The organism is Serratia sp. CY82433, assembly GCF_052166535.1.
Taxonomy (GTDB): Bacteria; Pseudomonadota; Gammaproteobacteria; order Enterobacterales; family Enterobacteriaceae; genus Serratia; species Serratia sarumanii.
Genome location: NZ_JBJNOR010000001.1, coordinates 2,419,941 through 2,475,982, shown reverse-complemented (window position 1 = coordinate 2,475,982; position 56,042 = coordinate 2,419,941). Strand labels below are relative to the sequence as shown.

The 56,042-nt window shown below is 59.8% G+C and carries 51 protein-coding genes and 1 tRNA gene (2 of these 52 cut by a window edge); 25 read left to right on the top strand and 27 right to left on the bottom strand.

The features are described 5' to 3' along the window. Positions 1–841, bottom strand: partial view of a LysR family transcriptional regulator gene (locus ACJ8PI_RS12045; RefSeq protein ID WP_164134746.1) — the 5' portion only. 53 nt of this gene lie to the left of the window's left edge; the window shows 841 of its 894 coding nt (coding positions 1–841); it begins with the start codon at positions 839–841; its stop codon lies beyond the left edge, outside the window. A gap of 107 nt (positions 842–948) precedes the next feature. Between ACJ8PI_RS12045 and ACJ8PI_RS12040 the strand changes: the two genes are divergently transcribed. Further along, positions 949–2,256 carry a serine hydrolase domain-containing protein gene (locus tag ACJ8PI_RS12040; RefSeq protein ID WP_164134745.1) on the top strand — a complete coding sequence of 436 codons (1,308 nt, stop codon included), beginning with the start codon at positions 949–951 and terminating at the stop codon, positions 2,254–2,256. Positions 2,257–2,345: 89 nt separating this feature from the next. Here ACJ8PI_RS12040 and ACJ8PI_RS12035 read toward each other — a convergent pair whose 3' ends face one another. The 10 genes from ACJ8PI_RS12035 to ACJ8PI_RS11990 form a co-directional block, all read right to left on the bottom strand. Next, the gene (locus tag ACJ8PI_RS12035) at positions 2,346–3,119 is read right to left on the bottom strand and encodes an ankyrin repeat domain-containing protein (protein WP_164134744.1); all 774 of its coding nucleotides are present in this window, start codon (positions 3,117–3,119) and stop codon (positions 2,346–2,348) included. 140 nt (positions 3,120–3,259) lie between these two features. Beyond that, positions 3,260–4,018 carry an ankyrin repeat domain-containing protein gene (locus ACJ8PI_RS12030; protein ID WP_049202126.1) on the bottom strand — a complete coding sequence of 253 codons (759 nt, stop codon included), beginning with the start codon at positions 4,016–4,018 and terminating at the stop codon, positions 3,260–3,262. Continuing rightward, a complete protein-coding gene (locus tag ACJ8PI_RS12025) occupies positions 4,015–5,517 on the bottom strand; it encodes a hypothetical protein (protein WP_072270118.1) in 1,503 nt (500 codons plus the stop codon). Before ACJ8PI_RS12025 ends, ACJ8PI_RS12030 begins: the two co-directional genes overlap by 4 nt. Before the next feature lie 223 nt (positions 5,518–5,740). Then, positions 5,741–6,820 (bottom strand): LPS export ABC transporter permease LptG, encoded by a 1,080-nt coding sequence (gene lptG, locus ACJ8PI_RS12020; RefSeq protein ID WP_033655203.1) that lies wholly within the window; start codon positions 6,818–6,820, stop codon positions 5,741–5,743. Then, positions 6,817–7,887: an LPS export ABC transporter permease LptF gene (gene lptF, locus ACJ8PI_RS12015; protein ID WP_033655204.1), complete on the bottom strand. Its 1,071-nt coding sequence runs from the start codon at positions 7,885–7,887 to the stop codon at positions 6,817–6,819. Before lptF ends, lptG begins: the two co-directional genes overlap by 4 nt. Positions 7,888–7,915: 28 nt before the next feature. Then, entirely contained in the window at positions 7,916–8,482 is a 567-nt protein-coding gene (locus ACJ8PI_RS12010) for a YtfJ family protein (RefSeq protein WP_033655206.1), read from the bottom strand. 20 nt (positions 8,483–8,502) lie between these two features. Further along, positions 8,503–9,372, bottom strand: coding sequence for a hypothetical protein (locus ACJ8PI_RS12005; RefSeq protein ID WP_164134743.1), 870 nt, complete (start codon positions 9,370–9,372; stop codon positions 8,503–8,505). Then, the gene (locus ACJ8PI_RS12000; RefSeq protein WP_164134742.1) at positions 9,369–10,706 is read right to left on the bottom strand and encodes a lipopolysaccharide biosynthesis protein; all 1,338 of its coding nucleotides are present in this window, start codon (positions 10,704–10,706) and stop codon (positions 9,369–9,371) included. Before ACJ8PI_RS12000 ends, ACJ8PI_RS12005 begins: the two co-directional genes overlap by 4 nt. Before the next feature lie 72 nt (positions 10,707–10,778). Beyond that, positions 10,779–11,573: a hypothetical protein gene (locus ACJ8PI_RS11995; RefSeq protein ID WP_033647965.1), complete on the bottom strand. Its 795-nt coding sequence runs from the start codon at positions 11,571–11,573 to the stop codon at positions 10,779–10,781. Between the two features lie 30 nt (positions 11,574–11,603). Further along, the gene (locus tag ACJ8PI_RS11990) at positions 11,604–12,329 is read right to left on the bottom strand and encodes a hypothetical protein (protein WP_164134750.1); all 726 of its coding nucleotides are present in this window, start codon (positions 12,327–12,329) and stop codon (positions 11,604–11,606) included. Positions 12,330–12,701: 372 nt separating this feature from the next. Here ACJ8PI_RS11990 and ACJ8PI_RS11985 point away from each other — a divergent pair, with 372 nt between their 5' ends. Continuing rightward, positions 12,702–13,433: an ATP-binding protein gene (locus ACJ8PI_RS11985; RefSeq protein ID WP_041035915.1), complete on the top strand. Its 732-nt coding sequence runs from the start codon at positions 12,702–12,704 to the stop codon at positions 13,431–13,433. Between the two features lie 70 nt (positions 13,434–13,503). Here ACJ8PI_RS11985 and spt read toward each other — a convergent pair whose 3' ends face one another. The 4 genes from spt to ACJ8PI_RS11965 are packed head-to-tail and all read right to left on the bottom strand — an operon-like array spanning position 13,504 to position 17,605. Next, positions 13,504–14,676 (bottom strand): serine palmitoyltransferase, encoded by a 1,173-nt coding sequence (spt, locus tag ACJ8PI_RS11980; protein ID WP_004935542.1) that lies wholly within the window; start codon positions 14,674–14,676, stop codon positions 13,504–13,506. After that, positions 14,663–14,923: an acyl carrier protein gene (locus ACJ8PI_RS11975; RefSeq protein WP_015378483.1), complete on the bottom strand. Its 261-nt coding sequence runs from the start codon at positions 14,921–14,923 to the stop codon at positions 14,663–14,665. Before ACJ8PI_RS11975 ends, spt begins: the two co-directional genes overlap by 14 nt. 31 nt (positions 14,924–14,954) lie before the next feature. After that, positions 14,955–15,869 (bottom strand): NAD-dependent epimerase/dehydratase family protein, encoded by a 915-nt coding sequence (locus ACJ8PI_RS11970; protein WP_033655212.1) that lies wholly within the window; start codon positions 15,867–15,869, stop codon positions 14,955–14,957. After that, a complete protein-coding gene (locus tag ACJ8PI_RS11965) occupies positions 15,866–17,605 on the bottom strand; it encodes a fatty acyl-AMP ligase (protein ID WP_033655213.1) in 1,740 nt (579 codons plus the stop codon). Before ACJ8PI_RS11965 ends, ACJ8PI_RS11970 begins: the two co-directional genes overlap by 4 nt. A 736-nt stretch (positions 17,606–18,341) precedes the next feature. Here ACJ8PI_RS11965 and ACJ8PI_RS11960 point away from each other — a divergent pair. The 3 genes from ACJ8PI_RS11960 to ACJ8PI_RS11950 all read left to right on the top strand — a co-directional run bounded on the left by ACJ8PI_RS11960 (position 18,342) and on the right by ACJ8PI_RS11950 (position 21,043). After that, on the top strand, positions 18,342–19,466 hold the full coding sequence (locus ACJ8PI_RS11960; RefSeq protein WP_033635219.1) for a hypothetical protein: 1,125 nt from the start codon (positions 18,342–18,344) through the stop codon (positions 19,464–19,466). Between the two features lie 219 nt (positions 19,467–19,685). Then, positions 19,686–20,051: a diacylglycerol kinase gene (locus ACJ8PI_RS11955; RefSeq protein ID WP_033635218.1), complete on the top strand. Its 366-nt coding sequence runs from the start codon at positions 19,686–19,688 to the stop codon at positions 20,049–20,051. A gap of 92 nt (positions 20,052–20,143) precedes the next feature. Further along, on the top strand, positions 20,144–21,043 hold the full coding sequence (locus ACJ8PI_RS11950; RefSeq protein WP_164134741.1) for a LysR family transcriptional regulator: 900 nt from the start codon (positions 20,144–20,146) through the stop codon (positions 21,041–21,043). On the opposite strand, the gene ACJ8PI_RS11945 is transcribed toward ACJ8PI_RS11950, so the two are convergent. Then, positions 21,018–21,824: a substrate-binding domain-containing protein gene (locus ACJ8PI_RS11945; RefSeq protein ID WP_164134740.1), complete on the bottom strand. Its 807-nt coding sequence runs from the start codon at positions 21,822–21,824 to the stop codon at positions 21,018–21,020. The genes ACJ8PI_RS11950 and ACJ8PI_RS11945 overlap by 26 nt on opposite strands. A gap of 27 nt (positions 21,825–21,851) precedes the next feature. Beyond that, positions 21,852–23,147, bottom strand: coding sequence for an MFS transporter (locus tag ACJ8PI_RS11940; RefSeq protein ID WP_060425999.1), 1,296 nt, complete (start codon positions 23,145–23,147; stop codon positions 21,852–21,854). Positions 23,148–23,586: 439 nt separating this feature from the next. Between ACJ8PI_RS11940 and ACJ8PI_RS11935 the strand changes: the two genes are divergently transcribed. The 3 genes from ACJ8PI_RS11935 (at position 23,587) to ACJ8PI_RS11925 (ending at position 25,864) form a co-directional block, all read left to right on the top strand. Beyond that, positions 23,587–23,940: a type II toxin-antitoxin system RelE/ParE family toxin gene (locus tag ACJ8PI_RS11935; protein WP_041035904.1), complete on the top strand. Its 354-nt coding sequence runs from the start codon at positions 23,587–23,589 to the stop codon at positions 23,938–23,940. A 4-nt stretch (positions 23,941–23,944) separates the two neighbouring features. Beyond that, positions 23,945–24,247, top strand: coding sequence for an XRE family transcriptional regulator (locus tag ACJ8PI_RS11930; RefSeq protein WP_033635213.1), 303 nt, complete (start codon positions 23,945–23,947; stop codon positions 24,245–24,247). A 408-nt stretch (positions 24,248–24,655) separates the two neighbouring features. Further along, positions 24,656–25,864 carry an aldose 1-epimerase family protein gene (locus ACJ8PI_RS11925; protein ID WP_041035902.1) on the top strand — a complete coding sequence of 403 codons (1,209 nt, stop codon included), beginning with the start codon at positions 24,656–24,658 and terminating at the stop codon, positions 25,862–25,864. A 73-nt stretch (positions 25,865–25,937) separates the two neighbouring features. On the opposite strand, the gene ACJ8PI_RS11920 is transcribed toward ACJ8PI_RS11925, so the two are convergent. Beyond that, a tRNA-Asn gene (locus ACJ8PI_RS11920) sits at positions 25,938–26,013 on the bottom strand. Positions 26,014–26,468: 455 nt separating this feature from the next. Between ACJ8PI_RS11920 and ACJ8PI_RS11915 the strand changes: the two genes are divergently transcribed. The 5 genes from ACJ8PI_RS11915 (at position 26,469) to ACJ8PI_RS11895 (ending at position 31,509) form a co-directional block, all read left to right on the top strand. After that, on the top strand, positions 26,469–27,587 hold the full coding sequence (locus ACJ8PI_RS11915) for a branched-chain amino acid ABC transporter substrate-binding protein (protein ID WP_033647954.1): 1,119 nt from the start codon (positions 26,469–26,471) through the stop codon (positions 27,585–27,587). A 125-nt stretch (positions 27,588–27,712) separates the two neighbouring features. Then, positions 27,713–28,627, top strand: coding sequence for an ABC transporter permease subunit (locus ACJ8PI_RS11910; RefSeq protein ID WP_004928592.1), 915 nt, complete (start codon positions 27,713–27,715; stop codon positions 28,625–28,627). Positions 28,628–28,637: 10 nt separating this feature from the next. Beyond that, complete coding sequence (gene livM / locus ACJ8PI_RS11905) at positions 28,638–29,924, top strand: high-affinity branched-chain amino acid ABC transporter permease LivM (RefSeq protein ID WP_033647953.1); 1,287 nt, start codon at positions 28,638–28,640, stop codon at positions 29,922–29,924. After that, on the top strand, positions 29,921–30,796 hold the full coding sequence (locus tag ACJ8PI_RS11900) for an ABC transporter ATP-binding protein (protein ID WP_033635209.1): 876 nt from the start codon (positions 29,921–29,923) through the stop codon (positions 30,794–30,796). The genes livM and ACJ8PI_RS11900 overlap by 4 nt, the downstream gene beginning before the upstream one ends. Then, positions 30,793–31,509 carry an ABC transporter ATP-binding protein gene (locus tag ACJ8PI_RS11895; RefSeq protein WP_033647952.1) on the top strand — a complete coding sequence of 239 codons (717 nt, stop codon included), beginning with the start codon at positions 30,793–30,795 and terminating at the stop codon, positions 31,507–31,509. Before ACJ8PI_RS11900 ends, ACJ8PI_RS11895 begins: the two co-directional genes overlap by 4 nt. A gap of 30 nt (positions 31,510–31,539) precedes the next feature. Here ACJ8PI_RS11895 and ACJ8PI_RS11890 read toward each other — a convergent pair whose 3' ends face one another. Beyond that, on the bottom strand, positions 31,540–31,962 hold the full coding sequence (locus ACJ8PI_RS11890) for a winged helix-turn-helix transcriptional regulator (RefSeq protein WP_048321785.1): 423 nt from the start codon (positions 31,960–31,962) through the stop codon (positions 31,540–31,542). An 86-nt stretch (positions 31,963–32,048) separates the two neighbouring features. Between ACJ8PI_RS11890 and ACJ8PI_RS11885 the strand changes: the two genes are divergently transcribed. Further along, positions 32,049–32,996, top strand: coding sequence for an aromatic alcohol reductase (locus ACJ8PI_RS11885; RefSeq protein ID WP_043147688.1), 948 nt, complete (start codon positions 32,049–32,051; stop codon positions 32,994–32,996). Positions 32,997–33,013: 17 nt separating this feature from the next. Here the strand turns inward: ACJ8PI_RS11885 and ACJ8PI_RS11880 are convergent, their stop codons facing one another. Further along, positions 33,014–33,700, bottom strand: a complete 687-nt coding sequence (locus tag ACJ8PI_RS11880; RefSeq protein WP_164134739.1) for an aspartyl/asparaginyl beta-hydroxylase domain-containing protein — start codon at positions 33,698–33,700, stop codon at positions 33,014–33,016. A gap of 268 nt (positions 33,701–33,968) precedes the next feature. Here ACJ8PI_RS11880 and ACJ8PI_RS11875 point away from each other — a divergent pair, with 268 nt between their 5' ends. From ACJ8PI_RS11875 to ACJ8PI_RS11850, 6 genes are all read left to right on the top strand, one after another. After that, positions 33,969–35,159: a sugar transporter gene (locus ACJ8PI_RS11875; RefSeq protein WP_033654945.1), complete on the top strand. Its 1,191-nt coding sequence runs from the start codon at positions 33,969–33,971 to the stop codon at positions 35,157–35,159. 171 nt (positions 35,160–35,330) lie between these two features. Continuing rightward, positions 35,331–36,728 carry an MFS transporter gene (locus ACJ8PI_RS11870; protein ID WP_164134738.1) on the top strand — a complete coding sequence of 466 codons (1,398 nt, stop codon included), beginning with the start codon at positions 35,331–35,333 and terminating at the stop codon, positions 36,726–36,728. 142 nt (positions 36,729–36,870) lie between these two features. Continuing rightward, entirely contained in the window at positions 36,871–37,701 is an 831-nt protein-coding gene (locus tag ACJ8PI_RS11865; protein WP_043147685.1) for an alpha/beta fold hydrolase, read from the top strand. A gap of 9 nt (positions 37,702–37,710) precedes the next feature. Beyond that, positions 37,711–38,136, top strand: coding sequence for a DoxX family protein (locus ACJ8PI_RS11860; RefSeq protein WP_049211374.1), 426 nt, complete (start codon positions 37,711–37,713; stop codon positions 38,134–38,136). Next, positions 38,129–39,739, top strand: a complete 1,611-nt coding sequence (locus ACJ8PI_RS11855) for an MFS transporter (protein WP_049195257.1) — start codon at positions 38,129–38,131, stop codon at positions 39,737–39,739. Before ACJ8PI_RS11860 ends, ACJ8PI_RS11855 begins: the two co-directional genes overlap by 8 nt. A 96-nt stretch (positions 39,740–39,835) precedes the next feature. After that, on the top strand, positions 39,836–40,888 hold the full coding sequence (locus ACJ8PI_RS11850; RefSeq protein WP_033635202.1) for an NAD(P)H-dependent flavin oxidoreductase: 1,053 nt from the start codon (positions 39,836–39,838) through the stop codon (positions 40,886–40,888). Between the two features lie 116 nt (positions 40,889–41,004). Here ACJ8PI_RS11850 and ACJ8PI_RS11845 read toward each other — a convergent pair whose 3' ends face one another. The 5 genes from ACJ8PI_RS11845 to ACJ8PI_RS11825 all read right to left on the bottom strand — a co-directional run bounded on the left by ACJ8PI_RS11845 (position 41,005) and on the right by ACJ8PI_RS11825 (position 49,506). Then, entirely contained in the window at positions 41,005–42,387 is a 1,383-nt protein-coding gene (locus ACJ8PI_RS11845; protein WP_049233595.1) for a serralysin family metalloprotease, read from the bottom strand. Between the two features lie 501 nt (positions 42,388–42,888). Continuing rightward, positions 42,889–44,175 (bottom strand): alginate export family protein, encoded by a 1,287-nt coding sequence (locus tag ACJ8PI_RS11840; protein ID WP_194243211.1) that lies wholly within the window; start codon positions 44,173–44,175, stop codon positions 42,889–42,891. Positions 44,176–44,219: 44 nt separating this feature from the next. Then, the gene (locus ACJ8PI_RS11835) at positions 44,220–45,017 is read right to left on the bottom strand and encodes a glyoxalase (protein WP_197791519.1); all 798 of its coding nucleotides are present in this window, start codon (positions 45,015–45,017) and stop codon (positions 44,220–44,222) included. Positions 45,018–45,647: 630 nt separating this feature from the next. Then, positions 45,648–47,843 (bottom strand): catalase/peroxidase HPI, encoded by a 2,196-nt coding sequence (katG, locus tag ACJ8PI_RS11830; RefSeq protein ID WP_106024951.1) that lies wholly within the window; start codon positions 47,841–47,843, stop codon positions 45,648–45,650. Positions 47,844–48,102: 259 nt separating this feature from the next. Next, positions 48,103–49,506: a coniferyl aldehyde dehydrogenase gene (locus ACJ8PI_RS11825; protein WP_164134749.1), complete on the bottom strand. Its 1,404-nt coding sequence runs from the start codon at positions 49,504–49,506 to the stop codon at positions 48,103–48,105. A 220-nt stretch (positions 49,507–49,726) separates the two neighbouring features. Here ACJ8PI_RS11825 and ACJ8PI_RS11820 point away from each other — a divergent pair, with 220 nt between their 5' ends. Continuing rightward, on the top strand, positions 49,727–50,557 hold the full coding sequence (locus ACJ8PI_RS11820) for an alpha/beta fold hydrolase (RefSeq protein ID WP_033647942.1): 831 nt from the start codon (positions 49,727–49,729) through the stop codon (positions 50,555–50,557). Positions 50,558–50,624: 67 nt separating this feature from the next. Here ACJ8PI_RS11820 and ACJ8PI_RS11815 read toward each other — a convergent pair whose 3' ends face one another. Beyond that, positions 50,625–51,677 (bottom strand): porin, encoded by a 1,053-nt coding sequence (locus ACJ8PI_RS11815; RefSeq protein ID WP_049211357.1) that lies wholly within the window; start codon positions 51,675–51,677, stop codon positions 50,625–50,627. Between the two features lie 54 nt (positions 51,678–51,731). Further along, positions 51,732–52,562, bottom strand: a complete 831-nt coding sequence (gene amiA / locus ACJ8PI_RS11810; RefSeq protein ID WP_049195279.1) for an N-acetylmuramoyl-L-alanine amidase AmiA — start codon at positions 52,560–52,562, stop codon at positions 51,732–51,734. Between the two features lie 334 nt (positions 52,563–52,896). Between amiA and ACJ8PI_RS11805 the strand changes: the two genes are divergently transcribed. The 4 genes from ACJ8PI_RS11805 to ACJ8PI_RS11790 form a co-directional block, all read left to right on the top strand. After that, complete coding sequence (locus ACJ8PI_RS11805) at positions 52,897–54,267, top strand: MFS transporter (protein WP_033654931.1); 1,371 nt, start codon at positions 52,897–52,899, stop codon at positions 54,265–54,267. A 52-nt stretch (positions 54,268–54,319) separates the two neighbouring features. Continuing rightward, a complete protein-coding gene (locus ACJ8PI_RS11800) occupies positions 54,320–54,682 on the top strand; it encodes a hypothetical protein (protein ID WP_039565208.1) in 363 nt (120 codons plus the stop codon). A 46-nt stretch (positions 54,683–54,728) separates the two neighbouring features. Then, positions 54,729–55,805, top strand: coding sequence for an ABC transporter substrate-binding protein (locus ACJ8PI_RS11795; RefSeq protein ID WP_202637324.1), 1,077 nt, complete (start codon positions 54,729–54,731; stop codon positions 55,803–55,805). A gap of 63 nt (positions 55,806–55,868) precedes the next feature. Beyond that, positions 55,869–56,042, top strand: the beginning of a protein-coding gene (locus tag ACJ8PI_RS11790) for a FecCD family ABC transporter permease (RefSeq protein ID WP_223915296.1). It continues 816 nt past the right edge of the window; the window shows 174 of its 990 coding nt (coding positions 1–174); its start codon is at positions 55,869–55,871; the stop codon falls past the right edge of the window.

The following is a 56,042-nucleotide window of genomic DNA, read 5'->3' as shown; positions in this document are numbered from 1 at the left end:
TCAGCGCGCGTCGGTCATTGCCTGGTTTCCAGATGGTCACCATGGTTTGGCTGATCCCCTGGCTGCCCACTTCGGTGCGCAGCGTGTTGACGTTTTTCCACTGTTCGGCATGCATGTGCGTCGGCAAGAATCCCCAACCGCAGCCCTGTTCGAGCAGGGCGCGTAGCATTTCCAGCTCGTTGGTAAATATTGTATGCCCGGAAATTTGCAGGCGGCGCGCCACCGGTTCGTCAGAATCCGGGTGCATGATCACCTGCGGCGTGAGCGAGAGTTCCAGCAGCGAGAGCGGCTGTTCCGCGCCAGGGAAAAGCGTTTTGGCGGCGTAAAAATCCATCTCTATCGCCCCTAGGGCGCGCCACTCCATGGCGTCGCCCACGCTGCGATGGCGCGCCTGGCAGATGCCCAGATCGGCCTGGCCGCTTGCCAGCAGGCTTTCCGCTTCGTCGCGCGAGGCGTTAATCAGGCTCAGGCGCGTGTTGCGTTGGGCCATGGCGGCAATCAGTGCCTGCAGCAGCGCCCGGGGCGTGAAGGGATCGTAGACCAGCGAGATTTCCTGCGCCGCGCTCTTCGGCACGTCTTTGGCAAACGCCTCAAACGCTTTCACCTGGCGCATCAGCAGGTGCGCCTGGCGTTGCAGCTGTTCGCCCTCCGGCGTCAGGTGCAGGCTGCGCCCCTCGCGCAGGAACAGCGCATAGCCCAAGCCATCCTCGAGAAAATCAATCAAATCGCGCAGCGTCGTGCGGTCTTTGCCCAGCTTGAGCGCGGCTTTCGCCAGGCTGCCGTGCTCGGCCACGGCTGTGAAGGCTTCCAGTTGGGCAAAGGAATAAATCAGGCTCGGCACGCGGTTCTCCCGTCGATTTTTCGGGGGATTTTCCCCCATCAGGCGTTTTTTATTATAGGCCGCGTTTTTTTAAGCTGAACGCCTTCCTGAGCTAAGCGAGAAAAAATATGAAAAGCAAAGTGTTTAACCGCAGCCTGCTGGCGGGCGTTGTCATCAGTCTCTGCAGCGGCCTGTTGGCGCCCGCCGCGCTGGCCGCCTGTGCGGGCACCGAGCTCAGCGCCTGTCCCGCGCCTTTCGATGCGCAATTGCCGGACACGCACAAGATGCTCACCTGGAGCCAGAGCGACCGGGTGATCGGTTTTCGTAACGACTACCGCAACTATGCGGGGGATGTGTTTCATCACGGCAATGCCACGCCGCTGCTGGCTGCCGCTAAACCGCTAACGGACGCCAGTTATCGGGTGAATGGCAAAACCTACAGCCTGCAGGATTACCTGCAGCGCCAGAACGTCAGCGGCATGCTGGTATTGAAAGACGGCAAAATCGCCTGGAAATATCTGGGGGAGGGTAATACCGACGCTACCCTGTGGACGTCGCGCTCCGTGGGCAAATCCGTGGTCGCCACGCTGGTGGGCGTGGCGATTAAACAGGGCAAGATCCGCTCGCTCGACGATCTCATCACGCAATACGAACCCGATCTGAAAGGCACCGCGTGGGACGGCGTGACCCTCAGGCAGCTGATCACTCACACCTCCGGCGTGGCGTGGAATGAGGATTACACCAACCCGAAATCGGACTTCGCGCAGCTGACCGAGTGTGAAGCCAGGCCCGGAACCTACGCCTGCGTGCGCAAGCTGGTGGCCGGTTTGCACCGTGCACATCCGGCCGGGCAGAACTGGTCTTACTCCTCCGGTGGCGCGTGGCTGCTGGGCGACGTGCTGGAGCGCGCCACCGGCATGCCGCTGGCGGCCTATCTGCAGCAAAGCATCTGGCAGCCCTACGGCATGGCGAGCGACGGCGTGTGGCATGCCTACGCCAAAGGCCAGCACGACGTGGGCGCGCATGGGTTCAATGCCACGCTGGAAGACTGGGGGCGCTTCGGCGAATTTATTCTGCATAACGGGACGTTGCCGAACGGCAAACAGATCTTGCCGGAAGATTGGGTAGCCCAGTCCTCCAACTGGACGCGGGCGGCGGGCTCGGTATCGGCGGCGCATCCTGACGGTATTTACGGCTACCAGTGGTGGAACAACGAAGTGCCGGTGAATGCGGCCAACGTTGAGCCTACTCCGCAGGCCTCCCTCAAGCATTCTCTGTGGGCGCTGGGGATCTTCGGCCAGATGATTATGGTCAATCAGGCGGAGAGTCTGGTGATCGTCCAGTGGTCTACCTGGCCGCAGGCGGAGCCTTCTTTCAGCGCGCAACCGCTGGAGGCATCGCTGATGTTTAGTGCGATAGCGAAGGAATTGCGTTAACCCTTGGTAGCGAGCAGGGGCGGATGGCGGTTACCATTCTGCCTCTGAGCGGCATATTCCATGTTTTCGACGCTGACCTTAAGGGAGTCTCAATTCTTTATAGGTAGAGGAGGCCAGTCTCCACCGTTTTTAATTAATAACTCTTTTATCTTGTTAATTTTCTCTTTATCCTCGGCATCGCCTACCCCTCTATCTATAAAGCGTTGGAGCTGATTGCCCATAGTCCAACCAAACTTACCCTTGATTTTATTATCTGCACCTCTCTCCAACAGAAGTATAGTATGATCAAACGAACGAGAATCAAGAGAGCTTATTAATATGGTATTCCCCAATGAATCCATTGTATTTATATCCGCGCCATAATTCAGCATCATCTTTAACGTTTCAGGGTTTTTCGCTTCTAAAGCTTCGAATATAATGGGTTGATTGAATACCTTATCTTTTGCATTTGGCGGTAAACCTCCGTCGAGCATGGCCTTGATCCAAATTCCCTTGTCGGCTTTCATGACAAATTCCGCCGGGCTGCTTCCCCCTTCCGGTCTGGGCTGCAACGGGTCTGCGCCAGCTTTAACCAGGTCGGTTATTATTTTCAGCCTTTCCGGCGTATTTTTATCATAGATTGCGTTTAGCACCGACCAAAACAGCAGGGTCATGTCTGCTTTCACCGGTCGATTCAGTTCTTCCTTGCTTATAGAGGGAAGCTTCTCTTTCAGTTTCACTTCATCGCCATCATAAATCAGCTGTGCGATGTCCAGCTGCAGGCCTTCAAAAAAATCCTGTGGCTCATATTCCATGCTTTTGTTGCATCCTTGCATCATGAGAACGGTAAACAGCAGCGCTATTGTCATTATCGATTTGCTCATGTTTTCCCCTGAGAATGGTGACATCCTCGTCTCTTCAATCAGTTTTATTGTGTGGTCTATAGCGCGTTTATCGAAAACCAGATGCAATCTGACAGCCCAGGTATAAAAAATCGGCAGCTGTCAGATCTGCGTTGATGAAATTACTGTGTTTCCTTTGCTCCTTTCAAAAGCATGAGCTCGAGTATTTTCTTACACTGTACATTGTATTCTGAGCCATCTTGGCTGTCTTTTATTTGCCGATTCACTGCTGTTAACAGCGAAAGATTGTTTATATTTACCGGGTTAGGATTCGCACCCCGATTGAGCAGTAAGGTCATATGCTCAAAGGCTGAGCTAAAAAAAGCATCCATTAATAAGGTTTGTTGCAAGGAGTCTCTGATGTTTATATCCGCGCCATAATCCAGCATCACCTTTAATGTTTCAGGGTTTTTGGCTTTGATTGTTTGGAATACAATGGGCTCATTGAATACCTTATCTTTTGCGTTTGGCGGTAAACCGCCGTCGAGCATGGCTTTGACCCAAATCCCCTTGTCGGCTTTCATGACGAATTCCGCCGGGCTGCTTCCTCCCTCTGGTCTGGGCTGCAACGGGTCTGCGCCAGCTTTTACCAGGTCGGTTATTATTTTCAGCCTTTCCGGCGTGTTTTTATCATAGATTGAGTTCAACACCGACCAAAACAGCAGGGTCATGTCTGCTTTCACTGGTCGATTCAGTTCTTCCTTGCTTATTGAAGGAAGCTTCTCATTCAGTTTCACTTCGTCGCCATCATAAATCAGCTGTGCGACTTCCAATTGACGGCCTTCAAAAAAATCCTGTGGTTCATATTCCATGTTTTTTTTGCATCCTTGCATCATGAGAACAGTAAACAGTAACGCCATTGCCATTATCCACTTGCTCATATTCTCCCCCTGATAGTGGCGACATCCTCGTCTTTCTGATCTTCAATCAACTTTATTGTCTGGTCTATACCGTGTTTATCGAGCAGGGTTCCTGTCCCTCCGGCAAGCGTGTGCGGTATGCCAGCGGCATCAGGCACCGCCAGTGATGACCACTCTTTCAAGGTGAAAGGCAATGCTACGCCCCAGGGTTTTTGTAAAGCATCGGGCAGGGCATTTCTTATAAGCTCATAGTCACTTTCGTTATTAACCTCCTGTAACGTGGTTAACAGCTCTCCCTCAACTCGATAGGCCTGTATGTTCTTGGTTGAACCAATCATTTCAGCTCCGTATTTCCCTACAGTTCCATGATGGAGTCCGGCTGCATTAAACGTCCAGGCGGGTTTTCCACTGGTCATTGATGCGGCGGAGGCCATTCCCCCGCCCAATGAATGACCAGAAATATCGACACCGGAGGAGTTCTTTACTTGTAATCCTATTTTAACCGCCTGCTTATAATAATCTGAGTTCGCCCCCATCCCCTGAGCACCATTATTTATCCAGTCATTCACATTTTTAATTCCTGACAAATCGCCCCTAAGGGCCTTTTTGGCGGCGCTGCCGATTCCCTCCGGGAACTCTGGCGCTCTTGATCCTCTGAACACGACCGTTGGGTTCATCTCTTTACCAAAAACACGGCTATCAGGTTGATATACCCTTACCAAAAAATCCGGAGATTCATCTCTGTCGAAGAGCATATTTCTGTTTAGCCCAATTTTACTCAGGGCAGCATTATCGTTACTGATATCTTTCCAACCCTCGGGAACGCCGGGAGTCTCCTTTAGCGGATTCGTAGTCTTGTAGATATTCTCCGCCAGCTTTGCCTTCTCGACGGCGACATTGTTTGCCGCCAGGCGTTCCGAGGCGATTCGGGCGTCTGGGTAGATACTCCGTTGCCCGCGGCCAATGAGGTATTTTCGCTCCTGCCAGCGTTGCGCTTTGGTCAAGGAGCCAGACACGACCGACTGTGAGGCTCTTGCACCTTGCGCCGGGATATCCGGGCCAAGGGCCGGTTTGGCCCGCGTGACTTGTGCGGGGAAGACGGACGGGCGCGCCCGGCGGCCACCGTAAGACTTCACGGCCTCTTCGTACCGCTTCACTATCTTGTCCACCGGGTAGTTGGGCTCTTGTCTCCCCTGCGGTATCAGGTAGCCGTCGATGTCGGCGTAAAATGGCCCCATCGTCGCCAACACGCCGGGCCGGGTTTCGACCGCTACGACAACGCCTCTCATTAGGTCGCTCTGCACTCTTGCGCGCAGGTTAGAGCTTATTCCGTTTTGCGTAACGCCGACTTCACGGCGGATCCGTTCGCCACCGCGAAAACCAGAAAAAAGCGACAGAATGTCATTGTCCGGCATGTATGAAAGGCCGTGACAGGCGCTGGAAGGGCTGACTATACGGGGGAATTCATCAGGTGAAATAATATCATCGGCGATATACAGCAGTTTCAAACGGGAAAACATAGTGTGTCTCTTCCTTTGCTTGCTGCGTCTTGGCCTGTTCAGGCGGGCGCTCGCACTCCTTGCACTCGATGGCCCCCTGAGGGGCATGTTATCGAACGGCAGTCAGCGATAGCTAACGGCGCATAGGACACCAGATAAGGGATGATAACGGCTCAGGCCAATTTGTAAAGCCGGCCAAAGGTTAACCGGAAAGTTCTTGTTTTCCAAAGGCTGCTGCGGGCTTTTAACCCCGCCGATCAAACCGATAAACCAGCACTAACGCCAGCGCCAGGATCAGCAGCGGCGGGGCGAGGGCGGTGAAGGGCGCGTTGAGGGCGAACAGCAACCCCAGATTGAGAACGATCTGATAAGCGATGTAGGTCAGCAGCCCGACGATCACGCCAAGCGCTAACCGGCTGCCCATGCCGGGGGCGCGCGGGGCGGTAAAGGTAAACGGGATGGCCAGCAAAATCATCGCCAGCACCAGCAGGGGCTGGCCGAGTTTTTTCCACAGCGCCAGGCGGTATTCGGTGCTGGGCTGCCCCGAGCCCTGCAGGTAATCGATATAGCGCTCCAGCTGTTGCAGCGAGAAGCTGCCGGCCGGCAGAGTCAGCTCTTTCAGGCTCGGCACGGCGAACAGCGAGCGCCACGGCAGGCTGCTTTGCCGCGCAATCGTCTCTTTTCTGCCTTGCCAGCTTTTCTGCATCACGTTGTGCAGCAGCCAGCTGCCGTCGGCGGCGGTGCTGGCGCTGTCGGCGTAAATGTAAGATTCCAGCGCGCGGTTGGCCTGATAACGGAATATCTCAATGCCGTGGGGCTGGTCGTTCTCATCGACGGTTTTGACCGTCACAAACTCATTGCCGCGCCGCGCCCACAGCGGGTTCACGGTCACGTCGTTAGCGTTCGACTGCGCCAGGGCGTTGTTCTTCATCTGCAGCGCGCGTTGCTGCAGTGGCGAGGCCGCCCATTCATCGAGGGCGCCGAGCGAGAGGTTCATCAGCAGCCCGGCGGCGAGCATCACCAGCGCGATGCGGAATATCGACATCCCGGCGGAGCGGATCGCGGTCAGTTCCAGGGTTTTAGATAGCTGCCCCAGCCCGACGATGCCGCCGAGCAGCGCGATAAACGGCCCCAGATCGACCAGGCTGCGCGGCAGGGTCAGCACGGTCACCAGCAGCGCCTGCTGCCAGCGGTAGCCGCCCGGGGTCACGTCCTCCAGCTCGTTGATCAGCGTAAAGGTGGTGAACAGCGGAATGAGCAGCCCGGCCGCGGCGGCGAAGCCGATGAACACGTTGCGGATCAGGTAACGGCTAAAAATAGTCATCGGGAGGGTTTCCGCAGCAGGGATAAGTCGCGCGCCAGCAACAGGGCTATGCCGGCAGCCATCGCCAGTGGCACCAGCCAAACGCCGGGGATCGTCGGCACAGAGCCGTTGGCGACCAGCGTGCGGCAAATGTTGCCGCCATAGAAAATCACGGTAAACAGCACCGTCAGGGGCAGCAGCGCGGCGTAGCGCCCTTGTCGCGGCTTGATACGGCTAAAGGGGATCGCCAGCAGCACCATCAGCACGGTGGTCAGCCCGCGGCTTTCGCGCCATTGCAGTTCGGCGGCGTCGCCCGGATCGGCGGAGCGCGCCAGCTCCGCCGGCGAGGCCGATTTGTGTCGGCTCTCGGCGCTGGGCACGAACGGCTTGAGCGCGATATCAAAGTTGTCGTAGTTCTGTCCGTTGTCGTCGGTGCCCTGGCGATCCAGCACATAGGCGGTGCCGGTTTTCAGCCGCACGGCGGGGCTGGCGGGGGAGGCGTCGAGCACCTCCACCGACTGCGCGCGGTACAGGTTGGTATGATGGCCGCCGCGCACATAAATCAGGGCGTCCGTCAGGTGGTTGGCCGTTTTGTCGACGTGGTTGGCGAGGATCATGCGGCCGTTGCCGCTAACGTTGAATTTGTCGGCCTGCAGGTGGCTCACGTCCAGCAACGACTGCGACTCTTGCTGCAGCTGATAAATATTGGCGTACGCCCAGGGCCTGCCATACAGCGACAGCAGCGTGACCGCTATCGCCAGCGGCACGGCCAGTATCAGCACCGCCTTGTACAGCCGCAGCGGGCTGGCGCCGGCGGCCAGCATGGCGGTGATCTCCGCATCGCTGTACAGCTGGCTCAGCGCCACCGCCACCGAGACATAAAGCGCGACGGGCAATATCATCTCCAGCGCGATCAGCGACTTATAGAACACCACGTCGGCCACCACCCGCAGCGCCAGCGTGCCGTTGGCGGCGTCGGTCAGGTAGCGCTGGGCCGAGTAGCTGGCGAACATGAAGATCAGAAACCCGGCGATCATCATCACCAGGCGGCGGATCTCAACCGTGATATAGCGTTCAATTAAAGACATGCGTCATCGGCTCCCGGCGGTGTGCGCTTCATGGCGTCTCCCGGTCGATCAGGGTGCGCAGCAGGGCGATCACCTGATCAACTTCCTGCGGGGTGAGTGCGCCGTCCTTCGCCCACTGCACGCGCCCGGCCTGGTCCAGCACCACGATGGTGGAGCTCTCCTCCGGCAGCCGCCAGGCCATGCGCCCCAGCCCGTCGCTGTCGACGATGAACTGCGCCCAGGGGTAATTCCGCTTGTTTTTCTCAATTTTGCCGCGCACGAAAAAGCCGGAGCCTGGTATCGCATCGTCGGTGTTGACGATGGTGGTGGGCTGGAAGCGATCGCCCGGCAGGTTCGCGTCCTTGACGGCGTTGATCAGCAGCGAGTTCTTCTTCTTGGCGGAGGTGCGCCCGGCGATGTATTGGATCACCCGCACTTTGCCCGCCAGTTTTGCGCTGTTCCACGGCCGGTAGCTGAAATCGCCGTTGCGCAGCAGCAGTTCGCCGCGATCGGCGATGGCGATTGGCGCCACTGGCCGGCCCAGCACGAAGTTATGCGCGGATGCCGCCAGCGGCGACAGCAGCAGCGTGAAGATCAGCAAGCGACGCAACGTCATCATGGCTCCTTGCAACGCGCTTATCTGCCCGCCGCGACGGCCGGCGGGGAAAACGACAGCGGAAAGCGCGCCAACAGCAGCTCCAGGCGCTGGCGAATGTCGATATCCAGGATCGCCGGCCGATCGTAGATATCGCCGCCGGCCAGTTTGTCCGCCACCATCACGTCGTGCCGGTCGCCCATCAGGCCGTTAATCGCCGCCAGGAAGCGCGAGATCTGCCGGGCCTCGCGGTTGTCGGGGTCGATCGATCTCAGCGTGTCGTAAAACGACACCTGGCGGCTGACGATTTTGCGCACGTTGTGGAACTGGTGCCCGGTCAGCGCCGGGCTGGCGATCAGCGTCTGCAGCTGGCGCATTTGCTCCTGGCGGTAGGCGATAAAGCCCTGTGCGCTTTCCAGCCGGGTGTGGCGCAGCGCATAGCGCACATATGACCACACCGGCTTGCTGAGCAGCAGCCGCAGCAGGTTGCCGTACAGCGTCAGGTTTTTCTGGTTGCCGTTGCGAAACGCATCCTGAAAATGGCCGAGCACCACAGTGGTGGTGTGGAACAGGCGGTTGGCGCGGTGGGGCGCGCCGTACAGCTGCTGGGCGAAGCGCAGATGCTTGTAGCGGGCGCGGATATATTTGTAGCGCATGCGGGTAGCCGCCGCCAACTGCGGATCTTGCAGGAAACCGTTCACCAGTTGCAGCAGCTCGCGGCGGGAAAAACCGTCTTCCCAAAACTGCAGGCACAGCGCGTAGTTGTCCCGGATGCTCTCGGGGGAACACTGCAAATCAATCTGCTGCGGCAGGCTGATATTCGCCTCAACCAGGTCGTCTTCTTCCACCGCGACAAACAGCGCCTGGGTGGTTTCGGCGGAGAACTTCTTCCAATTATCGTGAGCGGTCATTGATTACTCTCTTTGGGCGCATTCAGCCCCAACATAAAGCGATTGCGGTAGGCGCCGATCGTCGGTATCAGGGATAACAGAACGTCTAAACATTGCCCCAGTAAATAAGCGAAGGCGGCGCCCTGCACGCCGAAGGCATACGCCATCGACACCAGCAGCGCAATGTAGGCCGCCGAGGCCGTCGCCTGCGCGATCAGGAAGGCGCGCTGCTTGCCTGCCATAAACAGTAAGGACTCCTGCGGGAAGCCCATCATGGAAACGATGATCGCGCCCAGCATGATTTGAATCAGGTCATAGGCTTCCAGGTATTGCTGCCCGAACACCACGGAAATGAGCGGTTTACCCACCAGCAGCATCAACACCGCGACGGCCAGGCCGATGCCGCCGGCCAGCAGCGAGGAGCGCAGGCCCAGCAGCCACGGGGTCTTGGTGCGCGGATCCAGGCGCATGATCTCCGGATAGAAGCTTTTCTCCAGCAGCTTGGCCGGGGTGCCCGTCGCATCGAAGAAGGTCATGGCGATCTTGAACAGCCCGGCGGCGGCCGGCCCGAGCACCACGCCCACCAGCACGGTGGTGCAGGAGTTGCGCGCGGCCCAGATGGTGTGGGCGATGTTGGTGGTCCAGACGAAGTTCCAGGCGCCCTCGATGCGGCGCGCGACGTTGAACAGGCGCGGCCTCAGCGCGCCGTGGATATCGCGGCGGCGCAGCTCGCGCGCGGTGAACCACCAGAACAGCGTGCCGCCGATCAGGTTAGAGGCGTACCAGGTGACGATAAAGCCGGGGAATCCCAGATCGAAATAATAGGAGATGACGCTGCCCACCGCCTGCAGGAACGGCTTGATCGCCTGCTGGATGGCGATGAGATCGAAGCGGTTGAAGGCGCGCAGCACGCCGGTCGGCGTGGACGAGGTCATCGATGGGATCAGGGTGCAGTACAGCATGGCGAGCCAGAAGCTTTCGCTGTCCAGTCCCAGGGCATGGGACAAGAACGGCAGCATGATCATGCCGCCCAGCACGGCGATGACGCCGCTGGCGATATCCAGCCCGAAGGAGAAGGCGACGACGTCGCGGAAGCGCCCGGTGTTTTGATGCTCCAGTGCCGGGGTGCCGAATTGCACCACAAACTGCCAGGTCTGGAATTTGATGAAATCGCTGACCGCTTTGGTATAGGCCTGGATCACCACCAGCACGCCGAACATTTCAGGCGACATGCCTTTACCGGCGCAGGAGAGCGCCAGCAGGCCGAGCAGCGCGCTGGCCACGCTGCCGGAGCCTAAGTAGGCGGCATTACGTAAAATGGAGCGAAACGCGCCATCGGAAAACCACCGTTTCATAACCCAAACCAGCCGTTATCGTTGTTATTCTGCATCTTGTGTTCCGCTGTCATGCGCTTGCCCTGTATGCGTTTAATAAACCTGAGTTTCTTCGCCGGCGTTTTCGCCGGGTTGCCCGATGTCGCTCTGTGGGCGCTTCGCGGGGTTCACCACGGCGGAAATGGCGTTGAGCGCGTTGCTCAGCACCTCGTCGTAAGGGGCTCTGGCGTCCAGCTCGATGATGCGCGCGCCGTTGTACTGCAGGCGCACCATGGCGGAAATCTTGTCTTTCAGCTCTTCATAGCTGTGATCGGGCTTGCGGGAAAACGCCGTATCGACGTCGATATCGAGGCGAATGATCAGCGCCGGCCGATAGACGGCCATGCGTTGATATAAACGGCGTTCGCGCGCCGCCAGGCGGCTCAATAGCCAGCCTTTTGCGCGTTCCACGCCGATGCCTGGCCCGTCGTAGTAAAAACCTGAAATTTCCGCCTGCGGGTAGCGATCGCTGATCACCAGCACGCCGCTCTGCGCCAGCCGCCGCACCTTGCGCAGGTTGGATGCGCGCCACAGCGAAAAGCCGTACATGATCAGCGCCGCCCACAGCGCCGGCGGCCTGTTGCTCATGCGCTGGGTTTTATCGGATTTGGCCGCCAGGCGCCGTTCCAGCCACACGCCGATGAACGGCAATTTCTTGATTTTGTCGCCGTCTTCGCCGGAGATCAGCCCCAAATAGCGCCGCTCCGTGGGGCGATGCTGCTGCAGGTTCTTGACCAGATCGGCGGTCAGCGTGGACTTGCCGGTGCCGTCGCTGCCCACCACGGCAATCAGCCCGGTGATGCAGGCGGAAGAGGTATTCTGTTCGGCGGTGAGTTTATTTTTTTTCATCTGTTTCGGTACGAAAAGGTTATTTGGCGGCTAGGCATTGGCGGCCCTCAGCGATATTTTAACGGCGCGCAGAGACTCGTCGAAAATACGATTGGCCGGCTCGCGGCCGTCTAAATCCAATATGTTAGCGCCGTTAAACGTCAGGTGCGGGATGACGGCGATCTTTTCGCGCAACGCCGCCAGCGAGTGATCGGGTTTGCGTGAATAGGCCGTTTGTTCGTCAATATCCAGCCGAATTAATAATAAGGGCTGATAAGACGCCATCCATTGGTACAGGTTTTGTTCGCGCTTTCTCAGCCAGCGGATCCAGCGATTGCCGCCGGTGGTTTTCGCCAGCTGCGGGCCATCGAAACGAAACCCCGCCACTTCGGCCTGCGGATAACGATCGGTGATCAGCAATGCGCCGCTGCGGCTTTTCTTCAGCATGCGACGGAATTTATAAACGCGCCAATAGGAGAGTAAAAAAATCACCAGCGCCGTGGCATTATCCGGCGGCGTGGAAGGGCGCTCATGCACGCGCTGCGACTTCTTCAATAAATAACGCCCGAAGGTGGCGCCAATAATCGGCAGCGAACTGATCCATTCGCCGATACGCCCGGAGGACTGGCCGAGATAAAGCAGTTCGGCAGGTTCTTGTGCCGATAAGGCGTTGACCAGGCGGGCGGCTAACGTGGATTTTCCCGAGCCGTCACAGCCGGTTATCGCTATTACGCGCACGGGCGAGCGATCAGATGAAGGTCTTATCTGCTGACTCACAATAATTGATCCAATGCGAAAAAAACTATTGTATTCCAATACGCCTTGGGTTCAAGATATTTATTGTGCTTTGCCGCGATAAAATAATGAGATGGGTATTCCTGTTCGTTATTTGAATTGATATTTATAGCGTTCGTTCTTGTTATTTTGTGCTAATTGTTGGTGCGTGGGCCGGTTTCGCTTTTTATGTTAATTTCCGGCCGGGCTAACGGCGAAAAAAGAGCAGGATTTTCAATTTTCGCTTAATGTTTTGTGCTTTTTTGGCGTCGCGTTACGGAAAATTTTTTCCACGCGGCCGCCACGGCAATGATAAGCGGTAGTTCGCTTCAAATATGGCACGCCGTTTCTGGTGTATTGAAAGAGAGTCTTATTATGAGTGCAAAATTTCCGCCGCTGATTGCGGTTATCGGCAGCGACGGATCGGGTAAGTCCACCGTTTGTGAACATCTGATCGCGTATATGAAACATTATGGCCCGGCGGTGCAGGTGCATCTGGGCAAACAGGCGGGCAACGTCGGCCGCGCGGCGGCGAAGTTGCCGCTGCTCGGGCGCTCGGTGGGTAAGGCTATCGAGAGCAATACCAAAAAAGTCAAAACGAAAAAATCCCGCATTGGCCTGCTGCCGTCGGCGGTGATCATCGCTTTCGTGGGGCGGCGGTTGCTGCGGTTTCGCCGCATGCTGGCGTATCGGCGGCAAGGGTTCATCGTGTTGACCGACCGTTTTCCGCAGGCGCAGATCCCCGGCGCTTACGACGGCACGGTTTTTCCCGTTGACGTTGAAGGGAGCCGTTTCGTCCGTTGGCTGGCGGCGCGCGAGCGGGCGGCGTTCCAATGGATGGCGGGGCAAAAACCGGATCTGGTGCTCAAGCTGAATGTCAGTCTGGCGGTGGCCTGCGCGCGCAAACCCGATCACCGTAAAGCGGCGCTGGAGAAGAAGATCGCCGTCACGCCGTTATTGACGTTCGAAGGCGCCGACATCGTGGATCTCGATGCCGATCGGCCGATCGAGGAGGTGCTTTCGGCGGCGGAAAAAGCCATCGCGGAATTTATGGCGGCGCAGGGTTATCGCTATTCCGCTGATGAAGTATCAACGGCTGCGCACTGAGGCGCGCATCGGTTCGGCAGGGCGGCGATGCCATTTTCGGCACCGCCGCCGCGGCCGAGAGGGAAAGGCCTTATTTTTTCAGCGCCGCAAAGGCGCGCACGATGGTGTCGATCTCTTCATCGCTGTGCGCGGCATTGACGCTGCAGCGCAGCAGGGTGACGCCCGCCGGCGCGGCCGGTGGCAGCACCAGGTTTACATATACGCCGTGGGCGATCAGCTCGCGCCAGAAACGCAGCCCTTCTTCCTTCGAACCAATCATCACCGGCACCACCGGGCTGATACGCGGCCCCAGGGTATACCCCAGCTCGGCGAGGCCGTGGTACAGGCGGTGCGCGTTGCTCCACAGCTTTTCCCGCAGTTCGGGATGGCGCGCGATTTTTTGCAGCGCCGTGCGCACCGACGCGATGCTCGACGGCGACGGCGACGCGGTAAAGATATACGGCCGGCTGCTGTAGCGCAGCACGTCCATTCCCTTGCCGCCGACGGCGAAACCGCCGATCGAAGCCAGGCTTTTGCTGAAGGTGCCCAGGATGATATCCACGTCTTGCTCGACGCCCAGCGCTTCGGCCAGGCCGCGGCCGTGCTCGCCCATCACGCCGAAGGAGTGCGCTTCGTCGACCAGCAGATACCCGCCGAGCCGCCGCTTGATGTCGACGATTTCCACCAGCGGGGCGACGTCGCCCAGCATGCTGTAGATGCCTTCCACGATAATGATCGCCTCGCGCGCACGCTCGCCCAGGCGCACCATGCGGCGCTCCAGATCGGCGGCGTCGTTGTGGCGGAAGCGAATAATCTCCGCGCCGCCGAGGGCGCAGGCGTCGTAAATGCTTGCGTGGCTGTCCGCGTCGATCAATACCACGGCGCCCGGCCCTGCCAGCGTGCTGATGACGCCCAGGTTGGCGGTATAGCCGGTGGAGAATACGATGGCGCTGGGGCGATCGAAGAATTCCGCCAGCTCCCGCTCCAGCGTCAGGTGCGATCCGTAGCTGCCGTTCGCCATGCGCGAGCCGGTGGTGCCGGTGCCGAGCGCGGCCAGGGCCGCCTGGCCGGCGGCGATCGCCTGCGCATCGAACGTCAGGCCAAGGTAATTATTGGTGCCGGCGAGGACAATCTTTTGATCGCCGATGCGGCCCTGGGTGGCGGAATAGACTTCGTCTATGCAGGTGCCGAACGGATTCAGACCGGACGTTTGAAATTGTTCGCGGTCATTGGCGAGGCGCGCAAACTTATCATACAGTCCCATGGTTTTTCTCCAGATAAGGGCGCAGCGCGTCAAGCAGTTGCTCAGGCGTTCTGACATCAAGCAATATATTGATAGGAATGGAGATATCTAATTCATCTTCCAGCATCATCAGCAGATCCAGGACTCTGATGGATTCCAGGCCAAGATCATTGACGAGATCGCTATCAGGTTTTATTTCCACTCCGCCTTCGACGATACCTTGCAAACACGTCAGGATATAATCCATTACAGCATCGCGATTTAGCATAAGAACGTTGACACACCTCTATTTGGAATAATTAAAACAGCCCTTCGCGCAGCGCGCGCTCCAAACTTACCTGTGGAAACCAATTAATCTGTTGCGACAGCGCGTGATTACTGGCGGACCAGTCGTGATGGGTTAATTCGCGTATTTTGCTGCGCGTCAGCATCGGCTCCTGTTTTGCCAGGCGGTTCCACACCACGCTGATATCCGCCAGGGCTTTCAGCAGCGGTAGCGGAATGCCCACCAGGCGCACCGGCCCGTGCCGCACGGCGGCGCCGATGTCCCGCAGGCGCAGCCAGTTATAGCCTTCGGCCACGCCGTCGCACAGTTCGTAAATATTCGGCTGCGCGGGTTCGGCCTGCACCCATTGGCTGACCGCCTTGGCCAAATCGCTCACGTGCAGAAAAGAGAGCCTGGCGTCAGGCGCGCCCAGCCGGGGTAGCACGCCGCGCAGCAGGCCGTTGAACAGCGGTTTCAGCTCTTTATCGCCGGGCCCGTAAACCGCCGTCGGGCGGAAAATCCCCAGCGCGATCTCGCCGGTGGCGGCGATGAGTTGCTGCTCGGCGGCCTGTTTTGAATGGGCGTACCAGGACAGCGCCGGATGGCGGGCCGCCAGCGACGACATGAACAGGAAGCGACGGCAGCGGCCGTTCTGTTTGGCCGCCTGCATCAGGTTCAGGCTGCCGGTGACGTTGCAGCGGGTGAACACCGCTTCCGCATGCCCGCGCACCTGGCCCGCACAGTGCACGACGCACTCCGCGCCGCGCACCAGCTCGGTGAGCGAGGGCCGATCCTCCAGCGCGCCGGGGATCCACTGCAGGTTGTCGGCGGCGGCTTTTCCCGCGCGCCGCGTCAGGGCGCGCACGTTAAACCCTTGCGCCAGCAGTTCCTGGACGATGTGCCGGCCGATAAAACCGGTCGCGCCCGTCACTGCCACCGTGCCGCTCATTGCGCGAAACCGGCCAGCTGCGGCATGTGCGGGTAGAGCGAGGCGCTCAGCCAGCGTTTTTTGGCCTCCGCACGCGCGGGTTTGCCCGACGACGTGCGGGGAATGCTGTGCGGCGGCAGCAGCTCGATGTCCACCGCGATGCCGAACTCGCTTTGAATGCGCGCGCTCAGCGAACGCACGATTTGTTCCCGGCGTTCTTCCGAGCTGACTCGGCACTGGATTTGCAAAATGATCCTGGCCGCTTCGTCGTGCTCTTCGGTTACGAAGGCGATCGCATCGCCGGAACGGATTTCCGGTTCGGATTCCGCGACGTACTCGATATCCTGCGGCCAGATATTGCGGCCGCGAATGATGATCAAATCCTTCTTGCGGCCGGTGACGTACAGATAGCCGTCCAGCAGGTAGCCCAGATCGCCGGTATCCATCCAGCCGGTCACCTGAATTTGCTGCTGGGACTCGTCGTCGCAGAAATAGCCGTTCATCAGGCTGGGGCCGGAGATCGTGATATGGCCGACCTGGCGTTCCGGCAGCGGTTGCCCGGTTTCGCTGCGGATCTCGATGCGGTGGCCGGGCAGCGCTCGGCCGCAGTTGACGAAGGTCGAGACGGCGCGGGTTTTCTTGCCGGGCGCGACCGCTTTACCCTCGTACTCCAAAATATCGCGGTCGACCGCGTTGGTTTGCGGGCCGGAGCAGGGATCGGAAAAACTCACCGCCAGGGTGTTCTCGGCCAGGCCGTAGCACGGCATGAAGGCTTTGCTGTCGAAGTTGATGCTGCTGAAGTGTTCGCCGAACTGGCCGAGCAGCTCGGCCGGGATCGGCTCGGCGCCCACGCCCGCGACCCGCCAGCTGGAAAGATCCAGATCGGCCAGCTCTTTGGCGTTGCTGCGGCGCAGGCACAGATCGTAGCCGAACGGCGGGGCGACGGACACCGTGCCGCGATTTTTGGCGATCAGTTTCAGCCATTGCATCGGGCGCATGGCGAAATCTTGCGTGCGCAGGTAATCGACGGACAGCTGGGTCGCCACCGGCGTTAGCAGGAAACCGACCAGGCCCATATCGTGATAGAAGGGCAGCCACGAAACGCAGCGGTCGCCCGCGCGCAGCTTGATCCCGTCGCGACTGATCGCGTTCAGGTTCGCCATCGCCGCCCGCTGGGTAATGATCACGCCGCGCGGAAAGCGGGTGCTGCCCGAGGTGTATTGGAGATAGGCGATGTCGTCGGGCGAAGGTGCGGGCAACGCGATTTCCGGCTCCGGCAAGGCGTTAAAATCCGCATCGCTGAGGATGTGCAGCGCCGAGGTGTTTTCCGTGGCTGAGGCGATCAGCGGCGTCCACTCTTCACTGCTGACGATCGCCGCGGGATTGCAGCTGGCGATCAGCCCTTTCAGTTTGGCGGTGTAGGAGTCGCGTTGGCCCACGCCCATCGGGATCGCCAACGGCACCGCCACCAGGCCGGCGTATTGGCAAGCGAAAAAGGCTTCGACGAATCCCGCGCTGGTTTCGGCGATCAGCGCCACGCGATCGCCTTTCTTGAGTTTCAGGGACAATAAACGCCGCGCGCCCGAGATCGCTTTTTGCTGTAGCGTGCGATATTCGAGAACGGTCACGAGTTGATTGCGACGGTCGTAAAAATTCATTCCCGTATTGCCCAGCGCCGCGTAATCCAACGCGTCCACTAAGGTGGGGAAGTCCGCATAGCGCATGGGAAGAGAATGAACGGAACTTGTTTCAGACATAGACAAACTTAGCCATAGATTAAAAATCACCAAAAGAGAAAATCACTCTTGGCGAGGTAATTGATGTTTTACTATGAATAGGTTTTGAATAAGTTTGTTATTCAACCATCTTCATTCCGCGAACAGCGTATATTGCCGTGCTTGAGGGCACGCCGGTTATTAACCGGGCAGAGCGTGAGTAGCCCGTGTTATCAGCCTTGAGCGGCACCCTGGCGATATACGAAAGGCTATTGTAATATCCGGGCAGCGCCGTTCTTTAGCCTGTCTCTTTCGGGCAGGAAATAACTGTCGGCTCATAGGTTATGACCTCATGCATGGCTATCTTGGAACTTAAACACTTCCTAAACAGTATGCCGCAAGAAATCCAAAAGTGAACGATTCATTTAAGGCTAATCTTAAAAAGAGCATTAAGTGGTAAAGATGGCGGCACACCTCCTGATTAAAGTCGGTACACTAAAAGCGGCGAGTTTCTTTTGCCGTAACAGCACGAAATAATAAAAGAGCACCATTAGCGTAGCCTGGCTGCGCCGCTTTCTGTTTCCTTTTTTATCAATTACGGACATCACAGGGTGAATGTCGGGTGCAATAATGCGCTGATTCACAGGGGGTAATATTCGGTTTTTCTTATCATTGAACCGGAGGCAATACACAATCCAATAAATGAGAACAGCATAAAAAATGCTAAAGGCGTTGTCGCGCGCTTATTTAATTATTTTATTAAAACGTAAGGCTATTTATGATCCGTGTTGAGAAAGTTCTGAGTAAACGCGAACTTAAAGAATTTATTGCTTTCCCCTCGCAACTGTTTCGCGATGATCCGAACTGGATTGAGCCGCTGCATGTAGAGCGCGAAGAGCACCTGTCAAAGAAGAATCCCGGCACCGACCATATTGAATGGCAGGCATGGGTGGCCAAAAAACAGGGCAAAGTCGTTGGGCGCATCACGGCGCAAATCGATGCTCTGCACCGGGAGCTGCATGGCGAGGATACTGGCCACTTCGGCATGATTGACGCCGTTGACGATCCCGCCGTTTTCAGCACCTTATTCACGGTGGCGGAGGAGTGGCTGAGGTCGAAAGGCGCGCGCAAAATCACCGGGCCGTTCAGCCTCAATATCAATCAGGAAAGCGGCCTGTTGGTCGAAGGGTTCGATACGCCGCCTTCCGCCCTGATGACGCACGCGAAGCCCTACTATGCGGCGCAAATAGCGCAGCAGGGCTACAGCGAAGGGATTGATTTGCTTGCCTATTGGATGAAAAGAACCGACCTGCATTTTTCGCCGTCGTTAACCCGGATGATGGATCAGGTGCGCAAAAAGGTGACCGTTCGCCGCCTCAACCGCAAGCGCTTTCGCGAGGAGATGCAGGTGCTGCGCGAGGTGTTCAACTCCGGATGGCAGCATAACTGGGGGTTTGTCCCGTTCACCGAGCACGAGTTCGCCACCATGGGGGATCAGCTGAAGTTTCTGGTGCCCGACGATATGATCCATATCGCCGAGGTGGATGGCGCCCCCTGCGCCTTTATCGTCGGTCTGCCGAACATCAACGAAGCGATTGCCGATCTGCAGGGGCGGTTATTGCCGTTCGGCTGGGCGAAGCTCTTGTGGCGGCTGAAAGTCAGCGGCGTGCGCACCGCGCGCGTGCCGTTGATGGGCGTGCGCCAGGAATATCAATTCAGCCGCATCGGGCCGATTATTGCGCTGCTGCTGATTGAGGCGCTGCGCGAGCCTTTCGCCAAGCGCAATATCGACGCGCTGGAAATGTCGTGGATCCTGGAAACCAATACCGGCATGCGGACGATTTTAGAACGCATCGGCGCGGTTCCCTACAAGCGCTACCGCTTATACGAGAAAACGCTTTAACCGGCTGATAACGCATTGTCTTTTCACGTTCTCAGAATAATAACCGCGCCGGGGCATTTTCGGGCGGTGCCGTTTCAGGGGCAGGGTGACGGCGCGTGAGTGAATGCATCGCCTCCGGGAAGAGAACGGTTAAGGCCTTTAATTAATAAACTCGAGATAAATTCACGCCGCGTGATTTATTCGCGAGTGATTGTGGCAGTATTGACGAGAGCTGATTGCATGCCTGTGGAAAAGAAAAAAGGAATAAGCCGATTAACCTACAGCATAAGGAATTCCTGGGCCGGATTTATTGACGCCGTGCTTACCGAAGATGCGTTTCGCCAATTATTGGTTATTAACGCCATTTTACTGGTTGTTACATTTGGTTTAGATATTACAAATATAGAACGGCTGTTATTAATCGCCTGCAGTTTTCTGCTATTGGTGGTTGAGCTGCTTAATACGGCGATTGAAACCGTGGTCGATCGCATTTCGCTGGAATTACATCCGTTATCCAAACGCGCTAAAGATCTGGGCGGCGCTGCGCAGCTGGTGGCGGTGGTGATGACTATCATTATTTGGGGAATGGTGCTGCTGGGGCGATAAGGGCTTGGGTGGCTCAATTGCCAGGCCGGTTGCCGTGGCGCTATAAGCGGTTATCATCGATGTTTTGCGTTCAGCAAGGAGAGTCGGCCGCTATGCCCGTGAATTTTGATCTCAATGATCTTTATGCCTTCCGCGCGCTGGTGGAGTACGGCAATTTTCGGCTGGCCGCGGAGTCCATCTGCCTGTCGCAGTCGGCCCTGAGCCGCAGGATTGAGAAGCTGGAAAACGCGCTGGGCAGCAAACTGTTCGATCGCACCACCCGGCGCGTGACGCTGACGCTGTACGGGCAGGCGTTTGCCGAGCGTTCGGATCAGCTGCTGATGAATGTCGAAGCGGTGTTGGCCGATATCGATAAGGTCAGCCAGGAGCGTACCGGGCTGGTCACCGTCGCCACGGTGCCGTCGGCGGCCTACTATTTCATGCCCGACGTGATACGCCGTTTCCGGCTTCGCTATCCGCGCGTGCGCGTCAAGCTGATCGACGGCAGCGCGGGCAATGTGATTGAGGCGGTCACCGGCGGCCAGGCTGACTTCGGCATCTGCTTTGCCGGGCGGCTGCAGCCTAACCTTGAATTTGTGCCGTTGGTGGGGGACGTTTACGTGGCCGCCTGCCGGCGCGACCATCCGCTCGCCGCTAAAAAGAGCCTCCCCTGGCGGGAATTTTATCAGCAGGATTACGTGTCGCTGGATAAAACCTCCGGCAATCGCAATCTGCTCGATCAGCGCCTGGAACACCTCGTGCCGGAGTGCCCCAGCGTGTGCGAAACTCGCCATGTGACGACCATGCTGGGCATGGTTGAGGCGGGCATCGGCATCGCCGCCGTGCCCGCCATGTCGATGCCCGCTTCAGAGCATTCAGTGTTGACGTCGGTGCCGCTGGTCGATCCGGTGGTGAAACGCACCGTGGGCCTGATCCGGCGCGGCGGCCGCATGCAGTCTTTCGTCGCCGCCGAGCTGGAAAAGCTGATTACTGAACGGTATCACTCTGCCTGACCGGCTGCTGCGCCGGCACGCTTCGCATGCCGGTCGCGCGAATGGTCGGCTGTGCCTGAGAGGAGGCGAGGAACTCCAGCAGCGCTTTGCCTTCGCGGCGATGTTCCGCCTTGGCCGTTACCGCGCCGGCGAAGCGGGTGATGTACTGCACGTTTTCCGGCAGTTCGCCGATAAAGGTGACGCCCGCCACGGGCAGCAATTCGCTGACCTGCTGGAAGCCCAACGCGTATTTCCCCTGCGCCACTTCAGAGGCCACCGGAATGCGCTCAATCATGTGCGCTTTTCCTTTCACCTGTTCCTCGATGCCCAGCTTTTTGAACAGTTGGCCGCTGACGTAGCGGCCGCTGGCGCTGTCGGAATAGGCGAAAGAGTCGGCTTGCAGCAAGGCATTACGCAGCTCGGCATCCGTTTTTATCGCCGGCTTGGGCGCGCCCTGTTTCACCACCATGCCGATCGGCGAATCGGCCAGCTCCACGCGCGAACCCCGCTGGATCCAGCCGCCTTTGTCCAGTCGGGTCAGCGCGTCGCCCACCATGATCACCACATCGGCTTGCTCTCCGCGCGCCAGCCGCGCGGGGATCGCCTGCGGCGTTTTCCCCATGGAAGGGCCGGACACCAGAATGATTTTGTCGCCGCTTTGGGCTTCATATTCCGGGGCCAGTTTCTCCAGCGCGGCTTTGAAGCCGCCGGAGATCATCACGGTCACGTCTTTGGCCAGCGCCGCGGTGCTGAAGGAGGCGCACACCAGCGCGGCGAGGATCGAACGAGTGAGTTTTTGCATGGCATGATTCCTTATGGCGATGGCGCGTTAGCGTGCGGTTTGCAGCGGCATGGCGATGCGGCGATACAGATACAGCGTCGCCAGCAAGGCGCACAGCGCGGCGAAGCTCATCCAGTAGCCCGGTGAAGCCTTATCGCCGGTGTATTCGATCAACGCGGTGGAGATCACCGGCGTAAAGCCGCCGAACACCGCCGTTGCCAGGCTGTAGGCCAGCGAGAACCCGGCCACCCGCACTTCCGTTGGCATGATCTCGGTTAAGGCCGGGATCATGGCGCCGTTGTAGAGGCCGTAAATGAAGGACAGCCACAGCAGCACGGCCAGCATCATGCTGAAGCTGGGGGCGGCGGCGAGCAGGCTCAGTGCCGGGTAGGCGGTGGCCAGCGTCAGCAGCGTCATGGCGACCAGCACCGGCTTGCGGCCGAAGCGATCCGACAGCGCGCCGCCGATGGGCAGCCAGATGAAGTTGGAAATCGCGACCAGTAAAGTGACCAGCAAGCTGTCGGAGGCGCTGAGCAACAGCACCTTTTTGCCGAAGGTTGGCGCATACACGGTGATCAGGTAAAACGCGGTGGTGGTCATGGCGACCATCAGCATGCCGGCCATCACCACCGGCCAGTTTTTCAGCAGGGTTTTAAACACGTCGTGCATCGCCAGGTGGTGGCGGCGGGCGGTAAATTCCTGCGTCTCTTCCAGCTTGCGGCGCAGCAAGAAGATGAAGGGAACAATCAGGCAGCCGAACAGGAAAGGCAGGCGCCAGCCCCATTCGCGAATGGCGCTTTCTTCCAGCGCCGCATTGAGCGCGAAGCCCATCGCTGCCGCCACCATGATCGCCACCTGCTGGCTGCCGGACTGCCAGCTGGTGTAGAAGCCCTTACGGCCCGGCGTGGCGATTTCGGCCAGATAGACGGACACGCCGCCCAGCTCCGCGCCCGCCGAGAAGCCTTGCAACAGGCGCCCGCACAGCACCAGCAGCGGCGCCCAAAGCCCGATGCTCTGGTAAGAGGGGATCAGCACGATCAGGAAGGTGCCAGCGGCCATGATCGACAGGGTGACGATCAGCCCTTTGCGGCGGCCGACTTTATCGATGTAGGCGCCCAGCACGATAGCGCCAATGGGGCGCATCAGAAAACCGGCGCCGAATACCGCGAAGGTCATCATCAGCGAGGCGAACTCGCTGCTGGCCGGGAAAAAGGTGTGTGCGATGTAGGTGGCGTAAAAGCCGAACAGAAAGAAGTCGAACTGTTCCAGAAAGTTGCCGGAGGTGACGCGCAGGATCGCGCCGGCTTTGGCCCGGGTGGTCATGGGTGAGGTAGAGGAATGCATCTTTATCTCCAGTTTGCTATTGGCGCCTGACGCCGCGCCTGTTGCTGAAGACTCGCTCAGGAAAATAAACTAAATAAGCGCAATAAACGCATGGCGCGATGCGTTTGGCGCATCAATCGCCGTTAACAATGTTGCCTAACCTGATGTAACGTGGCGTTAACAAACTTATCGCTCACCGCCCGCGGCGGAGAGCGCCGAAAACGTTATGCGCATTTTGTGACAGGGTTCATAAAGGGGCGGCGGGGAAACGCCCCGTGCCTCTGACCGATTGTCCGTTACCGCTCGTAAAAAGGTGAATGTCTCGCACTGCGTTTGCAAAATGTCCGGATGTACGTTCAGCCTTGCAGTAACCACGAATGCTTTTGCATGCCATTCTGATGCCTCTCTGCTATAGCTTTACATCTATATAGTTGTTGATCTATATTTGCAGGGAGGTCCCGTGTGGGAAATTAAAACAACGGATGCGTTTGATAACTGGTTTAGCTCACTCCACGATGCCGATCGGGCTGGCGTGCTTGCCGCATTGATGGTCCTGCGGGAAAAGGGGCCGGGGCTGCCCAGACCCTATGCCGATACGGTTAAAGGTTCGCGTTACAGCAATATGAAAGAGCTGCGCATTCAGAGCCGTGGCGAACCGTTGCGGGCATTCTTCGCCTTCGATCCGTACCGTATCGGCATTGTACTTTGCGCGGGCAATAAAGCCGGTAATGAAAAACGTTTTTACGATCGGATGATCCAGGCTGCCGATCGGGAATTCACGAACTGGCTGAACACATTAAACGAGAAGGAGTGACGCGATGGGCAGAACGCTGGAACAGCTTATTGCGGATGAAAAGCCCGAGGTCGTGGCCAAAGCGCAAGCGCTGGCGGCGGACATCATGCTGAACATCCACCTTGCCGAGCTGCGCGAGAAGGTGCAGAAAACGCAGGTTGAAATGGCGCAGGCGCTGGGTATCCGGCAACCGACCGTTGCCGTGATGGAAAAACCGGGCCGCGATCTGAAACTGTCTTCGCTCAAACGCTATGTTGAGGCGGCCGGCGGCAAGCTGCGCCTGGATGTTGAACTGCCAGACGGCTCTCACTACGAATTTGTGCTGTAAGCGCTAACGGCAAAAAAGCAAAAATCCCGCTCGGGTTTCCCTGAGCGGGCTGTTCGCAATATGGCGCCCCCGATATCAGGAGGCAGCCGTGAAAGCAAAGAGGCTCAAGGCGTGCTGGCTGTATGGGCGCTGCCGTTTGAGCCAGATAGCGTTAACAAGCCACCCGCCGTATCTTCGCGATAAACCATCCCCTGCTCAAAGCTGAAACGATACGACTTATGTTGATTAATCGCTCATTTAACGTGCAATAACTCAACGTGTTTCATTAAAACTGCGAACAAATTCGTATTTTTATCGCACTATTTATTCAAATATTCTCCCGGTGAAGTTCATCACATTTCTTTAACCTGCTTAACAGTAGATTTCTCTCGTGAGTAAAAAAATCGATTCAGCTAAAGGGGAAGGGAAATGAAGAAAACGTGGGTTATGGCGGTGTTTTCGGCCCTGATTTCAGGGCAGGTGGCGGCGCAGAGTTGGGTGCTGACCAGCGCTGAAGATGGCGTGGAGAAAGGAAACTGGAAGATTTCGAGTGAGGCGCTGAAGGTTAAGGATAAAACGTTCAGCATTGAGCAGAAAGTGTTGCACGGCGGCAAGCAAGAAGGCAGCAAAGTCGTGATTATCCGCAGCGAGGATGGCCTGACCATCACGCTGAGTCCCACGCGCGGCATGAACCTCCTGCGGGCGGAAGGATTTGGCGCGAAAATGGGGTGGGATTCTCCGGTCAAAGAGGTGGTCAACCCCGCCTTTATCAACCTGGAAAGCCGCAATGGGCTCGGCTGGCTGGAAGGTTTCAATGAGATGATGGTGCGCTGCGGCTATGAGTGGACCGGTCATCCGGTGACCGAAGGAGGGCAGATTTACACCTTGCACGGTAAAGCGGGCAATACGCCGGCCTCACTGGTTGAGGTCGAGGTAGCGGATACGGCGCCGTATGAAATTCGTATTCGCGGCCTGATCAAAGAGAGCACATTCAAAAAAGCCGATCTGCAAACCCTGACCGAACTGCGCTACGTACCTGGCAGCAACAGTTTCAGCCTGCATGATGTGTTAACCAACCGGGCGGATTATCCCCACGACTACCAGATTATCTACCACAGCAATTTCGGCGCGCCGATTCTGGAAAATGGCGCCCGCTTCCTGGCGCCGATGGCCAGCATCAGCCCGTTTAACGACTATGCCAAAGCCGGGTTGAAGACCTGGGGAACCTATGCCGGCCCCACCAAAGGGTTCGATGAAATGGTCTTTAACATTAAGCCATTATCGGATCCGAATCATCAGACACTGGCGGCGCTGGTCAATCACGCGGGCGACAAAGGGGTGGCGATTCAGTTCGATACCCGCCAATTGCCCGTCCTGACGCTGTGGAAGAATACCGATACGTTAAAACAGGGATATGTGACGGGGATTGAGCCGGGCACCAGCTATGCCTACCCGGTCACCATCGAGCGCGAACAAAAACGCGTTAAGCAATTGCAGCCTGGCGCCAGTGCGCAGTTTGATCTGACCTATACCTTGCTGCACAGCAAAGCGCAGGTGGCGGATCTGGAGAGGAAGATTGCTGATATTCAGGGTAAGGTAAAAATTGATGAAAATGCCGCGCCGATAGCCAAAGAGTAACGTTTCCTGTCGACGCATTTAGCGTTAAAGCAAAAAGCCCGCTCGGGTTTCCCTGAGCGGGCTTTTCTAAATATGGCTCCTCTGACTGGACTCGAACCAGTGACATACGGATTAACAGTCCGCCGTTCTACCGACTGAACTACAGAGGAATCGTTGGAACGGGGCGAATAATAGCGGGGCGCCTGGGGTTTGTCAAAGCGCTAAACTGCAAAAAAAGCGCGTTTGCTGAGGGAATGAGCACCTTGCGCTGTTTTTCGGCATTTTCCATCGCTATGCGCTGATTTTTGCATCCCAAATCGTTTTGACGTCGCTTGCACAAGCCGTTGCACGGCGATGGTGCAGGGTCACTCTCGCTATCCTGCACCTTCCCTCTTAGCCGTACGGCTTATCCCCCCGCTAATCCCGTCAAACGCCGCGCCGCAACTGATATGTAGGATGAATAAGCAAATAATATGTATTCGTCGTCACAATGGCTGGATTTTTGCTTACCCATTTTTGGGGAATGCGACTGCGCTCTCAAGAAAATTATTTTCCCCGTCTACACATAAAGTGAAAGTTCCGCGCCCCAGGGCGTTCCGCTACACCAGTGCTGAGGAAGATAACAATGTCATCGAAATTGATAAAAAGTCCGCTCGCTGCTTTGCTCATCGGTTGTTTAGGTACGGCGTTTTCCGCGCAGGCCGATATCGTCATCGGCGTCGCCGGGCCGTTCTCCGGGCCGAACGCCACCTATGGCGATCAGTACTGGCGCGGGGCTTCGCAGGCGGCGGCGGACATCAACGCCGCCGGCGGCATCAAAGGGGAAAAAATCAAGCTGGTGCAGGGGGATGACGCCTGCGAACCGAAACAGGCGGTCGCGGTCGCCAACCGGCTGGTGGATCAGGAAAAGGTCTCGGCGGTGGTCGGCCACTTCTGCTCCTCTTCCACCATGCCCGCCTCCGAGGTGTATGACGAGGCCGGCATCATCGCCATCACCCCCGGCTCCACCAACCCGCAGATCACCGAGCGCGGCATGAAGACCATGTTCCGCATGTGCGGGCGCGACGATCAGCAGGGCGTGATCGCCACCAACTACATGCTGGACACCCTGAAGGCCAAGCGCATCGCGGTGATCCACGATAAAGACACCTATGGCCAGGGGCTGGCGGACGCGGCGAAGGCGGCGATGAACAAGCGCGGGGTTAAGGAAGTGCTGTATGAGGGGCTGTCGCGCGGCGAGAAAGACTTCAACGCGCTGGTGACCAAGATCGCCTCGGTCAAGCCGGACGTGGTCTACTTCGGCGGCTGCCATCCGGAAGCCGGGCCGCTGGTGCGCCAGATGCGCGAGCAGGGCGTGACCGCCAAGTTCTTCTCCGGCGACTGCGTGGTGACCGAAGAACTGGTGACCGCCGCCGGCGGGCCGCAGTACACCAACGGCGTGCTGATGACCTTCGGCAACGATCCGCGTCAGATCCCGGAAGGCAAAGCGGTGATCGCCAAGTTCCGCGCCAGCGGCTTTGAGCCGGAAGGGTACACCCTCTACTCCTACGCCTCGATCCAGGCGATCGCCGCCGCCTTCAACGCCACCGGCGGCAAAGACAGCGCCAAGGCCGCCGAATGGCTGAAGTCGCACGATGTGGATACCGTGATGGGCAAAAAAGCCTGGGACCAGAAGGGCGACCTGAAGGTCTCGGACTACGTGGTCTACCAATGGGATGACAAGGGCAAATATCACCAGCTGTAAACGGCCGAACCTTGAAGTTGTAACCCTATGACCGACGGGCTCGCCGCTCTGGCGAGCCCGTTCCGCGATGACCTTTGGGCCGCGTCGGACTGCGTTGGCGGCCTTACCAGGCGAGACTGCTCATTATGGATGTATTCTTTCTGCAACAGCTGATCAACGGCCTGACCCTCGGTGCGGTGTATGGCCTGATCGCCATCGGCTACACCATGGTTTACGGCATCATCGGCATGATCAACTTCGCCCACGGCGAGGTGTACATGATCTCCGCCTACCTGTGCGCCATCGGTTTGGCGTTGCTGTCGTTCTTCGGGCTGCACTCGTTCCCGCTGCTGATCCTCGGCACGCTGGTGTTCACCATCGTCATCACCGGGGTGTACGGCTGGGTGATCGAGCGCATCGCCTACAAGCCGCTGCGCAACTCCACCCGCCTGGCGCCGCTGATCTCCGCCATCGGCATGTCGTTAATCCTGCAAAACTACGCGCAGATAAGCCAAGGGCCGCGCCAGCAGGGCATCCCAACGCTGCTGAGCGGCGTGTTCCGCCTGGAGTTCGACGGCGGCGTGGTGCAAATCACCTACACCAAAGTGTTTATTCTGGTGGCGTCGCTGCTCGGCATGGCGATCCTCACTTACATCATTCAGCGCACCCGTCTGGGGCGCATCTGCCGCGCCACCCAGCAGGATCGCAAAATGGCCTCGATTCTCGGCATCAATACCGATCGGGTGATCTCGCTGGTGTTCGTGATCGGCGCCGCCATGGCCGGGCTGGCCGGGGTGCTGATCACCATGAACTACGGCACCTTCGATTTTTACGTCGGCTTTATCATCGGCATCAAGGCCTTCACCGCCGCGGTGCTGGGCGGCATCGGCTCGCTGCCGGGTGCCATGCTGGGCGGATTGCTGCTCGGGGTGGCGGAGGCGCAGTTCGCCGGCATGGTGAACTCGGATTACAAGGACGTGTTCTCCTTCGGGTTGCTGGTGGCGATCCTGATCTTCCGTCCGCAGGGCCTGCTTGGCCGGCCGCTGATCGCCAAGGTTTAAGGAGAACGCCATGTCGCAATCCGTGATCCACGGCGGGCTGGACGTTAAACGCAGCCTGCTGGACGCCGTCTTGGCCGGGCTGATCGCCCTGATCGTGTTCGGGCCGATCGTCGGCATCGTGCTGAACGGCTACAGCTTTAACTTCGAACCGCACCGGCTGGTGTGGATTATCGTCGCGGTGATGGCCGGGCGGCTGCTGCTGAGCCTGTTCCTGCAAACCGCGCCGGGGCGCAGGGTGCTGGCGCGCTTCGACGGTGGCAACGACGGTGTTTACGTGCGGCCGCTGGGCTATAAATCCAACCTGCGCTGGCTCCTGCCGCTGATGGCGGCGATCGCGCTGCTGTTCCCGTTCGTCGCCACCAAATACCTGCTGACGGTGGCGATCCTCGGCCTGATCTACGTGCTGCTCGGCCTGGGGCTGAACATCGTGGTCGGGCTGGCGGGGCTGCTCGATCTGGGGTACGTGGCGTTTTACGCCATCGGCGCCTACGGGCTGGCGCTGGGCTATCAGTACCTCGGGCTGGGCTTCTGGGCGATGCTGCCGCTGGGGGCGCTGATGGCGGCGCTGGCCGGCGCGCTGCTGGGCTTTCCGGTGCTGCGCATGCACGGCGACTACCTGGCGATCGTCACGCTGGGGTTCGGTGAGATCATCCGGCTGGTACTGAACAACTGGATGTCGCTCACCGGCGGGCCGAACGGCGTCTCGGTGCCGGCGCCGACGGTGTTCGGCCTGGAGTTCGGCCGGCGCGCCAAAGACGGCGGGGTGCCGATCCACGAGTTTCTCGGCATCGATTACAACCCCAACCTCAAGTTCATTTTCATCTACGCGGTGCTGTTTTTGGTGGTGCTGCTGGTGCTGTACATCAAGCACCGGCTGACGCGCATGCCGATCGGGCGCGCCTGGGAGGCGCTGCGCGAGGATGAGATCGCCTGCCGCTCTCTCGGGCTGAACCACGTGCTGGTGAAGCTGTCGGCCTTTATGCTGGGCGCCTCCACCGCCGGGCTGGCGGGGGTGTTTTTCGCCACCTATCAGGGTTTCGTCAACCCGACCTCGTTCACCTTCTTCGAGTCGGCGCTGATCCTGGCGATCGTGGTGCTGGGCGGCATGGGCTCCACCCTCGGCGTGGTGCTGGCGGCCTTCGTGCTGACGGTGGCGCCGGAGCTGCTGCGCAGCTTCGCCGAATACCGGGTGCTGCTGTTCGGCGTGCTGATGGTGGCGATGATGATCTGGCGGCCGCGCGGGCTGGTGCGCATCAGCCGCGCCAGCTTCGCCGAGCGCAAGGGGGTGGCGCCATGAGCGACGCCATTTTGCGGGTGGAGCACCTGATGATGCGCTTTGGCGGCATCAAGGCGCTGAACGACGTCAATCTGGAGGTAGAGCGCGGCTCCATCACCGCCCTGATCGGCCCCAACGGCGCCGGCAAGACCACGGTGTTCAACTGCCTGACCGGCTTTTACCGCGCCAGCGGCGGCGCGATCCTGCTCAATACCCACAAGCGGCCGACCGACGTGATCCAGGTGCTGGGGCAGAAGTTCCGCGCTGGCGACTGGATACGCCCGAAGCGGCTCGGCTCGCGCCTCTATTACAAGATGTTCGGCGGCACTCATTTGGTCAACCGCGCCGGGCTGGCGCGCACCTTCCAGAATATCCGCCTGTTCCGCGAAATGTCGGTAGTCGAGAACCTGCTGGTGGCGCAGCACATGCAGAGCAACCGCAACCTGATCGCCGGGGTGCTGAATACGCCGGGCTACCGCCGGGCGGAGAGCGCCGCGCTGGATCACGCCTTCTACTGGCTGGAGGTGGTGGATCTGGTGGACTGCGCCAACCGGCTGGCGGGGGAGATGTCCTACGGTCAGCAGCGGCGGCTGGAGATCGCGCGCGCCATGTGCACCGCGCCGGAGATGATCTGCCTCGACGAGCCGGCCGCCGGGCTGAACCCGGTGGAAACGGCCACGCTGAGCCGCATCATCCGTTTCCTGCGCCAGCATCACGGCATCACGGTGCTGCTGATCGAGCATGACATGGGCATGGTGATGGAGATCTCCGATCGGGTGATCGTGCTCGATCACGGCGACGTGATCGCCCGCGGCACGCCGCAGGAGATCCAGCACAATGAGGCGGTGATCGCCGCCTACCTGGGCGCGGACGAAGAGGAGCTGGCGGGATGAGCGAAGCGATGCTGGAATTTCGCGAAGTGGACGTGTTTTACGGGCCGATCCAGGCGCTGCGCAAGGTGTCGCTGCAGGTCAACGCCGGGGAGACGGTGGCGCTGATCGGCGCCAACGGCGCGGGAAAATCCACGCTGTTGATGTCGATCTTCGGCCAGCCGCGCATCGCCGGCGGGCAGATCCTGTTTGGCGGCGAGGACATCAGCCGCCGCTCCACGCACTACGTGGCGGCCGGCGGCATCGCGCAAGCGCCGGAAGGGCGGCGCATCTTTCCGGACATGAGCGTGGAGGAGAACCTGCTGATGGGCACCATCACCGTCGGCAACCGCTATCTGGCGGAGGATCTGCAGCGCATGTTCGAGCTGTTTCCGCGCCTCAAGGAACGGCGCAACCAGCGGGCGATGACCCTGTCCGGCGGCGAGCAGCAGATGCTGGCGATCGCCCGCGCGCTGATGAGCCGGCCGAAGCTGCTGCTGTTGGACGAGCCGAGCCTGGGGCTGGCGCCGATCGTGGTGCGGCAGATCTTCGGCGTGCTGCGCGAGCTGACCCGCAGCGGCATGACGCTGTTTCTGGTGGAGCAGAACGCCAACCACGCGCTGAAGCTGTCCGATCGCGGCTATGTGATGGTCAACGGCCAGATCCGCCTCACCGGCAGCGGCCAGGAGCTGTTGAACGATCCGGAGGTGAGAAAGGCCTATCTGGGTGGCGGCTGAACGCCGCCCTTTGGGCAGGGAGGCCCGCAATCATCTCTCGGTGGCGTGACGTTCTTGATCATCGTAGTGCGAGCGGGCCGCCCTGAAGGCATCGGCGGAGGCGATAATCCACGACCAGAGCGGCAGCATGTTGAGCAGCATCTCTTCCCCCGCGTCGGTGATGGTGTAAACCACGCGGGGCAGCTTTTCCTGATAATCGCAGCGCGATATCAACCCGTCCCGCTCGAGATGGCGCAGCGTCCGCGTCAGCATTCTCTGCGTCACGCCCGCTAATTGGCGGCCTATTTCGCCGTGGCGCAGCGGCCCGTGGGTGCCCAGGATATGCAATACCCCCAGCGACCAACGGTTGCCTGCATGCGCGAGGACCTCACGCTTCAACCCTTCATCGTCGTCGCTCAATTCTTCACAGAACGCCTGCGAAAATTGCAACAGCGCTTCCCGATCGCTCGTCATATTCATCTCCAGTATCACGCGTGTACCTAATTGAACCCGTTTTTGTCAGCTGTCAGGATGACGCAGTGTCAAGACAGGAGGCAAGAATGAAATCCACAAATCCATCCATCAATACCGTGCTCATACTCGGCGCCGGTGAACTGGGGCTGCCGGTATTGCGCGCGATGAGCCGGCAGGCCCGGTTACACCACGCTTTAAAAATCAGCGTGCTCCTCCGGCCGGAGGCCGCTCGCGCCGTCACCGGCCCGCATCGGGCGCGGCGGGATGCGCTGGCGCGGCTCGGTATCGCTGTAGTGGAAGGCGATCTGCAGCAAAACAGCGTGGATGAGCTGAGCGCGCTGCTGCGTTGCTTTGACGCGGTGATCAACTGCAGCGGCTTTGTCGGCGGGGCGGGCACGCAGATAAAGATCACCTGGGCCGTTTTGCAGGCGGGCGTGGCGCGTTACTTCCCGTGGCAGTTCGGCGTGGACTACGATGTTGTCGGCACAGGCAGCGGGCAACAGGTGTGGGATGAACAGCTCGAAGTGCGCCATCTGCTGCGTGCGCAGAAGGCGACGGAGTGGGTGATTGTTTCCACGGGTATTTTCACCAGCTACCTGTTTGACTCGGGTTTTGGCGTGGTGGATGCGGCAACCAAAACGGTGCGCGCGCTGGGCGACTGGGGCTACGCGGTGACGCTGACCACCCCCGAGGACATTGGCCGGCTGACGGCCGCGATTTTTTTCCATCGGCCCGCGTTTCGCAACCAGGTGGTCTATATCGCCGGGGACACGCTGACCTACCGCGAGCTTGCCGATGTCATGCAGGCGCACTGGGGCGTAGAGGTCAACAGAGTCCTGTTGGACAAAGAGCGGCTGCAGGAGGAGGTGCGTAACCATCCGCGTGACGTCGGCGCCAAATACCGGCTGGCTTTCGCCCGGCCCGACGGCGTGGCCTGGGATAAGGCGAAAACCTTCAATGCGCGCCAGGGCATAGCCACCACCACCACCGAGCAGTGGCTAGCGCAGCAATGCCCGACCTCTCAGGACGGTTAAGCGCCTGAGCGCCGCAGTCAGAACTGTTTCTGCATCCAGCGCACGTTCAGCCGCACCAGGGCGATGATGGCGCTGGAGAGCAGCCGCAGCCCGCCGGGCATGTCGCGGCGGCGGATGTCCAGCAGCAGCACGGTGCGCACCTGCGGGCTGTCGTTCCACACTTCGTGTTCGAAGGTGTCGTCCCACAGCATGAACTCCCCCTCGTGCAGCCGGTATTCGCGGCCGTCCACTTTCAGCACCGCCGCCGGCACTCCGTCGGCGCGTTTGGGCATGTCCAGCACCAGATAGCCGCGCAGAATGCCGCGAAACGGCCCGCGGTGGGGGGGCACCTGCTTGCCGGGCGCCAGGAAAGAGAGCGAGGCGGACAGCACGTCCGGGGACGAAGCGATCAACGCCGCCAGCGTCGGGCAGCGCGCCAGGTTGCGGGCGATCGGCTGGCCGTAGGCCTTCATGATGAACATGCGCCAGTCGCGCGCGTCGTTGGCGGAAATCGACGCCTGCTGGATCATGATCTCGTGAAAGCGGGGAATATTGTGCAGATCGTGGGCGACGGTCAGCGCCTCTTCGCGGATCTGCCGCCACTGGGCGGTGAAACGTTCGGCGTCGGGGAACAGCGCGGCGCTGTCGAGCACCGGCTTGCCCTGAATGCGGCGATCGTAAACATTGCGCAATGCGAGCACGGACCAATCATAAATCACGGACATAATGACCTCGCCTCAGAAAACGCCAAATGGACACTGCGCGCGGTTCTTCGGCGCGGCGCGTCGTCTGCGGCGGCCGGAGGGGAAGAGCGGCAGGAAAAATTGGTACGCTTCAATAGATTAGCACAGCATTTGTGCAACCGTGTGTCTGCGAATGTGTCGAAATGCGGCGAAAAAAACCACACAATTAAAGTGTGACGCGTATCGCATTTAGCGGGCCGGTTGGTTAAAATATCGCTACTTGCCCGCACCTGTCCGGATTTTGTTTACCATGGAACACGCTGCCGTTTCGCGCTCAACCGCCTGGTTGCGCGTGGTTATCCTCGCCGTCTCGGCCTTTATCTTCAACACCACCGAATTTATTCCGGTCGGTCTGCTGAGCGACATCGCCGCCAGCTTCTCGATGCAAACCGAACAGGTCGGCCTGATCATCACCATCTACGCCTGGATCGTCGCCGCCGCCTCATTGGCGTGCATGCTGCTGACCAGCAAAATCGAGCGCCGCAAGCTGCTGATCGGCGTGTTCATGCTGTTTATCGCCAGCCACGTGCTGACCGCCGTGGCCTGGAACTTCACCACGCTGGTCATCTCGCGTGCCGGCGTGGCGCTGGCGCACTCGGTGTTCTGGTCGATCACCGCTTCGCTGGCGATCCGCGTGGCGCCGCCGGGCAAGAAAGCCCAGGCGTTGAGCCTGCTGGCGGGCGGCACCGCGCTGGCGATGGTGCTCGGGCTGCCGCTCGGGCGGGTGGTGGGGCAGCTGCTCGGCTGGCGCATGACCTTTATCGGCATCGCGGTGTGCGCCACCCTGGCGCTGGTGCTGCTGTGGCGCCTGCTGCCGGTGCTGAAAAGCGAGCACTCCGGTTCGCTGGCCAGCGTGCCGCTGCTGTTCAAACGCCCGGCGCTGCTGGCGCTGTACATGCTGACCGTCATCGTGGTGACGGCGCACTTCACCGCCTACAGCTACATCGAGCCGTTTATCCAGACCGTGGCCGGGCTGTCGGAGAACTTCACCACGCTGATGCTGCTGCTGTTCGGCGCCGCCGGCATCGTCGGCAGCCTGCTGTTCAGCCGCTACAGCGAGCGTTTTCCTTCCGGCTTCTTTATCGGCGCCATCGCGCTGCTGGCCTTGAGCCTGCTGCTGTTGTTGCCGGCCGCCGGCAGCGAAAGCCACCTGACGGTGCTGTGCATCTTCTGGGGCATGGCGATCATGGCCATCGGCCTGTCTATGCAGGCCAAAGTGCTGAGCCTGGCGCCGGACGCCACCGACGTGGCGATGGCGATCTTCTCCGGCCTGTACAACTTCGGCATCGGCAGCGGTGCGCTGCTGGGCAACCAGGTGAGCCTGCATCTGGGCATGGGCAACATCGGTTTCGTCGCCGCGCCGCTGGCGCTGATCGCCCTCGGCTGGTGCCTGCTGAGCTTCTACCGCAGCGAACGGCTGCAGCAGCACCCCAGCCGTTAAGCCACCGATTCGGGATGCCGCTACGGCATCCCGCGTTGCATTTTCCTGCTATAAAACAGGCTGCTGCAGCGTTTTATGCTTAACTTTTTTTCATAGTCTGCTAATTAAAAATTTAACTCCGACGCCGCTTCGCTAGCATAGAAAGTCATCAAAAATGTTAATGCGAGGTTAATGGTGAGTGACTCTGTAGCGGCGTCGCCGATCCATGCGCGGGATTTGGCGGCCAGAATCGACGCCTTGCCCGCGTCGGCCGGCCTGTGGCGCTTTATCATTCTGCTGTCGCTGGGCGGCTTTTTCGAACTCTACGATCTGTTCCAGACCGGTTATATCAGCACCGGCCTTATCGCCGACGGCATTTTCCACACCGGCGCGCAGGGCGTCTTCGGCGTATCGGACCAGGCGGCCTTCGCCTCCGCCACCTTTCTTGGCCTGTTCGTCGGCGCCAGCCTGCTGAGCCCGTACGCCGATCGCTTCGGCCGCCGCGCCACATTTATGTTCGCCCTGATCTGGTATGGCGCCTTCTCGCTGCTGCTGGCGTTTCAACAGCAGGCGGAGTGGGTGATCTTTCTGCGCTTTCTGGTGGGCGTCGGGCTCGGCATCGAGCTGGTGACCATCGACACCTATCTGACGGAGTGGGTGCCCGCGCATCTGCGCACCCGGGCTTTCGCCTTCGCGTTCTTCGTGCAGTTCCTGTCGGTGCCGGCGGTGGCGTTGATGTCCTGGTGGCTGGTGCCGCAGACGATTTGGGGCCTGAGCGGCTGGCGCTACGTGGTGATCGCCGGCGCGCTGGCCTCGCTGGTGATCTGGCTGGTGCGCAAAGGGCTGCCGGAGTCGCCGCGCTGGCTGGTGCAGCAGCGGCGCTATGCGCAGGCCCGGCAGGTGATGCGGGATATGGAACGGCGCTGCGGCGTGACAGCCGTGGACTTTCCGTCGCGCCCGGTGGACGATGCCGAGGGGGCACCGCTGCGCGGCCGCTTTCGCGACATCTGGGCTCCGCAGTATCGCGATCGCACGCTGATGCTGGTGGTGATGAATTTCTTTCAGGCCATCGGCTTCTTCGGCTTCGGCAACTGGCTGCCGGCGCTGCTGTCGGGCAAGGGCGCATCGGTCACCCACAGCCTGCTGTACGCTTTCTTCATTACGCTGGCCTACCCGCTGGGCTCGCTGCTGTGCAGCTTCTACGCCGACAAGATGGAGAATAAGTGGCAGATCGTGTTGTCTTGCCTGGTGACGGTGGTCTTCGGCTCGCTGTTCGCGCTGCAGAACAACCCGCTGTGGCTGATCCTGTGCGGCTTCTTCATCACCTGGTCCAACGCCTGGCTGACCTACAGCTACCACTCCTATCAATCCGAGATCTTCCCGACCCATATCCGCGCCCGCGCCGTCGGTTTCTGCTACTCCTTCAGCCGCCTGTCGACGGTGTTCAGCAGCATTATCATCGGCATTATCCTGCAGTACGGCGGCTCGCTGGGGGTGATCGCGTTTATCGTTGCCAGCATGCTGATCGTGATGCTGGTGATCGGGCTGTTCGGCCCGAAAACGCGCGGTATCGATCTGGAAAACATCTGACGTTTTGCGCCGGCGGTGACGCCGGCCTCTTCAGCAAAAAAACTCGCGATCATGCGAAAATTATTCCGTTATCACTGCCTTTGCGCCTGCCGTACTGTTACCCGGTACAAAATCCAATTCAATACCGAGCGGGGAACACGTCATGAGCATCCTCACCGCGCCCGATGGCGCGCGCATTTTCTATAAGGATTGGGGCCGCGGCCAGCCGATCCTGTTCTCCCACGGTTGGCCGCTGTCCGCCGATGCCTGGGACAACCAGCTGCTGTTTTTCGGCCAGAGCGGATTCCGCGTGATCGCCCACGATCGCCGCGGCCACGGCCGTTCGGATCAGACCTGGCACGGCAACGACATCAACCAATACGCCGACGATCTGGCCCTGCTGATCGAAACGCTGGATCTGCGCGATCTGATCCTGGTCGGCCACGCCATCGGCGGCGGCGAAGTGGCGCGCTACATCGGCCGCCACGGCAGCGATCGGGTGGCGAAGGTGGTGCTGGTGGGCGCCGTGCCGCCGCTGATGCTGCAAACGCCGGTCAACCCGGAAGGCACACCGATGGCGGCCTTCGACGGCATTCGCAGCGGCGTGGCGGGCAACCGCTCGCAGTTCTTCAAAGATCTGGCGGTGCCGTTCTACGGTCTCCACTGCGACGAGGTGGAGAGCAATGCGGGGCTGATCGACCACTTCTGGCTGATGGGCATGCAGGGCGGCATGAAAGGGCAGTACGACGGCGTGAGCGCGTTCTCCGAAGTGGACTTCACCGCCGATCTGCTGGCGATCGACAGGCCGACGCTGCTGGTGCATGGCGACGCCGATCGGATCGTGCCGATCGGCGCCTCGGCGCTGAAAGCCGCTAAGCTTATGCAACAGGCGGAGCTGAACGTATACGCCGACGGCGCTCACGGCTTGGCGCAGGTCGATCCCGATCGCTTCAACGCCGATCTGCTGGCCTTTATCCAGAATTCGCCGTTCTAAGGGGGCGCGATGAACCTGACTGCTATCGCCGCCCGCTGCGCGCAGCGGCTGCATGCGCCCGCGGTGCGCTGGCTGCTGCTGCTCGCCATTTGCGCCGCCTACATTCAGGGCGGATTGGTCAAGGCGCTGAACGTCGAAGGCGCCATCGCCGAGATGACCCACTTCGGCCTGCAGCCGGCGGCGCTGTTCGCCGTGCTGGTTACGCTGCTGGAACTGGCGGCGTCGGTGCTGATCCTGAGCGGCTTTTACCGCTGGCTCGGCGCGTTGGCGCTGGCCGGTTTCACCCTGATGGCGACGCTGATGGCCAATCCGTTCTGGCAGTTCGACGGGGCGGAACGCGGCCAGATGATGAACGGATTTTTTGAACACCTTGGGCTGGCCGGCGCGCTGTTGCTGGTGGCATTTAACGATTTGAAGGAGCGAACGGATGGCTGAACAGACGGACAACAAGGCGGCGGCGGGCGGCTTCGCGCCGCTGAAAATCCCCTTATTTGCGGTGCTGTGGGGCGCCACGGTGCTCGGCAACGTCGGCAGCTTTATGCGCGACGTCGCCAGCTCGTGGCTGATTACCGATCTGTCGAGTAACCCTTCGGCGGTGGCGCTGATGCAGACCGCCGCCACGCTGCCGGTGTTCCTGCTGGCGATCCCGGCCGGGGTACTGTCGGACATCCTCGATCGGCGGCGCTTTCTGATCTTCGTGCAAATTTTGCTGGCCTGCGTCAGCGGCAGCCTGCTGGTGCTGTCGCAGACCGGTGCGTTGACGGTGGAATACCTGCTGGCGCTGACCTTCGTCGGCGGCATCGGCGCGGCGCTGATGGGGCCGACCTGGCAGGCGATCGTGCCGGAGCTGGTGCCGCGCACCGAGCTGAAAAACGCCGTGGCGCTGAATTCGCTGGGCATCAACATCGCCCGCTCCATCGGCCCGGCGGCCGGCGGCCTGCTGCTGGCCAGCTTCGGCGCTGGCGCGGCCTACGGCGCGGACGTGATGAGCTATGTGCTGGTGATCGCGGCGCTGCTGTGGTGGAAGCGGCCGAAGGCCGAGGACAGCGGCCTGTCGGAACATTTCTTCGGCGCTTTCCGCGCCGGGCTGCGCTATGCCCGTTCCAGCCGCGAACTGCACGTGGTGCTACTGCGGGCGGCGGTGTTCTTCGCTTTCTCCAGCTCGGTTTGGGCGCTGCTGCCGCTGGTGGCGCGCCGCATGCTGGGCGGTAGCGCCGGCTTTTACGGCGTTCTGCTGGGGGCGGTAGGCGCCGGGGCGATCCTCGGGGCGATCGCGCTGCCGCGCCTGCGCCAGCGGCTGAATGCCGACGGGCTGGTGCTGCTGGCGGCGGTGCTCACCGCCGTGGTGATGGCGGCCCTGTCGCTGGCGCCGCCGCAGTGGCTGGCGGTGGTGCTGCTGTTGGTGCTGGGCGCAGGCTGGATTATCGCGCTGACCACGCTCAACGGCGCGGCGCAGGGCGTGCTGCCCAACTGGGTGCGCGGCCGCGGCCTGGCCATCTACCTGATGGTGTTCAACGGCGCGATGGCGGCAGGCAGCCTGCTGTGGGGGCTGGTGGCGCAGGAGCTGGGCGTGGCCGCCACGCTGCTGGTCGGCGGCGTCGGCCTGTTGGCGGCGGGGCTGCTGTTCCACCGCCTGCGGCTGCCGACCGGCGAAGCCGATCTGCAGCCGTCGAACCATTGGCCGGAGCCGTTGGTCAACACGCCGGTTGAGAACGATCGCGGCCCGGTGATGATTCAGGTGGAGTACCGCATCCGCGAACAGGATCGGCCGCAGTTCTTGCGCACGCTGCTGATGCTGGAGCGGGCACGCCGCCGCGACGGCGCTTACGCCTGGGGCATTACTGAGCACACCGGCGATCCGGAATGCATCATGGAGTGGTTCCTGGTGGAGTCCTGGGCAGAGCACCTGCGCCAGCACCAGCGGGTGTCGCACGCCGACGCCGATCTGCAGCAGGCGGCGCTGCGCTTCCATATCGGGCCCGAGAAACCGGTGGTGCATCACTTCCTGTCGCTGGACAGGCGGCAGGTGAAGCATTAACTGCACGGCCAGGCGGTGAGAAGGTGCTATGCTTTTGGTCGGTTCGGCGGCGCGGCCGCCGTAAGACGAATGTAGTCAGCACAGGGAGACACATTGATGACGGCACCTTCTGCTTTTGCCCGCGAGCTTGGGCTGCGCTATCCGATCGTTCAGGGGCCGATGAACGGCGCGTCGCCGCCGGCGTTGGCGGTGGCGGTGAGCAACGCCGGGGCGCTGGGCTCGTGCGCGGCGGCGCTGTTTTCACCGGCGGTGATCCTCGAACGCGTGCAGCAGATCCGCGCGCAGACCGCCGCGCCGTTCAACATCAATCTGTTTCTGCTCGATGAGCAGCACCCGGATCTCGCCGAGCTTAAGCGCGCCCAGCACCTGCTGCGGCCGTTCCGCGAAGCGCTGGGGCTGAGCGAGCCGCCGATCCCCACCCAATTTGCCGAAAACAACCGTGACCAGATTGCGGCCTTGCTGGAGGCGGCGCCGCCGGTGGCCAGCTTCACCTTCGGCGTGCTGCCGCGCGCCACGGTCACGCAGTTCAAGAAGGCCGGCTCGCGGGTGATCGGCACCGCCACCACGGTGGCGGAAGCCCGCGCCTGGGAAGAAGCGGGCGCCGACTTCGTTTGCGTCTCTGGCTCGGAGGCGGGCGGCCACCGCCCGACTTTCCTTGGCGATATCGAGCAATCCTGCGTCGGCCTGATGGCCCTGCTGCCGCAGGTGGTGGCGGCGGTGAAGATCCCGGTGATCGCCGCGGGCGGTATCATGAACGGGCGCGGCATCGCGGCTGCGCGCTTGCTGGGCGCGCAGGCGGCGCAGCTGGGCACCGCGTTTCTGTGCAGCCCGGAGTCGGGCATCGCCGAAGCCTGGCGGGCGGCGCTGCGCAACGCCGGCGATGACAGCACGCGCCTGACGCGCGCCTTCAGCGGCCGCCCGGCGCGCGGCATCGTCAATGATTTCATGCGCCAGATGCGCGCGGAAGAGGCGCAAATCCTGCCTTATCCGGTGCAGAACGCGCTCACCGGCGATATCCGCCAGGCGGCGGCCAAGGCCGGGCGCGGAGAGTTTATGTCGCTGTGGGCCGGGCAGGGCGTGGGCCTGGCGCGGCCGATGCCGGCGGCGGAGCTGGTCGCCACCCTGGCGGCGGAGCTGGAGGCGGTGTGAGCTCGTCTGCGCGATTTATTGCTCTGACAGTGTGGGGGTAGCGCAAAAAATCGCCAGGGTGATGCCTGAGAAGAGGTAAACAGTCCGGCGTTCGCGCCGGACTGCGGGTTTCTTGGTTAGACGAGAATATCGGCGGAAGCGTCGACCTGCCCCACGATTTTAACCAGGAAATCAGGCTGGTTATGGCCGGAGAGATTGATCGCCAGATCGGTGACATTCTGCTGCGAGTCATAATTCAGCGCCGCTTCATACAGCGAGCCGCTTAAATTATCGACGAAGTGCAACTCGCCCCCCTCGGCCTTAACCGTCTGGTTGAGCCACGACAGATCGATTTTATCCACCGCCGTTTGGAAATCACGGATCCAGTCCGGCGCGGCGGCCTGGCTGTCGTCGGCTGTGCTGAAGACGAAGGTGTCGGCACCTGCATTGCCCCAGAGCTGATCGGCGCCGTCGGCACCGTAAATGATATCGTTGCCTGCGCCGCCTTTGAGCGTATTGTTCAGTGCGTTGCCCACTAAGATATCGGCGCCGCTGCCGCCGATGATATTTTCAATCTGCGCGCCATAGGCGATGGCGATATTCGCCTTCAATCCGCCCACATCTGAGAATGAGCCTTCGTTAATGTTGATGCGCTGATCTTGGCTGTAGCCCGAAAAATCCAGCGTGTCGTTGCCGCCGGCATCCCAGATAGCCGCCACGATTTTGTCCGTGGACGCCTTAACGCTCAAAAAGTCTCGATCCGTATTCGAGTTGAAACCATAAGTGGTATCACCGGTGCGCGTGGTGGTGTTCGCGCCGTACAGCTTCTGAATGGCGGTAATATCATCCAGCTGCGGCCCCGAGGGCCATACGCCTTTATAGTCGGCGCCGGTGTTTTGTTCACTAAAATAGCTCATCAAAGAGTATTGATGGTCGTCCTCATAATATTTCGCCGAGTTGGTGTAGGTGGGGTAGGTCGCGTTGGAGGCATCATAGTTTCCGGGGTGGGAGAGCCCGAGCGCATGCCCTATTTCATGGGTCAGCGTATCCCTGGCATAGTTATTGGTCTGCGGATTCGAAGCGTCGTAGCCTTTGTTGCCGCTGATCCAGATGGTGCTTTTCAGGTTGTTTTGCGTACTTTCATAGGAGGTGTAATTGCCTCCGCTGGCCGCCTTATAAAAACCAAACTTTATATCAGCACTTTTGGCATCGGTGCCTTTGACTTCGGTGAAGGTGATATTGGCCACGTCTGACCAGGACTGCAATGAAAGCTTGGTTTGGGCCTGTTGGGCGGCGGTAAGCTGTGCGGATCCTGGCTTATCGCTGTCGGTATACACGGGGAAAGAGTAGGTTATTGTTGCCGCATGGTCAGTCACGCCTTTGCCATTGGCGGAATAATGGCTCCTCAGCAACAGATCTGAAACGTCTTCCGTGGCGTATGAAGGCTTGCTGCTTCCCTCGCGATCGCCTCTTTCATAATCGGTTAAATAATCTGAGATTTTATCGGTAGCTAATGACATATCAAACTCCTTTGGACGTTGACAATATTGCACCTAACGCTCTATATGCTCGTACACAGGTTTGAAAATAGGGGGGGGTTATTGGGTTATCATTGGCTTGCCTCCTTGTCTGGCTTGAATATCGCACTCAAGCGGAATATGTCCTTATCATTAATCACGGTGAGGAATTAATGGCGCGCAATGGTTGGCTGAAAACAGTATAGGCATAATTATTTTATTAATGAGTTATTCTTATATGAATCTTTTACATAAGATATGTGTAAAAGGCGCACTTAAATAACCAGGTGGAATTAAATCTTTATTTAATATTACTCTGTAATTGGCTCGTGGAGTTTACGTAACTGATTTATCTTTTTGCTTTTCATTAATTTTCATCTGTGAATAGCGGCGAGTAGCCACCATTGCCGCAATGCATATAGGCGGCTACACGCCGGCGAACGTCATTAATTGAGTAAGGGATTATTAAGGGCGCTCGCGTACACCGATTAACTTGCCTGATAATTAAAAACTGTAGGTGCCCTGCGCCAGGATGAAGTTCATGTTTTTCAGCCCGGCATGCTGCTGCAGGCTGTGGCCGACGTCGAAGTAGACATAGGCCACCTTGAACTGGAGATCGCTGCGCGGCGTCCAGATGGTTTCGACCTGATACTGATTGCCGATAAAGCGCGAGCCCTGCGCGCTGCCCTTTACCGGGCGCATCGGCCCGAGGTAGAAGGCATCCTCGCGGCGTTGCCGCCACAACGCGTCCCAACTGAAGTCGATGGCCAGGGTTTGCCACGGCGTAATCGTGACCGAAGGATGAATTGCGATCAGGTTAGCCGGCGCCACCAGCCCGTTTTCGGTCAGGTAGGGCAGCTTGGGGTACATGGCGTTAAAGGTATTGAGCTGCCCATCGTGACCGTTTTTATCGCCGCTGGCGATGCCAATCTTGCCGCCAAAGCGCGGCTGCCAGCGCCAGTCGCTCATCCTATACCCGGCGTGCGCCGACGCCGACCAGGCGCGGATGTCGCGCTGTTCTGCGCTGCCGAACTGCCAGGCGGCTTCATTATCCCAGTCGAACCCCTGCGCCGCGCCGAAAATGCGCGCGCCGACGGTATAGCGCCGTTCTTGCCCGCTGAGCTGCGCGTAGTGGGCGTCGTTATCCTCAAAGCCAAAGGTGTAGAGATCGAGCGAGGACGCCAGCGCTGCCAGCGGCGTGGTGCCGTACAGCCCCCACACCTTTTGGCTGTTGTCGGTATCGTCGTCGAAACTGCCGGCTTTGAGGGTGACGGGGTGGCCGATAAAGGCGTCGAGGCGGTTCTTATCCTTGGCCCAGCTGGCGCGGATGGCGTCGAAAGAACGACGCACGTTGGGGCCGTCGCGGGTGCCCATCAGGTGCAGCGAACCCAGCGCAATCTCCTGGCGGCCGGCCCGCAGGGTGCCGAGGCCATAGGCGGTGGGCAGTTTTAAGTCCACATAGCCCTGGCCGAGATAGGCATGATCTTCGTCGGTCGGTTTGCGCCCGCGATCGCGCGGCGTGGCCAGTGACGATCCCAACTGGAGATAGGCGCCAAAGTCGTCGCCATAGTCGAGGCGCGCGCCAAGCAGCAGGCGCTGCATGAAGGTGTCGTCGCGTCCGCCGCTCAGATCGCGTTGATCCGTCCATTCATAGCGCTCGCGCAGTGAACCGTCGAAAGACAGGGTGGCCGCATCGCCCAACGGGATGTTTTTCCAGGGGGAAGCGGCGGGTTCCGCCGCCAGGGCGGGGAGCGTGGAGAACAGCAACAGTGCGGGAAGCGTGCGTTTCATTATGGATATCCGAAGAAAAAAGCGCGCCGCAGCGCGCCTTGGGTTTATTTAGCCGTCTGGTGAATTTCGGCGATGTAGCCGCCGGGGAAACGCACCAGCGCCGAGGCGCGGCGCTCCGCCGCCGTCGAACGCCACAGCACCTGCGCGCCGCTGGCCGTCGCTTTGGCCAGCGTGGCCGGCAGATCGTCGACGCCATAGCCGGTGCGCTCATGGCCGAACGGATAAGGCAGATGCCCGTCGGTGACGAAAATGCGCGTTTTGCCGAAGCGCGAGTCCAGTTCGATCTGGCGGATCTTGCCGTTGTTGCTGCGGCCGATCGCCGTATCGCTGACCTGTTCGTCGCTCACCACCGTGGCGTGCGAGAACGCCTGGTAGCTTTTCAGGAAATCGTCGACGCGGTAGGCGGAGAGATACAGGCGGTTTTCCGGCACGCTCAGCAGCGGCTTGTAGTTGGGCGCCTTGGTGTGCCAATAGAGCTGCATGTTGACGCCGCCGGGCCACTGGATCACCGCGTCGCGGCCAATCGGATCGTCGAAAGGCGCAACCTGCACATCGGCGCCGGCGGCTCTGGCCTGGCGGATGGCGGCGTCCATATCCCTGACCAGAAAACCGTTGCGCTCGGTGCCGAACGGGTGTGGGATCGGCGTTTTGAAATCGAACACCGAGAAGCTGCCGGCCGGCGTCAGTATCAGCTGGGAGTAGGTTTCGCTCGGCGTGGGCGTGACGTTGACCAGCACGCGTTCGGTGCTGGTACCGCCGAAGGTTTTCAGGATGCTATCGACAAAGGCATCCATTTTGCCGCGTTCGACGTAGACATGGGTGGTGTCATATTGCGGCCCCACGGCGAGAGACGCCGTATCGGCTGCCCATGATACGGCAGGGAGCAGCAGCGCAAGGGCTGATATCCTCAGCCGACGAGAAGAAATACCGATAATATGTTGCATGATGACCTCCAGGTAGCGGTTATTTTCCTGAGTGAAGCGTGATTTCCTGTGAGCTTTCCCGTCGGCTGAAAAATAAAAACTAAAAACGCAATGCGCGTCGTGAAACATTAAATAAGGGCGAAATTCTGGCGCCTAAGCGAATATCGCGCAGGTGCAGAACCTCTCTTTTTATTGGCATAAAAACGGTGGGGTGCCTTTGCCGGCTAAGCCCGCTGTTGCTAAGGAACGGCGAGGGGCATAAGGCCCGCCTCGCCGCGCGCTGAGGCGAATCGAGGATAATCCATAACGGTGTTCTCCTGGATGGGATATATCGCATTAGCCAGCTGAGTTTACGGTCTTCATTGCCGTCTAAATATAAATACAGCATTAAAAGAATTGCCGCCCATCAAATTTTTATATGACTTGTTGAGTAAATACGAATAAGCGGAAAATAAAATATAACGACGGGCACTGTGGCCGGCGTTGAGCGGAGGCGGTGTTGATCTCGGGAGGAAAAACGGCCTGCCGAAGCAGGCCGTTGCGGGGAGTTTACGCCAGATCGAAACGATCGAGGTTCATCACTTTGTTCCAGGCGGCGACGAAGTCGTGGGCGAACTTCTCCTGCGCGTCGGCACTGCCGTAGACTTCGGCCAGCGCGCGCAGCTGCGCGTGTGAACCGAACACCAGATCGACGCGGGTGCCGGTCCATTTGACCGCGCCGCTGCGGCGATCGCGCCCTTCGAACAGGCCGTCCTCACTCACCGGGTGCCAGGTGGTGCCCATGTCGAGCAGGTTGACGAAGAAGTCGTTGGTCAGCGCCTGCGGCCGCTGGGTGAATACGCCGTGCGGCGTGCCGTCGACGTTGGCGCCGAGTACCCGCAGCCCGCCGACCAGCACCGTCATTTCCGGCGCGGTCAGGGTCAGCAGCTGCGCCTTGTCGACCAGCAGCGTCTCGGCCGGCACGCGGTATTTGCCCTTCAGGAAGTTGCGGAATCCGTCGGCGAGCGGCTCCATCGCCTCGAAGGAGTCCACGTCGGTCTGCTCCTGCGAAGCGTCCATGCGGCCCGGCGCGAACGGCACCGTCAGGGCCAAACCGGCGTTCTTCGCCGCCTGTTCCACGCCTGCGGCGCCGGCCAGTACGATCAGATCCGCCAGCGAGACGCGCTTGCCGCCGGCCTGCGCATCATTGAAGGCGCGTTGGATACTCTCCAGCTTGGCCAGCGTCGCGGCGAGCTGCGCAGGTTGGTTGACCGCCCAGTCTTTTTGCGGCGCCAGGCGAATGCGCGCACCGTTGGCGCCGCCGCGTTTGTCGGAACCGCGGAAGCTCGAAGCGGAAGCCCAGGCGGTGGAGACCAGTGCCGATACCGGCAGACCGGAAGCCAGCACGGCATTTTTCAGCGCGGCGATGTCCTGCTCGTCGATCAGCGGATGATCGACCGCCGGGATCGGATCCTGCCAAATCAGCTCTTCCTGCGGCACTTCCGGGCCGAGGTAGCGAGGGCGCGGCCCCATATCGCGGTGGGTCAGCTTGAACCAGGCGCGGGCGAAGGCGTCGGCCAACTCTTCCGGATGCTCATAGAAGCGGCGCGAAATCTTCTCGTAGGCCGGATCGAAGCGCAGCGAAAGGTCGGTGGTCAGCATGGTCGGGCGGCGTTTCTTGTTCGGATCGAAGGCGTCGGGAATGGTTTCACCGATGTCTTTCGCCACCCACTGGTGCGCGCCGGCCGGGCTTTGGCTCAGTTCCCATTCGTATTCGAACAGGTGGCGGAAGAAATCGTGGTTCCACTGGGTTGGGGTGGTGGTCCAGGTGACTTCCAGGCCGCTGGTGATGGCGTCTTTGCCGACGCCGGTGCCGAAGGTGCTGTGCCAGCCGAGGCCCTGCGACTCCAGCCCGGCCGCTTCCGGATCGGCGCCGACGTTAGACGCCGGACCGGCGCCGTGGGTCTTGCCGAAGGTGTGGCCGCCGGCGATCAGCGCCACGGTTTCTTCGTCGTTCATCGCCATGCGGGCGAAGGTTTCACGGATGTCGCGCGCGGCGGCCACCGGATCGGGGTTGCCGTCCGGGCCTTCCGGGTTGACGTAGATCAGGCCCATCTGCACCGCCGCCAGCGGGTTCTCCAGGTCGCGGTCGCCCGAGTAGCGGCTGTTTGGCCCGCCGCTCAGCTCCAGCCAGATCTTCTCCGAGCCCCAGTAGACGTCGTCCGGCTCCCAGGTGTCGGCACGGCCGCCGGCGTAGCCGAAGGTTTTGAAGCCCATCGATTCCAGCGCCACGTTGCCGGTCAGGATAATCAGGTCGGCCCAGGAGATGTTGCGGCCGTATTTCTGTTTGATTGGCCACAGCAGGCGGCGCGCTTTGTCGAGGCTGACGTTGTCCGGCCAGCTGTTGAGCGGGGCGAAGCGCTGCTGGCCTTCGCCCGCGCCGCCGCGGCCGTCGCCGATGCGGTAGGTGCCGGCGCTGTGCCAGGCCATGCGGATGAACAGGCCGCCGTAGTGGCCGAAGTCCGCCGGCCACCATTCCTGCGAGTCGGTCATCAGGGCGTGCAGATCCTGTTTGACCGCCGCCAGATCGAGACTGTTGAAGGCATCGGCGTAGTTGAAGTCTTTATCCATCGGATCGGACAGGGGGGAGTGCTGATGCAGCGGTTTCAGGCTGAGCTGATTGGGCCACCAATCCTGATTGGTGGGGCCGTTCTGCGGTGCGGGCTGCTTGCCGCCCGAAAACGGGCATTTGCTTTCAGTTGTCATAATGCGCTCTCTGCTTCCGTAAGGGTGCTCCAGCCGCCGGGCGTGGAGCGGTTAACAAGGCATGCGGGTAAGGCCTGCGTCGGGTGTTGCGCTAAATAACTGAACTCAATGGAATCACATCGCCCCGGCCGCTAACGGGCAAAGGGCGACTCATGGCTAAGCTTAGTCAGCGGCGGCGGAGAGATAAAATAGGAATGATTGAATACTGTGATAGCTTGCGGCGATTCATGGCTGTGTTATTGATAGTCAGCGCGGCGCTCTATCGGCGCCGCAGCATCACCTTGAGCACCGCGTCTGCCAGCCTGCCGAACGGCGCGCGCAGCAGATCGGTGAAGCGCCAGCGGCTTTGAATAAAGACGCCTTTGGCGTGGCTCAGCGCCCGGAATCCTTCGACGCCGTGACAGGCCCCCATGCCGCTGGGGCCGATGCCGCCGAACGGCAGATCGTCCTGGGCAAAGTGCAGCAGGGTGGCGTTGACGCTGACGTTGCCGGAGGTGGTGCGCGCCAGCAGCCTGTCCTGCAGCGCGCCGCCTGGGCCAAAGTAGTACAGCGCCAGCGGGCGCGGCCCGGCGTTGATAACGTCGATCGCTTCATCAAAGGCGGCGTAGGTGCGTATCGGCAGCAGCGGCCCGAAGATTTCCTCTTGCATGATCCGGCTGTCGTCGGGGGCGCCGATGATCAGCGTGGGGGCGAGGGTTTTCGGCCGTTCCACCGCCGAGTCCGGGCGGTGGCCCACCGGAACGATCCGTGCGCCCCGCGCCTGGGCGTCGGTGAGCAGATCCTGCAAACGGTGGTAGTGCCTGTCGTTGATGATGGCGCCGTAGTCATGGCTCGTCGGCCCGTCGGGGTAAAACGCTTTGACCGCCGCGTCGTAGAGCGCGATGAAGTTTTCCACATCGTCCTGATGGATCAACAGGTAATCGGGTGCGATGCAGGTTTGGCCCGCGTTCGACAGCTTGCCGAACGCCAGGCTGTTAACGGTTCTGGCTGTGAGCGCGCCGGGCGCCACGACGGCGGGGCTTTTGCCGCCCAGCTCGAGCGTCAAGGGCACCAGATTTTTACCGGCCGCCTGCATGACCTTACGGCCGATCGCCGTGCTGCCGGTGAACACCAGGTGATCGAACGCCAGCTCACTGAACCCGGCCCCGACGTCCGGCCCGCCGGTCACCACGGCGACCTCATCGGCGGGAAACAGCGCCGCCAGCATCGTTTCGATAAGCTGGCTGGTGTGCGGCGTGAGCTCCGAAGGTTTCAACATCACGCGGTTGCCGGCGGCCAGGGCGGTGGCCAGCGGGATGAAGGTCAACGAGAAGGGATAGTTCCACGGCGCCATGACGCCAATCACGCCCTTGGGTTGATACTGCACGTAGGCGCGCCCGGCCTGGTACGGCAGGGCGACGTGGCGGCGTTCCGGCTGCATAAAGCGTTTCAGATTGCGCAGCAGGTAATCGATCGCCTGAACGGTGACCAGAATCTCCAGGATGTCGGTTTCGTAAGGCGAACGGTGGCCGAAGTCTGCGCTGACGGCCGCCGTCAACGCGCCGCGCTGGGCCAAAATGGCGCTCCGCAGGCGGCGCAGGGCGGCCTTGCGCTGAGCGATCGTCGGTGCGCCGTCGCGCAGGAAGGCATGACGTTGGGCGGCAAGCCGTTGCTCCATCGTCATGAGGATGTCATCTCCCTGCACTTGAATTCTCCTGATGCCGAGTGAAAGCGGGAATGCGGTTTGCCGAATCGTGTTTGACCTTAAAGTGAACTTTAAACCTATACTCGTTAAACGATCAACGCAAGATCGTCGGCCAACCGGGATGAGGGAGCCAGAGATCCCGGCGCCGCGCGCAGTATAAACCTTCTTTTTTAACCAAAGTGTAAATGGGAGAAACGACATGGGTTACGTAACGACCAGCGATGGCGTCGAGATTTTCTACAAGGATTGGGGCCCCAAAAACGGCAAGGTTATCTATTTTCACCACGGCTGGCCGCTGTCCAGCGATGACTGGGATGCCCAGATGCTGTTCTTCGTGAACAAAGGGTTCCGCGTGGTTGCGCACGATCGCCGCGGCCACGGCCGCTCCAGCCAGGTGTCGGAAGGGCACGACATGGACCACTACGCCGATGACGTCGCCGCGGTGGTAAAACACCTGGGCGTGCAGGGCGCGATGCACGTGGGCCACTCGACGGGCGGCGGCGAGGTGGTGCGCTATATCGTGCGCCACGGCGAGGACAAGGTATCCAAAGCGGTGCTGATCAGCGCGGTGCCGCCGCTGATGGTAAAAACCGACGCCAATCCGCAGGGCACCCCAAAATCGGTGTTCGATGATTTCCAGGCGCAGCTGGCCGCCAACCGGGCGCAGTTCTATTACGACGTGCCCGCCGGCCCGTTCTACGGCTATAACCGCCCGGGCGCCAAACCGTCGGAGGCGATTATCTGGAACTGGTGGCGCCAGGGCATGATGGGCGGCGCCAAGGCGCACTACGACGGCATCGTCGCCTTCTCGCAGACCGATTTCACCGAAGATCTCAAGAAGATCGCCATTCCGGTGCTGGTGATCCACGGCGACGACGATCAGGTGGTGCCTTATCAGGATTCCGGCGTGCTGTCGGCCAAGCTGGTGCAAAACGGCACGCTCAATACCTATAAGGGCGCGCCGCACGGCATCCCGACCACCCATGCCGATCAGGTCAACGCCGATCTGCTGGCGTTCGTGAACAGCTAAAGACTCAACGCGTCGCGAGCCTCGCCCTTCACCGGGCGGGGCTTTTTATTGGCTGCGGGAGAGCGGATCACCAATGATAGCTGATGCCCATATCGAGCTTGTCCGACGCATCGACGCCGGGCGTGTGCTGCGAAAGGTTATTGAATTCATAGTTAATAAACACCTGCATATTGCTGTTGAGCAACCAGGTGACCCCCAGCTCCTCATAGTTCAATAAGTCCATGTTCCGGCCTGCCCGGGTCTGTATCAAACGGGTATAGCCGATGTTGGGTTGAATATGGTCCGTCAGCCGATATTTGGCGAGCGCTTCATAACTTGACGCCGAACCGCGGTTAGCGGTTTGTTGCGGGCTGATGGCGTTGTCGCTTTGGGTGAACACGGCCGCAAGATAGATTTTTTTCGACGCATAGAGAGCTCCTTCAGCCAGCGTATCGATGCGCCGGCGATAGCCGGCGGCGCGTTGTTGCCGCTGCGTGGTTTGAGACGCCGAGGCGGCGGCGATGAGGCTGAGCGTCGGCGTCAGCGCATAACGGAAGGAGAGGCCGAATCCGTTGCCGTTTTGTTTGCCCGGCGTTTGCCGGTCGTCGCCGTCTTTGAACTGATATTGCAACGCGAGTGCGGCGCGCCGCTGAAACAGGCTGAAGGGGCGGCGGTAAGTGAGCAGGTTACGCGCCCGGCCGCGCATAAAATTGTCGATGTAGTTGTAGGCCATCTCTCTAAACAGCGGAGAGCGATCGGTCAGGGCGGTCACATCATAGAGCACGCCCCAATTGCGGCCGATATCGAGGCTGCCGAAGGTTGCGTTTTGCACCCCAATATAGGCGAGTCGGGTGCTGTTGCGAGTCGCGTCGGCGAAGCTGACGGTATATTCCCAGTGGGCGTAGGCCCGCCAGCGCGGCGCGATCTTTTTTTTGCCTATCAGGCCGAAATAGAGGTAGCTGCGGTCGCCGTCGTCGCGCGCGTTTTGGCCGCTGTAGCGTCTGGCGATAATCGTGCCGTAGAAATTCAGGCTGTTTTGCTGCGACCCCGTCAACGACACGGCGAAGGCGCCGCGTGGTAATAGGGCCAGCAGGGGGAAAAGCATGCCCGCCGAAAAATAACGCGGATTGCATTTTATCATGATGACACCGTCCCTGTGCGCGGCAAGCCCGTGAGCTTGCCGCCTCGGCGAAGCTTAAGCGTGCGTTTCGCGTTTAAAGTAGCTGACGATCCCCTGAGCGATCGCCGTGGCAATTTTATTGCGGAATGCGGGGGTGCCGAGCAGCCTTTCTTCCTCAGGGTTGGTGATGAAAGAGGTTTCCACCAACACGGAAGGAATATACGGGGATTTTAAGACCACGAAGGCCGCCTGTTCGGTATTTTTGGCATGCAGGTGATGAATGGGCGCAATATGTTGAATCAGGTGCGAGCCCAGCGTCAGGCTTTCTTTGATCGTTTCCGTCTGCTCCAAATCAAACAGTATCTTCTGCAAATAGCGGTCTTTCTTGATGACGTTAGGGCCGGCGAGATCGTCCGCCGCGTTTTCACTGTTCGATAAGTATTTCGCCATCGCGCTGCTGGCGCCTTTATTGGAAAGCGCAAAGACCGAAGCGCCGCAGGCGCTGGGGCAGGTAAAACCGTCGGCGTGGATGGACATGAAAAGATCCGCACCGTGCCGGTGCGCGATCTCCACCCGATCGTAAAGCGGAATAAAAACGTCGCTGTCGCGCGTCAGGCGGGCATCGATGCCGTGTCGATCGAGCTGTGCACGCACATTTTTGGCGATCGCCAGAACGACATGTTTTTCCAGCGAACCGGTGTGGCCAATGGCACCGGAGTCGATGCCGCCATGACCGGGATCCAACATGACCAGGAATCTTTTTCGCGCCCCCTGAGGTTTGGGGCGCGGCAGGCCGTGGGCGTGAGCCAGCGGGGAAACGGCGCCGTTCAGCGTCAGGGCCGCCAGCCCTGCCAACATCATTCTGCGGCGAGATAACCGGGTGTTCAAAAGGTCCGTCTTAGCCATAAGGTTAACCAGCATAAAAGGAAAGGGTGTTTTTGTTATAACATAACAATTTCACGCACCAGCGGGGTTGTCTGTTAGCGGCTGTTACTTTTAATGTCATTCCTTAAATTCACTGGTTTTTTATACTGCATTTATTTTGTTTATTGAATATTCGTATTGCTATTAATTTGTTTTGTATTTGTTAATTCTTATTTTGACATACTATTTAATCTAATATTTCAAATGAGATTTATTCTCCTCTTTAATTGATATGTTATAACGTAATTACTAAAACGGATAAAAAACGGGGTCTTTGCCGCCGGCATGAAGTCACTCACGTTTTTGGAGCGTTAACATGACTTTTAAACACCAGGAAAAAGAGACATTAAATATATTCGCCGTTCTCGCCGTCTCGTTAAGCACGGTTATCGCCATGCTCGACAGTACCATCGCCAACGTGGCGCTGCCGGTGATCGCCAAAGATTTCGGCGTTTCCGAATCGGCCTCCATCATGATTATTAATGCCTACCAGTTTGCCGTCGTCGCCTCTTTGATGCCCTTCGCGGCGCTGGGCCGCGCGGTGGGCAATAAAAAAATCTTTATGGCCGGGGTGGTGCTGTTCGCTTTTTCATCCTTGGGCTGCGCGCTGTCCACGACGCTGGAGATGCTGACGGCATTCAGGGTGATACAGGGCTTCGGCGCGGCGGCGGTGCTCAGCGTCAATGCGGCGCTGATCAAGGAGATATACCCGGAAAGGCTGCTTGGGCGCGGCCTGGGCATAAACGTGATGGTGGTGTCGGTTTCCGCCGCCGCCGGGCCATCCATCGCCTCGGCGATACTTTCTCAAACGAGCTGGAACTGGCTGTTTACCATTAATGTTCCCATCGCCTGCCTGTCGCTGCTGCTGAGCGTGATATTCCTGGGTTCCCGCGAGCGGCGCAGCGTTGGGTTCGACAGCGGGGGCGCCCTGTTGGTGTTTGTGCTGTTTATCGCTTTCTCGCTCAGCACCATGAGCATGACCACTCACCATCTGCCGGCGGCGGCGCTGAGCTTTGCGGTATTCGCCGGGCTGGCCGGGTTGCTGTACATCAATCAAAAAAGAAAGGCTGACGCCGCGCTGATCCCGATCGCGATGCTGCATAACCCGACGCTGTCATTGTCTTTGCTGATGTCGATGCTGTCCTACAGCACCCAGCTTTTGGCCTATGTTTCGCTGCCTTTTTATTTTCACAACGTTCTGCAAAGAAACGTGGTGGAAATCGGTCTGTTGCTGACCGCCTGGCCGCTGGCCACCATGGCGTCTTCGCTGATTTCCGGCGATTTGGCCAAGAAGTACGATCCCAATCTTGTTGCCCTCTCGGGCCTTGCCTGTCTGCTGGCAGGCATGCTGCTGATGGCCAATCTGCCGAGCGATCCGTCGAATGGGGCGATCGTATGGCGCGTGGCGCTGTGCGGCATCGGTTTCGGCCTGTTTCAATCACCGAACAACCTGTTGATCATGACCTCGGTCTCCCATGAAAACAGCAGCATCGCCAGCGGCCTGTTGGGCAGTTCCCGGCTGATTGGGCAAATCGTCGGTTCGGCGTTGGTGGCGATTTTCTTCAACATGCGGGGCGCGCAAGCGACGAACATCAGTTTAATGGCGGGGGCGGCATTCTCGTTCCTTTCTCTGGTCGTGAGCTATATGCGCTTCAAGTCCGCCGTTACGTTAAAAACCAGCAAATAGAAGCACGAGGTTTCCCATGCGATTTATCCCATTAGTGCCGTAGGTTATCGGCATGGCGGCGTTTTCCCTTGCCGGCTGCACGACCTACCACGACGTGGCGTTGCAACAAAAAGAGACGGGGCTCAATAGCCAATATTACCTGCTGCAGCCGCCGGTCTATGTCGGCGACCAGCTGAAATATGGTCTGAAGGACGGCAGCGGCGGCGAGTTGACGGTGGCGAAGGTTGAACCGAAAGACCTGGTCGCCGACAGCGGAAAAATCATTCCCCTGTCGCAGCTCTCTTTCCTGCAACGAAAAGACCTTTCCACAGGAAAAACCGCCGCGTTGGTTGGCGGCGGCGCGGTCGCCACCACGGCAATCGTCTTTGTGGCCGGGATAACCATCATGGCCGCCGGCATCGCCGCGTCGGCCTAACGCAGCCCATCGCCGCACGCCGCCGAGCGTGCGCACAGGAGGCACCATGTGCGTCACAGTGAAATTTATCGCCACCGCGCTGCTGGCAATATTCGCCTTGCCGACGGCGCCTTGCGCCAGCGGTAGTCAGCCGGCGGCGGCCGAACGTCCGCAGAGCGCAGCGGTGCAAAAGTTGCCTGGCCACTATCAGCGGATCGTCATCACCGGCAACTGCCCCTTCGGCGTGATCCTGGCGAACGAGGCGGCCTACCGGCACGTCGTCGGCGTGGGCCCCTGGGCGTTCATGCATGCCGATATGCATGTGTTGAAGGACATGAAGCCTGACATCGGCAGGATCACCTCCGCCTTCATCAATAAGGACTACCGGGTCAACATGGAGTCGTTAATGAATCTACGGCCCGACATTATTTATTACTACGGCAAAAGCCAGGACGATCGGCTGGAAAGGGCGGGCGTGATGACCGTCGATCTGGATGCCGGCGGGAAGACAAAGTACCAACCGATGGTCACCCAGATGTATTGGGAAAATACCTTCGCCGACACGCTCGGCCTGCCGCGCACGCACAAATTCAAAGACGCCTGGGAAAAGACCCTGAAGCAGATCCGCCCCTATGCCGCAGCCATCCGCGCGCAGCACGTCAGGGCGTTGTATCTCGAAGAAAGCGACGGCAGGCAGCTGAAGGTGAGCGGCCCGCATACCTACGGCGACACCTACCTGAAAATGGCCGGCATGGACAACGTCGCCGGGGATTTGCCGGTGAAAGGGGATGCCGGCAGGTACATCAACGTTTCGATGGAGCAGATCATGGCCTGGGATCCGGATGTGATTTTCGTGGTTTTCGGCAGCGCCAAAGCGCTGCTGCACGGGGGGATCCCCGGCCAGGCCTGGGAGACGCTCAGGGCGGTAAAAAACGGCAAGGTTTTCTCGACGCCGGTGGGCATTCATAACTGGGGGGGCCTGTCGGCGGAAACGTCACTGCTGCCGCTGTTTATGATCAACCGCTATGCCCCTGAAGACATTAGCGACAAGACGCTGCGGGAGGAGACGCGCCGCTATTATCAGACGATGTTCTCCTATGCGATCCCGGACCGTTTGTTGGATGAGGTGCTGGCACAGCGCTAGCACCACGGTTGAATTGCGTTAGTGGGTTGGAGGAGCTTGGGGATGCCGGGCAGAGGAAAATATATGGCGATCATGGTAGGGCTGTTTTTAGCCTTGTGTGTGGTTGCCGTCGCATCACTGTTTGCCGGCCGTTACGCCTTGTCGGCCCATGACGTGCTGCAGATTTTATGGCAGGGGAACATGCCGGGGGAAAACCAGGCCCACTATTCGGTGATTTTTAACCTGCGTGCGCCGCGG

Excerpts from the sequence above, each read along its gene's own strand:
- ACJ8PI_RS11960 (WP_033635219.1), top strand. The coding sequence starts at position 18,342 with ATGATCCGTGTTGAGAAAGTTCTGAGTAAACGCGAACTTAAAGAATTT.
- amiA (WP_049195279.1), bottom strand. The coding sequence starts at position 52,562 with ATGGCTAAGACGGACCTTTTGAACACCCGGTTATCTCGCCGCAGAATG.
- ACJ8PI_RS11975 (WP_015378483.1), bottom strand. The coding sequence starts at position 14,923 with ATGCTAAATCGCGATGCTGTAATGGATTATATCCTGACGTGTTTGCAA.
- ACJ8PI_RS11860 (WP_049211374.1), top strand. The coding sequence starts at position 37,711 with ATGAACCTGACTGCTATCGCCGCCCGCTGCGCGCAGCGGCTGCATGCG.
- ACJ8PI_RS11885 (WP_043147688.1), top strand. The coding sequence starts at position 32,049 with ATGAAATCCACAAATCCATCCATCAATACCGTGCTCATACTCGGCGCC.
- ACJ8PI_RS11910 (WP_004928592.1), top strand. The coding sequence starts at position 27,713 with ATGGATGTATTCTTTCTGCAACAGCTGATCAACGGCCTGACCCTCGGT.
- ACJ8PI_RS12040 (WP_164134745.1), top strand. The coding sequence starts at position 949 with ATGAAAAGCAAAGTGTTTAACCGCAGCCTGCTGGCGGGCGTTGTCATC.
- ACJ8PI_RS11955 (WP_033635218.1), top strand. The coding sequence starts at position 19,686 with ATGCCTGTGGAAAAGAAAAAAGGAATAAGCCGATTAACCTACAGCATA.
- ACJ8PI_RS11890 (WP_048321785.1), bottom strand. The coding sequence starts at position 31,962 with ATGACGAGCGATCGGGAAGCGCTGTTGCAATTTTCGCAGGCGTTCTGT.
- ACJ8PI_RS12025 (WP_072270118.1), bottom strand. The coding sequence starts at position 5,517 with ATGTTTTCCCGTTTGAAACTGCTGTATATCGCCGATGATATTATTTCA.
- ACJ8PI_RS11800 (WP_039565208.1), top strand. The coding sequence starts at position 54,320 with ATGGCGGCGTTTTCCCTTGCCGGCTGCACGACCTACCACGACGTGGCG.
- ACJ8PI_RS11940 (WP_060425999.1), bottom strand. The coding sequence starts at position 23,147 with ATGCATTCCTCTACCTCACCCATGACCACCCGGGCCAAAGCCGGCGCG.
- lptF (WP_033655204.1), bottom strand. The coding sequence starts at position 7,887 with ATGTCTTTAATTGAACGCTATATCACGGTTGAGATCCGCCGCCTGGTG.
- spt (WP_004935542.1), bottom strand. The coding sequence starts at position 14,676 with ATGGGACTGTATGATAAGTTTGCGCGCCTCGCCAATGACCGCGAACAA.
- ACJ8PI_RS11995 (WP_033647965.1), bottom strand. The coding sequence starts at position 11,573 with ATGAAAAAAAATAAACTCACCGCCGAACAGAATACCTCTTCCGCCTGC.
- ACJ8PI_RS11855 (WP_049195257.1), top strand. The coding sequence starts at position 38,129 with ATGGCTGAACAGACGGACAACAAGGCGGCGGCGGGCGGCTTCGCGCCG.
- katG (WP_106024951.1), bottom strand. The coding sequence starts at position 47,843 with ATGACAACTGAAAGCAAATGCCCGTTTTCGGGCGGCAAGCAGCCCGCA.
- ACJ8PI_RS11795 (WP_202637324.1), top strand. The coding sequence starts at position 54,729 with ATGTGCGTCACAGTGAAATTTATCGCCACCGCGCTGCTGGCAATATTC.
- ACJ8PI_RS11970 (WP_033655212.1), bottom strand. The coding sequence starts at position 15,869 with ATGAGCGGCACGGTGGCAGTGACGGGCGCGACCGGTTTTATCGGCCGG.
- ACJ8PI_RS11900 (WP_033635209.1), top strand. The coding sequence starts at position 29,921 with ATGAGCGACGCCATTTTGCGGGTGGAGCACCTGATGATGCGCTTTGGC.
- ACJ8PI_RS11950 (WP_164134741.1), top strand. The coding sequence starts at position 20,144 with ATGCCCGTGAATTTTGATCTCAATGATCTTTATGCCTTCCGCGCGCTG.
- ACJ8PI_RS12035 (WP_164134744.1), bottom strand. The coding sequence starts at position 3,119 with ATGAGCAAATCGATAATGACAATAGCGCTGCTGTTTACCGTTCTCATG.
- ACJ8PI_RS12030 (WP_049202126.1), bottom strand. The coding sequence starts at position 4,018 with ATGAGCAAGTGGATAATGGCAATGGCGTTACTGTTTACTGTTCTCATG.
- ACJ8PI_RS11845 (WP_049233595.1), bottom strand. The coding sequence starts at position 42,387 with ATGTCATTAGCTACCGATAAAATCTCAGATTATTTAACCGATTATGAA.
- ACJ8PI_RS11985 (WP_041035915.1), top strand. The coding sequence starts at position 12,702 with ATGAGTGCAAAATTTCCGCCGCTGATTGCGGTTATCGGCAGCGACGGA.
- ACJ8PI_RS11820 (WP_033647942.1), top strand. The coding sequence starts at position 49,727 with ATGGGTTACGTAACGACCAGCGATGGCGTCGAGATTTTCTACAAGGAT.
- livM (WP_033647953.1), top strand. The coding sequence starts at position 28,638 with ATGTCGCAATCCGTGATCCACGGCGGGCTGGACGTTAAACGCAGCCTG.
- ACJ8PI_RS11965 (WP_033655213.1), bottom strand. The coding sequence starts at position 17,605 with ATGTCTGAAACAAGTTCCGTTCATTCTCTTCCCATGCGCTATGCGGAC.
- ACJ8PI_RS12005 (WP_164134743.1), bottom strand. The coding sequence starts at position 9,372 with ATGACCGCTCACGATAATTGGAAGAAGTTCTCCGCCGAAACCACCCAG.
- ACJ8PI_RS11930 (WP_033635213.1), top strand. The coding sequence starts at position 23,945 with ATGGGCAGAACGCTGGAACAGCTTATTGCGGATGAAAAGCCCGAGGTC.
- ACJ8PI_RS11850 (WP_033635202.1), top strand. The coding sequence starts at position 39,836 with ATGACGGCACCTTCTGCTTTTGCCCGCGAGCTTGGGCTGCGCTATCCG.
- ACJ8PI_RS11870 (WP_164134738.1), top strand. The coding sequence starts at position 35,331 with ATGGTGAGTGACTCTGTAGCGGCGTCGCCGATCCATGCGCGGGATTTG.
- ACJ8PI_RS11815 (WP_049211357.1), bottom strand. The coding sequence starts at position 51,677 with ATGATAAAATGCAATCCGCGTTATTTTTCGGCGGGCATGCTTTTCCCC.
- ACJ8PI_RS11925 (WP_041035902.1), top strand. The coding sequence starts at position 24,656 with ATGAAGAAAACGTGGGTTATGGCGGTGTTTTCGGCCCTGATTTCAGGG.
- ACJ8PI_RS11880 (WP_164134739.1), bottom strand. The coding sequence starts at position 33,700 with ATGTCCGTGATTTATGATTGGTCCGTGCTCGCATTGCGCAATGTTTAC.
- ACJ8PI_RS11840 (WP_194243211.1), bottom strand. The coding sequence starts at position 44,175 with ATGAAACGCACGCTTCCCGCACTGTTGCTGTTCTCCACGCTCCCCGCC.
- ACJ8PI_RS11875 (WP_033654945.1), top strand. The coding sequence starts at position 33,969 with ATGGAACACGCTGCCGTTTCGCGCTCAACCGCCTGGTTGCGCGTGGTT.
- ACJ8PI_RS11825 (WP_164134749.1), bottom strand. The coding sequence starts at position 49,506 with ATGACGATGGAGCAACGGCTTGCCGCCCAACGTCATGCCTTCCTGCGC.
- ACJ8PI_RS12000 (WP_164134742.1), bottom strand. The coding sequence starts at position 10,706 with ATGAAACGGTGGTTTTCCGATGGCGCGTTTCGCTCCATTTTACGTAAT.
- ACJ8PI_RS12010 (WP_033655206.1), bottom strand. The coding sequence starts at position 8,482 with ATGACGTTGCGTCGCTTGCTGATCTTCACGCTGCTGCTGTCGCCGCTG.
- ACJ8PI_RS11865 (WP_043147685.1), top strand. The coding sequence starts at position 36,871 with ATGAGCATCCTCACCGCGCCCGATGGCGCGCGCATTTTCTATAAGGAT.
- ACJ8PI_RS11805 (WP_033654931.1), top strand. The coding sequence starts at position 52,897 with ATGACTTTTAAACACCAGGAAAAAGAGACATTAAATATATTCGCCGTT.
- lptG (WP_033655203.1), bottom strand. The coding sequence starts at position 6,820 with ATGACTATTTTTAGCCGTTACCTGATCCGCAACGTGTTCATCGGCTTC.
- ACJ8PI_RS11895 (WP_033647952.1), top strand. The coding sequence starts at position 30,793 with ATGAGCGAAGCGATGCTGGAATTTCGCGAAGTGGACGTGTTTTACGGG.
- ACJ8PI_RS11915 (WP_033647954.1), top strand. The coding sequence starts at position 26,469 with ATGTCATCGAAATTGATAAAAAGTCCGCTCGCTGCTTTGCTCATCGGT.
- ACJ8PI_RS11945 (WP_164134740.1), bottom strand. The coding sequence starts at position 21,824 with ATGCAAAAACTCACTCGTTCGATCCTCGCCGCGCTGGTGTGCGCCTCC.